The 55,436-nt window shown below is 67.4% G+C and carries 59 protein-coding genes (2 of these 59 cut by a window edge); 23 read left to right on the top strand and 36 right to left on the bottom strand.

All coding sequences use genetic code 11. The annotated features are described in order from the left end of the window. The 8 genes from ASF08_RS02070 to ASF08_RS02035 all read right to left on the bottom strand — a co-directional run. Positions 1-129: the start of an LpxI family protein gene (locus ASF08_RS02070; RefSeq protein WP_056140555.1), read on the bottom strand. 756 nt of this gene lie to the left of the window's left edge; the window shows 129 of its 885 coding nt (coding positions 1-129); it begins with the start codon at positions 127-129; the stop codon falls past the left edge of the window. Then, positions 126-929, bottom strand: a complete 804-nt coding sequence (lpxA, locus tag ASF08_RS02065; protein ID WP_056140551.1) for an acyl-ACP--UDP-N-acetylglucosamine O-acyltransferase — start codon at positions 927-929, stop codon at positions 126-128. The genes ASF08_RS02070 and lpxA overlap by 4 nt, the downstream gene beginning before the upstream one ends. A gap of 5 nt (positions 930-934) precedes the next feature. Beyond that, positions 935-1,390: a 3-hydroxyacyl-ACP dehydratase FabZ gene (gene fabZ / locus ASF08_RS02060; RefSeq protein WP_373321248.1), complete on the bottom strand. Its 456-nt coding sequence runs from the start codon at positions 1,388-1,390 to the stop codon at positions 935-937. 160 nt (positions 1,391-1,550) lie between these two features. Continuing rightward, complete coding sequence (gene lpxD / locus ASF08_RS02055; RefSeq protein ID WP_056140545.1) at positions 1,551-2,615, bottom strand: UDP-3-O-(3-hydroxymyristoyl)glucosamine N-acyltransferase; 1,065 nt, start codon at positions 2,613-2,615, stop codon at positions 1,551-1,553. Positions 2,616-2,662: 47 nt separating this feature from the next. After that, entirely contained in the window at positions 2,663-5,248 is a 2,586-nt protein-coding gene (bamA, locus tag ASF08_RS02050; RefSeq protein ID WP_056140544.1) for an outer membrane protein assembly factor BamA, read from the bottom strand. 353 nt (positions 5,249-5,601) lie between these two features. Beyond that, a complete protein-coding gene (gene rseP, locus ASF08_RS02045) occupies positions 5,602-6,762 on the bottom strand; it encodes an RIP metalloprotease RseP (RefSeq protein WP_026176144.1) in 1,161 nt (386 codons plus the stop codon). Positions 6,763-6,926: 164 nt separating this feature from the next. Beyond that, a complete protein-coding gene (locus ASF08_RS02040) occupies positions 6,927-8,504 on the bottom strand; it encodes a DHA2 family efflux MFS transporter permease subunit (RefSeq protein WP_056140540.1) in 1,578 nt (525 codons plus the stop codon). Between the two features lie 9 nt (positions 8,505-8,513). Then, the gene (locus tag ASF08_RS02035) at positions 8,514-9,731 is read right to left on the bottom strand and encodes an HlyD family secretion protein (protein ID WP_056140889.1); all 1,218 of its coding nucleotides are present in this window, start codon (positions 9,729-9,731) and stop codon (positions 8,514-8,516) included. 89 nt (positions 9,732-9,820) lie between these two features. Here ASF08_RS02035 and ASF08_RS02030 point away from each other — a divergent pair, with 89 nt between their 5' ends. The 3 genes from ASF08_RS02030 to ASF08_RS02020 all read left to right on the top strand — a co-directional run bounded on the left by ASF08_RS02030 (position 9,821) and on the right by ASF08_RS02020 (position 12,385). After that, a complete protein-coding gene (locus tag ASF08_RS02030) occupies positions 9,821-10,510 on the top strand; it encodes a TetR/AcrR family transcriptional regulator (protein WP_210322659.1) in 690 nt (229 codons plus the stop codon). A gap of 91 nt (positions 10,511-10,601) precedes the next feature. Next, positions 10,602-11,900 (top strand): SDR family oxidoreductase, encoded by a 1,299-nt coding sequence (locus ASF08_RS02025; RefSeq protein ID WP_056140537.1) that lies wholly within the window; start codon positions 10,602-10,604, stop codon positions 11,898-11,900. A 5-nt stretch (positions 11,901-11,905) separates the two neighbouring features. Next, positions 11,906-12,385, top strand: coding sequence for a DUF2269 family protein (locus ASF08_RS02020; protein WP_056140534.1), 480 nt, complete (start codon positions 11,906-11,908; stop codon positions 12,383-12,385). Between the two features lie 7 nt (positions 12,386-12,392). Here the strand turns inward: ASF08_RS02020 and dxr are convergent, their stop codons facing one another. The 15 genes from dxr to ASF08_RS01945 form a co-directional block, all read right to left on the bottom strand. After that, complete coding sequence (dxr, locus tag ASF08_RS02015; protein WP_056140530.1) at positions 12,393-13,562, bottom strand: 1-deoxy-D-xylulose-5-phosphate reductoisomerase; 1,170 nt, start codon at positions 13,560-13,562, stop codon at positions 12,393-12,395. Positions 13,563-13,575: 13 nt separating this feature from the next. Beyond that, complete coding sequence (locus ASF08_RS02010; protein ID WP_056140526.1) at positions 13,576-14,442, bottom strand: phosphatidate cytidylyltransferase; 867 nt, start codon at positions 14,440-14,442, stop codon at positions 13,576-13,578. Then, positions 14,442-15,287, bottom strand: coding sequence for an isoprenyl transferase (locus ASF08_RS02005; protein WP_018045030.1), 846 nt, complete (start codon positions 15,285-15,287; stop codon positions 14,442-14,444). The genes ASF08_RS02010 and ASF08_RS02005 overlap by 1 nt, the downstream gene beginning before the upstream one ends. A 49-nt stretch (positions 15,288-15,336) precedes the next feature. Continuing rightward, positions 15,337-15,900, bottom strand: coding sequence for a ribosome recycling factor (frr, locus tag ASF08_RS02000; protein WP_018045031.1), 564 nt, complete (start codon positions 15,898-15,900; stop codon positions 15,337-15,339). 151 nt (positions 15,901-16,051) lie between these two features. Then, positions 16,052-16,531 (bottom strand): BLUF domain-containing protein, encoded by a 480-nt coding sequence (locus ASF08_RS01995; protein ID WP_162238935.1) that lies wholly within the window; start codon positions 16,529-16,531, stop codon positions 16,052-16,054. A gap of 166 nt (positions 16,532-16,697) precedes the next feature. Next, positions 16,698-17,420 (bottom strand): UMP kinase, encoded by a 723-nt coding sequence (pyrH, locus tag ASF08_RS01990; RefSeq protein WP_018045033.1) that lies wholly within the window; start codon positions 17,418-17,420, stop codon positions 16,698-16,700. Positions 17,421-17,660: 240 nt separating this feature from the next. Beyond that, on the bottom strand, positions 17,661-18,584 hold the full coding sequence (tsf, locus tag ASF08_RS01985) for a translation elongation factor Ts (RefSeq protein ID WP_056140520.1): 924 nt from the start codon (positions 18,582-18,584) through the stop codon (positions 17,661-17,663). A gap of 122 nt (positions 18,585-18,706) precedes the next feature. Then, the gene (locus ASF08_RS01980) at positions 18,707-19,771 is read right to left on the bottom strand and encodes a 30S ribosomal protein S2 (RefSeq protein WP_018045035.1); all 1,065 of its coding nucleotides are present in this window, start codon (positions 19,769-19,771) and stop codon (positions 18,707-18,709) included. Positions 19,772-19,948: 177 nt separating this feature from the next. After that, the gene (locus tag ASF08_RS01975; protein WP_056140515.1) at positions 19,949-20,698 is read right to left on the bottom strand and encodes a pseudouridine synthase; all 750 of its coding nucleotides are present in this window, start codon (positions 20,696-20,698) and stop codon (positions 19,949-19,951) included. A 10-nt stretch (positions 20,699-20,708) separates the two neighbouring features. Next, positions 20,709-21,632 (bottom strand): class I SAM-dependent methyltransferase, encoded by a 924-nt coding sequence (locus ASF08_RS01970; RefSeq protein ID WP_018045037.1) that lies wholly within the window; start codon positions 21,630-21,632, stop codon positions 20,709-20,711. Positions 21,633-21,991: 359 nt separating this feature from the next. After that, positions 21,992-22,921: a GTPase Era gene (gene era / locus ASF08_RS01965; RefSeq protein WP_085984279.1), complete on the bottom strand. Its 930-nt coding sequence runs from the start codon at positions 22,919-22,921 to the stop codon at positions 21,992-21,994. 49 nt (positions 22,922-22,970) lie between these two features. Next, positions 22,971-23,783, bottom strand: a complete 813-nt coding sequence (gene rnc, locus ASF08_RS01960; RefSeq protein WP_056140511.1) for a ribonuclease III — start codon at positions 23,781-23,783, stop codon at positions 22,971-22,973. Between the two features lie 11 nt (positions 23,784-23,794). Further along, entirely contained in the window at positions 23,795-24,595 is an 801-nt protein-coding gene (gene lepB, locus ASF08_RS01955; RefSeq protein WP_027172155.1) for a signal peptidase I, read from the bottom strand. Between the two features lie 60 nt (positions 24,596-24,655). After that, positions 24,656-25,111 carry a holo-ACP synthase gene (acpS, locus tag ASF08_RS01950; protein ID WP_056140508.1) on the bottom strand — a complete coding sequence of 152 codons (456 nt, stop codon included), beginning with the start codon at positions 25,109-25,111 and terminating at the stop codon, positions 24,656-24,658. Further along, positions 25,108-25,875, bottom strand: a complete 768-nt coding sequence (locus ASF08_RS01945; RefSeq protein ID WP_056140884.1) for a pyridoxine 5'-phosphate synthase — start codon at positions 25,873-25,875, stop codon at positions 25,108-25,110. The genes acpS and ASF08_RS01945 overlap by 4 nt, the downstream gene beginning before the upstream one ends. 115 nt (positions 25,876-25,990) lie before the next feature. Here ASF08_RS01945 and ASF08_RS01940 point away from each other — a divergent pair, with 115 nt between their 5' ends. From ASF08_RS01940 to ASF08_RS25590, 4 genes are all read left to right on the top strand, one after another. Beyond that, positions 25,991-26,365 carry a PH domain-containing protein gene (locus ASF08_RS01940; protein ID WP_056140506.1) on the top strand — a complete coding sequence of 125 codons (375 nt, stop codon included), beginning with the start codon at positions 25,991-25,993 and terminating at the stop codon, positions 26,363-26,365. Between the two features lie 72 nt (positions 26,366-26,437). Beyond that, on the top strand, positions 26,438-26,701 hold the full coding sequence (locus ASF08_RS01935) for a PepSY domain-containing protein (RefSeq protein WP_147829098.1): 264 nt from the start codon (positions 26,438-26,440) through the stop codon (positions 26,699-26,701). A 95-nt stretch (positions 26,702-26,796) separates the two neighbouring features. Further along, complete coding sequence (locus ASF08_RS23615; protein WP_162238934.1) at positions 26,797-27,234, top strand: MgtC/SapB family protein; 438 nt, start codon at positions 26,797-26,799, stop codon at positions 27,232-27,234. Positions 27,235-27,244: 10 nt separating this feature from the next. Then, positions 27,245-27,814 carry a hypothetical protein gene (locus tag ASF08_RS25590; protein ID WP_244474422.1) on the top strand — a complete coding sequence of 190 codons (570 nt, stop codon included), beginning with the start codon at positions 27,245-27,247 and terminating at the stop codon, positions 27,812-27,814. On the opposite strand, the gene ASF08_RS01920 is transcribed toward ASF08_RS25590, so the two are convergent. Further along, entirely contained in the window at positions 27,811-28,227 is a 417-nt protein-coding gene (locus ASF08_RS01920; RefSeq protein ID WP_244474421.1) for a YecA family protein, read from the bottom strand. The genes ASF08_RS25590 and ASF08_RS01920 overlap by 4 nt on opposite strands. Before the next feature lie 20 nt (positions 28,228-28,247). Between ASF08_RS01920 and ASF08_RS01915 the strand changes: the two genes are divergently transcribed. Continuing rightward, positions 28,248-28,652: an MgtC/SapB family protein gene (locus ASF08_RS01915; RefSeq protein ID WP_244474420.1), complete on the top strand. Its 405-nt coding sequence runs from the start codon at positions 28,248-28,250 to the stop codon at positions 28,650-28,652. 4 nt (positions 28,653-28,656) lie between these two features. Here ASF08_RS01915 and ASF08_RS01910 read toward each other — a convergent pair whose 3' ends face one another. Beyond that, on the bottom strand, positions 28,657-30,426 hold the full coding sequence (locus tag ASF08_RS01910; protein ID WP_056140493.1) for a methanol/ethanol family PQQ-dependent dehydrogenase: 1,770 nt from the start codon (positions 30,424-30,426) through the stop codon (positions 28,657-28,659). 373 nt (positions 30,427-30,799) lie between these two features. On the opposite strand from ASF08_RS01910, the gene rpsF reads away from it, so the two are divergent. The 12 genes from rpsF to ASF08_RS01850 all read left to right on the top strand — a co-directional run bounded on the left by rpsF (position 30,800) and on the right by ASF08_RS01850 (position 43,237). After that, on the top strand, positions 30,800-31,267 hold the full coding sequence (gene rpsF / locus ASF08_RS01905) for a 30S ribosomal protein S6 (RefSeq protein WP_018045048.1): 468 nt from the start codon (positions 30,800-30,802) through the stop codon (positions 31,265-31,267). Between the two features lie 3 nt (positions 31,268-31,270). Beyond that, entirely contained in the window at positions 31,271-31,552 is a 282-nt protein-coding gene (gene rpsR, locus ASF08_RS01900; RefSeq protein ID WP_018045049.1) for a 30S ribosomal protein S18, read from the top strand. 234 nt (positions 31,553-31,786) lie between these two features. Continuing rightward, positions 31,787-32,809, top strand: a complete 1,023-nt coding sequence (locus ASF08_RS01895; protein ID WP_056140491.1) for a DUF2232 domain-containing protein — start codon at positions 31,787-31,789, stop codon at positions 32,807-32,809. Positions 32,810-32,876: 67 nt separating this feature from the next. Next, positions 32,877-33,440, top strand: a complete 564-nt coding sequence (gene rplI, locus ASF08_RS01890) for a 50S ribosomal protein L9 (protein WP_056140488.1) — start codon at positions 32,877-32,879, stop codon at positions 33,438-33,440. A 411-nt stretch (positions 33,441-33,851) separates the two neighbouring features. Then, positions 33,852-35,339, top strand: a complete 1,488-nt coding sequence (locus ASF08_RS01885) for a replicative DNA helicase (RefSeq protein WP_027172146.1) — start codon at positions 33,852-33,854, stop codon at positions 35,337-35,339. Between the two features lie 248 nt (positions 35,340-35,587). After that, positions 35,588-36,697, top strand: a complete 1,110-nt coding sequence (gene alr, locus ASF08_RS01880) for an alanine racemase (protein WP_156629420.1) — start codon at positions 35,588-35,590, stop codon at positions 36,695-36,697. A 188-nt stretch (positions 36,698-36,885) separates the two neighbouring features. Continuing rightward, on the top strand, positions 36,886-38,322 hold the full coding sequence (gene radA / locus ASF08_RS01875) for a DNA repair protein RadA (protein WP_026176151.1): 1,437 nt from the start codon (positions 36,886-36,888) through the stop codon (positions 38,320-38,322). Between the two features lie 130 nt (positions 38,323-38,452). Next, positions 38,453-39,049 carry a CvpA family protein gene (locus ASF08_RS01870; RefSeq protein ID WP_056140485.1) on the top strand — a complete coding sequence of 199 codons (597 nt, stop codon included), beginning with the start codon at positions 38,453-38,455 and terminating at the stop codon, positions 39,047-39,049. A gap of 180 nt (positions 39,050-39,229) precedes the next feature. After that, complete coding sequence (gene purF, locus ASF08_RS01865; protein WP_018045057.1) at positions 39,230-40,720, top strand: amidophosphoribosyltransferase; 1,491 nt, start codon at positions 39,230-39,232, stop codon at positions 40,718-40,720. Positions 40,721-40,728: 8 nt separating this feature from the next. Beyond that, on the top strand, positions 40,729-41,469 hold the full coding sequence (locus ASF08_RS01860; protein ID WP_056140484.1) for an SDR family NAD(P)-dependent oxidoreductase: 741 nt from the start codon (positions 40,729-40,731) through the stop codon (positions 41,467-41,469). A gap of 181 nt (positions 41,470-41,650) precedes the next feature. Then, a complete protein-coding gene (locus ASF08_RS01855; RefSeq protein WP_056140480.1) occupies positions 41,651-42,058 on the top strand; it encodes a dihydrofolate reductase in 408 nt (135 codons plus the stop codon). A gap of 54 nt (positions 42,059-42,112) precedes the next feature. Beyond that, on the top strand, positions 42,113-43,237 hold the full coding sequence (locus tag ASF08_RS01850) for a carboxylate-amine ligase (protein WP_056140479.1): 1,125 nt from the start codon (positions 42,113-42,115) through the stop codon (positions 43,235-43,237). A gap of 3 nt (positions 43,238-43,240) precedes the next feature. Here the strand turns inward: ASF08_RS01850 and der are convergent, their stop codons facing one another. The 3 genes from der to ASF08_RS01835 all read right to left on the bottom strand — a co-directional run bounded on the left by der (position 43,241) and on the right by ASF08_RS01835 (position 46,085). After that, positions 43,241-44,599: a ribosome biogenesis GTPase Der gene (der, locus tag ASF08_RS01845; RefSeq protein WP_018045062.1), complete on the bottom strand. Its 1,359-nt coding sequence runs from the start codon at positions 44,597-44,599 to the stop codon at positions 43,241-43,243. A gap of 64 nt (positions 44,600-44,663) precedes the next feature. Continuing rightward, positions 44,664-45,377 carry a tetratricopeptide repeat protein gene (locus ASF08_RS01840; protein WP_056140476.1) on the bottom strand — a complete coding sequence of 238 codons (714 nt, stop codon included), beginning with the start codon at positions 45,375-45,377 and terminating at the stop codon, positions 44,664-44,666. 102 nt (positions 45,378-45,479) lie between these two features. After that, a complete protein-coding gene (locus tag ASF08_RS01835) occupies positions 45,480-46,085 on the bottom strand; it encodes an NnrU family protein (RefSeq protein WP_056140473.1) in 606 nt (201 codons plus the stop codon). Between the two features lie 108 nt (positions 46,086-46,193). Between ASF08_RS01835 and ASF08_RS01830 the strand changes: the two genes are divergently transcribed. Then, positions 46,194-47,363 carry a hypothetical protein gene (locus tag ASF08_RS01830; protein WP_056140471.1) on the top strand — a complete coding sequence of 390 codons (1,170 nt, stop codon included), beginning with the start codon at positions 46,194-46,196 and terminating at the stop codon, positions 47,361-47,363. A gap of 115 nt (positions 47,364-47,478) precedes the next feature. Here ASF08_RS01830 and ASF08_RS01825 read toward each other — a convergent pair whose 3' ends face one another. After that, positions 47,479-48,450, bottom strand: coding sequence for an OmpA family protein (locus tag ASF08_RS01825; RefSeq protein WP_244474419.1), 972 nt, complete (start codon positions 48,448-48,450; stop codon positions 47,479-47,481). Positions 48,451-48,663: 213 nt separating this feature from the next. Between ASF08_RS01825 and ASF08_RS01820 the strand changes: the two genes are divergently transcribed. Continuing rightward, positions 48,664-48,963, top strand: coding sequence for a hypothetical protein (locus ASF08_RS01820; RefSeq protein WP_026176153.1), 300 nt, complete (start codon positions 48,664-48,666; stop codon positions 48,961-48,963). Positions 48,964-49,050: 87 nt separating this feature from the next. Here ASF08_RS01820 and guaA read toward each other — a convergent pair whose 3' ends face one another. From guaA to ASF08_RS01805, 3 genes are all read right to left on the bottom strand, one after another. Then, positions 49,051-50,607, bottom strand: a complete 1,557-nt coding sequence (gene guaA, locus ASF08_RS01815) for a glutamine-hydrolyzing GMP synthase (protein ID WP_056140468.1) — start codon at positions 50,605-50,607, stop codon at positions 49,051-49,053. A 97-nt stretch (positions 50,608-50,704) separates the two neighbouring features. Next, entirely contained in the window at positions 50,705-51,664 is a 960-nt protein-coding gene (locus ASF08_RS01810; RefSeq protein WP_056140465.1) for an alpha/beta hydrolase, read from the bottom strand. Beyond that, the gene (locus tag ASF08_RS01805; RefSeq protein WP_056140463.1) at positions 51,664-52,965 is read right to left on the bottom strand and encodes an RsmB/NOP family class I SAM-dependent RNA methyltransferase; all 1,302 of its coding nucleotides are present in this window, start codon (positions 52,963-52,965) and stop codon (positions 51,664-51,666) included. Before ASF08_RS01805 ends, ASF08_RS01810 begins: the two co-directional genes overlap by 1 nt. A 198-nt stretch (positions 52,966-53,163) precedes the next feature. Between ASF08_RS01805 and ASF08_RS25240 the strand changes: the two genes are divergently transcribed. Further along, entirely contained in the window at positions 53,164-53,334 is a 171-nt protein-coding gene (locus ASF08_RS25240; RefSeq protein ID WP_018045073.1) for a hypothetical protein, read from the top strand. 25 nt (positions 53,335-53,359) lie between these two features. On the opposite strand, the gene panE is transcribed toward ASF08_RS25240, so the two are convergent. The 4 genes from panE to guaB form a co-directional block, all read right to left on the bottom strand. Next, a complete protein-coding gene (gene panE / locus ASF08_RS01795; RefSeq protein WP_056140460.1) occupies positions 53,360-54,298 on the bottom strand; it encodes a 2-dehydropantoate 2-reductase in 939 nt (312 codons plus the stop codon). A 69-nt stretch (positions 54,299-54,367) separates the two neighbouring features. After that, positions 54,368-54,799 (bottom strand): MAPEG family protein, encoded by a 432-nt coding sequence (locus ASF08_RS01790; RefSeq protein WP_056140457.1) that lies wholly within the window; start codon positions 54,797-54,799, stop codon positions 54,368-54,370. 22 nt (positions 54,800-54,821) lie between these two features. Beyond that, entirely contained in the window at positions 54,822-55,244 is a 423-nt protein-coding gene (locus ASF08_RS01785) for an MAPEG family protein (RefSeq protein ID WP_056140455.1), read from the bottom strand. Positions 55,245-55,254: 10 nt separating this feature from the next. Beyond that, positions 55,255-55,436: the 3' end of an IMP dehydrogenase gene (gene guaB / locus ASF08_RS01780; RefSeq protein ID WP_018045077.1), read on the bottom strand. 1,312 nt of this gene lie beyond the right edge of the window; the window shows 182 of its 1,494 coding nt (coding positions 1,313-1,494); the start codon falls outside the window, past its right edge — the gene reads right to left on this strand; it ends in the stop codon at positions 55,255-55,257.

Genomic DNA, 55,436 nt, shown 5'->3' with positions numbered 1-55,436 from the left:
GAACGAGCGTCCCGACCTATCGAGGGATTCGGCGACGAGTTCGGGAAGCCGCCCCGCTCCGGCGACCAGAACCAGACGCTCCTCCGGACGGGGATCGACGAGGGACGCCGGCTGGAGAGATGCGGTCAAGCCGAGCCCGGATTCTCGCGCGGGGTGCAGATCGAGCGTTTACCGCCCACGCGGATGAAGGCGATGATCTCAGCCACGGCACGATGCGCCTCGAACTCCGCCGCCACGTCCTCCACACGCTCCATCAGGGTGCCCTCCTGGGCAAAGAGCAGGCGATAGGCCCGGCGCAGGGCATGGATATCCTCGCGGGCGAAACCCCGGCGCTGCAGGCCGATGATGTTGAGGCCCGAGAGATAAGCGCGGTTGCCGAGCGCCATGCCGTAGGGAATGCAATCGTTCTCCAACCCCGAGAGGCCGCCGACGAAGGCATGGGCCCCGACGCGGGCGAACTGGATCACGGCGGCTCCACCACCGAGAATCGCATAGTCGCCGACGCTGCAATGGCCGGCGAGCATGACGTTGTTGGAGAAGACGACCCCATCGCCCACCCGGCAATCGTGCCCCACATGGGAATTGGCCAGGAAGGTGCACTTGTCGCCGACGACCGTCTCGAGGCCGCCGCCGGCCGTGCCGGGATTCATCGTGACGCCTTCGCGAATCAGGCAGTCGGCCCCGATGGTCAGCGTCGACGCCTCGCCGCGAAACTTCAGATCCTGCGGTGGATGACCGATGGACGAGAAGGGGTAGAGCTTGGTGCGGGGACCGATTCCGGTGCGTCCGGCGACGACCACGTGGCTGACGAGCTCGCAGCCCTCGCTCAGGACGACCTCCGGCCCGACATGGCAGAAGGGGCCGATCCGCACGCCTTCGCCGATCGTGGCCCCGTCTTCGATGACGGAGCTCGGATGGATCTCGGCCAATGCGCTCACTCCGTCACCAGCATGGCGCCGATCTCGGCCTCGGCCACGAGGGTGTCACCCACCCGCGCCTGGCCCTTGAACCACCACATGGTCCGGCGCTGGTTCATCTTCGTCATGTGGTACCGCACCGTGTCGCCGGGCACGACGGGCTTGCGGAACTTGCACTTGTCGATGGTCATGAAGAACACCTGCTTGGCCCGCATCTCGTCGGTCTTGATGTGCTGGCAGCAGATGGCGCCGGCGGTCTGGGCCATGCCCTCGATCAGCAGGACGCCCGGGAACACCGGCAGGCCCGGAAAATGCCCGGTGAATTGCGGCTCGTTGAACGAGACGTTCTTGATCCCGATGCAGGAGCGATCCCCGTCGATCTCGATGATGCGATCGATCATCAGGAACGGGTAGCGATGGGGCAGAAGTTCCAGGATCTTCTGGATGTCGGCCGAGCCCAGATCTTTCGGCATGTCACTCATCGATCGAACAATCCCATGGCGCCCCGGCGCCCCTGACGCCTCGCCCCGAACCTTGGAAGAAAACCGAACGTCGTCATCGGCATAAACGCCAACGGATGCAAGTCTCGGAGAGTCGTGCAGCCGGTCATCCCGTGCCGGGGACGGTTCCGGCTCAGTCCTTGGGGGGCTCGCTCGTGTCGCGGCCCGACTTTTCCGCGAGGCGGGCGAGAGCGGTGAGTTCGCGGAACCAGGTGCGCACAGGCTTGGCCGGAGTACCGCCCCAGCGGCTCCCGGGTGGGACGTCGCGGTTGACGTTCGAAGACCCGGCGATCTGCGAGCCCATGCCGATCCGCAGGTGCCCGACCACGCCGACCTGGCCGCCGAGGACCACGTAATCCTCCAACGTGGTCGAGCCGGAAATGCCCACACCCGAGACGATGACGCAGTGGCGCCCGATGACGACGTTATGGGCGATCTGGACGAGGTTATCGATCTTGGTCCCCTCCCCGATCACGGTATCGCGGCCGGCGCCGCGATCGATCGTGGTGTTGGCGCCGATCTCGACATCGTCCTGCACGATGACGCGGCCGGTCTGGGGCACCTTGAGATGCCCGCCCGGTCCCATGGCGAAGCCGAACCCGTCCTGGCCGATGCGCGCGCCGGGATGAAGGATCACGCGGTTGCCGACGAGGGCATAGGCCAGGGTCACCCCCGCCCCGATGGAGCAATCGCGGCCGATGCGGACATTGGGGCCGATCACGGCGTTCGGGCCGATGACCGTCCCCGAACCGATCTCGGCACCGGGACCGATCACGGCGCCGGGATCGACGATCACGCCGTCTTCGAGGCGGGCCTTGGGATGGACATGGGCGCCCGGAGATACCCCCTCGGTGGCGAATTGCGAGTGGGGCCGCATGGCCTCCGGGTGGAAGCGCGCCAGCAGGCCGGCATAGACCCGGTACGGATCACGCGTGACGAGGGCCACCGTCGTCGGTGGCACCTTGGCCGCGAAGCGGGGTGAGACGAGGCAGGCGAGCGCCTTCGTCTGCGCCAGGACATCGCCGTAGCGGGCGTTGTCCATATAGGCGAGGTCGCCGGGGCCCGCGGTCTCCAAGGGAGACGCGCCGCCGACCATCGCGCCAGGGTCCACGCCTTCGGGAAGCGAAATGCCGGCAGCCCCGGCGATGTCGCCGAGGCTGAGGGCCGTGCTGGATGCGAAGAAGATGGGATCAGACATGCTGCGACAACGCACGGGCTTCGAGAAGGAAGCCCGTGCGTCTTGGCTCAGAAGCGCGAACCGCCGGAGAAGCGGAAGGCCTGGAGCTGATCCTTGCCGACGCGGCCGAGGAAGCTGCCATCGGCGTTGTAGATCTTCTGGCCCTCGTCCTTGGTCAGGGCGTAGGCGTAATCGAAGCGGATCGGGCCCAGCGGCGAGTTCCACAGGATGGACGCACCGATCGAGGAGCGGATCGTCATCTTGTCGCGGACGTTCAGGCATTCCGGCTCGACGGTGATCGCTCCGGCACCCAGCGCCGTGTAGGCACAGGCCCCGCCGGGTGCGATGCCGTTGATGATCGCGTCGCCGTTCACGTTGAACTGGGTGCGGCTGTTGTAGCCGAACAGCGTACCGGCATCGGCGAAGACGGCGCCCTTCAGACCGAGATCACGCGGAATACCGTAGATCGGGAACTGAACTTCGAGCGTACCGCCGAAGTAAGTCGTACCGCCGACGGCATTCGAACGGGAGTCGGCGCTGCCGACGTCGCGGGGACCGATACCGTTGGGCGCGAAGCCGCGAACGAGCGACGGGCCGAGGAAGTACTGATCGGTGATGCGCAGCTTCTCGTCGGTGAGCGGCGAGATATGGCCGCCCTGGAAGCGGGCGAAGCCGACCACGTCCTCGTAAAATTCCTTGTAGTAGCGAACGTCGCCAGCCACGCGGAAGAACTTCGAGTCACCGCCGAGACCGGCGATTTCGGGTTTCAGCTCGGCATAGAGGCCGTTCCGCGGCTGGGCGAGGTTGTCCAGCGTCGAATAGGCAAGCGTCACACCGGCAAGCGAGGTGAGCGTGTTGCCGGTTGAGCCCTTCAGAGCAATCGAGGCTTCGCCATTGAAGGCACAATTATCCGGGTATCGCGCCAGACCGCCCGTGTTGAGGCCGGAGACGGGGTCGATCGTGCCCGCCGGGTTCACCGTTGTGAAACCGGGGATCGGGTTCGAACAGTCGTTATACGGCCGCTTGGTGCTGTTCGGGATCGTCAACTCGGTGTTGTAGAGCGAGTACCGCAGGGTGACGCCGAACTCTTCCGTGATCGGAAGGCCGACGCGGATCTGGCCACCGTAGACGGTGGTCTCGTAGCGCGAGTAGCGGGTCAGATCACTGTACTTGTAGAAGGCGTCGAAGCCGGCGGCGAGGCGGTAGCCGAGGAAGTACGGCTCGGTAAAGGAGAAGTCGACGCCGCGGGAGTACTGGCCGCCGGTGCCGGCGACGCGGACATACTGGCCGCGACCGAGGAAGTTCGACTCGGAGACCGAGACTTCGCCGATGATGCCGTCCTGGGTGGAGTAGCCGCCCGCCACCGAGAACGAACCCGTGGGCTGATCCTCGACGTCGATGTTGATGATCACTCGGTCGGCCGACGAGCCCGGCTCGTTGGAGAAACGGACCTTCTTGAAGAAGCCGAGACCGTTCAGGCGACGCTCGGCGCGATCAGTGAGAACGCGGTTATAGGCATCACCCTCGGTGAGATCGAGCTCGCGGCGGATGACGTAGTCGCGGGTGCGGGTGTTGCCGCGGATGTTGATGCGCTCGACATAGACGCGCGGGCCGTCCTCGACGACGAAGCCGAGGGCCACGGTGTGGGAGGCGCGGTCGCGCTGGCCGGTGGGGCGGACCTGGGCGAAGGGGAAGCCCTGGCGGGCGACCTGGTTGGTCACGCCGGAGAGGGTCTTCTCCACGTCCTCGGCATTGTAGACGTCGCCCACGGCGGCGCGGACCTCGCCGTCGAGGATCTGGGTGTCGACGCCCGGCAGGCGCGAATCGATGGCCACCGCGCCGACGGTGTATTGCTGACCCTCGTCCACGGTGACGGTGATGACCCAGCCGGCATCGCCCTCGCCTTCGACGTAGCGCGCATCGGCATTCACCACCCGGAAATCGGCATAGCCGTTCTTCAGGTAATAGCGGCGCACGAGGTCGAGATCGTTGGTGATCCGGTCGGGATCGTAGACGTCCGAGGTCTTGATGAACGAGAGGAAGTTCATCTCCGACGAGCTCATCAGCTCGCGCAGCTTGCTGTCGGAATAGGCGCTGTTGCCGACGAACTTGATCGCCTTGATGCCGGTCTTGTCGCCTTCCTCGATCACGTAGATCAGGTCGATGCGGCCGTTGGGCAGATCGACGGTGCGGAAGCTCACCTTGGCGGTGCCGCGGCCGGCGCGGCGGTAGATCTCGCGGATGCGCTGAAGATCGGCCTGGACGATGCCCTCGCTGAAGCCGCCGCGGGCCTTGGCCTCGACCTCGGCTTCGAGCGTCCCCTTCTCGACCTTCTTGTTCCCCTCGAACACGACGCGGTTGATGAGGTTGTTCTCGCGCACCGTCACCACCGTCCCGGCGCCGCTGCGCGAGACCTTGACGTCGGAAAACATGCCGCTCGCCAGAAGGTTGCGGCGGGCCTCTTCGGGAGATCCCGAGGCCGTACCGGTCACGTAGGACCGGATCGTGTCGGCATCGACGCGCTTGTTACCCTGGACGACGATCTGCTGCGCCTGTGCCGTACCGCCCAGAACCAGCCCTGCGGCCGCGGCAGCGACTAGGACGATGGTCCGTTCGGCCGACTTCCGCCGGCGCTTCCCCGTCATCGACATCATGTAATCGCCCGTCTCTATTTATTAACAGTCCGGGTTTGCACCCGCAGACAGGCGGTCGTTGTCCGACCGTCCCGTCACCTGGTCCCAAGCTCAGCTTCTACCGAGTTTCCCGAGCGAAGCAAACGCTCGGACCTGGGCTGTAGGGGGGATTTTGGGGAGACGTGGCCTTCCGGTCACTTAACGGTTCCCGTTCATCGCTCGATAAGGTGAATCAATCGTCAATTTGCAGCAAAAAGCCCGCCCCGAGGATTGGGCGGGCTTTTCGATTATCGAGCTCGATCAAGGCGTTACGGAGACATCCACAGCCTTGCGAGAGGCGCGCTCCGCGGCGCCGCGGAGACGATGGCGCCGGGTCAGGAACCCCGTCCGGACCAGGACGCGCCGAGGTTCAGGATGTCGTTCCAGGCGGCGAACAGCATCAGGAACAGCACCAGGGCGAGCCCGATCCGGAAGCCGATCTCCTGGGTCTTCTCGCTCAGGGGACGGCCGCGAACGGCCTCGAACGCGTAGAACAACAGGTGCCCGCCATCGAGGAGGGGGACCGGGAAAAGGTTAAGCAACCCGATCGACACGGATAGGAGCGCCACGAGGCCGATGAGCCCGCCGACACCGCCGACCTTGGCGACCTCGCCCGAAACGCGTGCGATCCCGATGGGTCCGGAGAGCTGATCGGCGGATTCGCGCCCCGTCACCAGCTTGCCCAGGTAGTTCATCGTCCGGTCGACCACGAAATAGGTCTCCGACACGCCGAGCCCGAGGGATTGGACGAGGCCGTAATGCCGAACCTGGGCGTCGGCGCCGTTCGGTCCCTTGATGCCGAGGCGGCCGAGGCGGTGCTTGCCGAACGGCGTGCGCTCCTCCACCGCGTCGGGAATCGCGGTCAGGGTCTTCGTCTCGCCGCCGCGGTCGACGGTGACGGCGAGGCTGGCGCCGGCGCTGCCGGAGACGGTGCGCTGCATGTCGAGGAAGTTGGTCACCTGCGTCCCGTCGATGGACGTGACGAGGTCGCCGGGCTGGAAGCCCGCCCGCTCGGCCGCACTGCCCGGCATCACGCCGTCGATGCGCGGCGGAAGCTCGTAGCGGCCGGAGACATAGATCGCCCCGGCAAAGAGCGCGATGGCCAGGAGGAAGTTGGCGATGGGTCCGGCGGCGACGATGGCCGCGCGCTTACCCAGGCTCTGGGCCGGGAAACTCGTGGCGCGCTCCTCCGGCGTCATGCGCGCGAGGGCGGCGGGATCGGCCACGCTGGCGCCGTTCGCGTCGCCGTGGAACTTGACGTAGCCGCCGAGCGGGATCGCCGAGACCTTCCAACGGGTACCATGGCGGTCGTTGAAGCCGAAGAGTTCGGGGCCGAACCCAAGGGAGAAGGCATGGACGCCGACCCCGCACCAGCGGCCGACGAGGAAGTGGCCCATCTCGTGGACGAACACCACGATGCTGAGCACGATGACGAAGGGGATCACCGACCCGAAGAAGCCGGAGGCCGTCCCCCCCATCGAAGCTAGAAAGTCCATTCGTCGATCCTCAGGGCCTCGCGAGGGGCCAACACACGTCCATAGCAGATCGGATCGCGGACGAGCGAACGCAAACCGGACGGGGCCGGCGAGATCGTCGCATGCGGCTCGCCCGTCCCCGTATTCCTCGGTGGAGGGTTAAGGGCTCGGCCGGAGCAGTCGTCTCAATGGCCGCCGCCCGCCGGAGCGGCGGCGCGCGGCCGGCGGATCAGCGGCGTCGCGCAGGCCATGGCGAGGAACAGGAAGGTCAGAACCAGGAAGACGTCGGTGAAGCCCATCACCAGACCCTGCATCCGCACCGTGTTCATCATCGCCTTGAGGGCCATGGCGTTGCCGTCGAGGCCCAGCGCATCGAACTGGCGGCGCGTCATGTCGAGCCGCTCCAGCACGGTATTGTTCGTCCAGGTGAAGCGCTCGTGCAGACGGGCGAGATGCAGATCCCAGCGGTCGTTGAGCACGGTGTTGATGAGGGCGAGGCCCACCGCCCCGCCGAGGTTGCGGGTCAGGTTGTAGAGGCCGGACGCGTTCTTCATCCGCGCCGGCGGAAGCGTGCCGAGCGCGATGTTGTTGATCGGGATCATGCACAGCATCAGCGAGCAGCCGCGCAGGACCTGCGGCAGCAGCAATTCCCAGAAATCCCAATCCTTGGTCAGCCCGGTGACGATCCACGTGCCGGCGGCGAAGCCGGTGAAGCCGATCCCCATCAGGATGCGCGGATCGACCTTGCCCGAGAATCGGCCCGCGATGGGCGCGGTGGCGAACATGCACAGGCCTGAGACGAACATCGTCTCGCCGATCTGCAGGGCGGAGTAGCCGCGCACGCGTCCGAGATAGACCGGGTAGAGATAGGTCAGGCCGTAGAGGCCGATGCCGAGGACGAAGCTGAAGATGCAGCCCGCCGCGAAGTTGCGGTCGGAGAAGGCGCGCAGGTCGACGATGGGCTCTGCCGCCGTGAGCGCGCGCCAGAAGAAGGCGACACCGCCCACGACGCAGACGATGGCGCAGGCGAAGACCGCCTCGTCCTGAAGCCAGTCGTGGTTCGGCCCCTCCTCCAACACGTATTCGAGGCAACCGAGGAAGGCGGCCATGAAGGCGAGACCGAACCAGTCGAAGCGCTTGAACAGGTCGAGGTTGGGCTCGTCGAAATCGACGAGCAGGTAGGTCGAGACGGTGACGACGATGCCCGGCACCACGTTGATGAGAAACAGCCAGTGCCAGTCGAACGCATCCGTCAGATAGCCGCCCACGGTCGGGCCGATGGTGGGGGCGAGCGTCGCCACGAGGCCGATCATCGGCGAGACGATGGGGCGCTTGGAGGGCGGGAAGATCGTAAAGGCCGAGGCGAAGACGGTAGGGATCATGCCGCCGCCGATGAAGCCCTGCAGCGCCCGCCACAGGATCATCTCGTTGATCGAGGTCGAGGTCGCGCACATCAGGCTCATCAGGGTGAAGCCGCCGGCCGAGACCACGAACATCCAGCGGGTCGAGATCACCCGCGACAGGAAGCCGGAGAGCGGGATCGCGATGACCTCGGCGATGAGATAGCTGGTCTGGACCCAGGGGATCTCGTCGCCCGAGGCAGAGAGCCCGGCCTGGATCTCGGCCAGCGATGCCGAGACGATCTGGATGTCCAGGATGGCCATGAACATCCCGAACACCATGCAGACGAAGGCCACCATGCGACGGCGATCGAGGGGCGGCTCGGCGGCGGGTGCCGGCGCGATGGTGGCGGTAGCGGCCATGATCGGCCCCTAATGCCGCCACGCCGTGCGGACGGGCTCGCCCCCGTCGCGGGTATCGACACGCACGGTGACGGAGAGACCCGGACGCAGGAGCCCCTCATGGGCGACGTCCGCCGGCACGTGGATACGCACCGGAAGGCGCTGCACGATCTTAGTGAAATTGCCGGTAGCGTTGTCCGGCGGCAGCAGGCTGAAGACCGAGCCCGAGGCCGGTGACAGGGATTCGACCTCACCCACGATGTCCTGACCGGGATAGGCGTCCACCGCGATATGGACGCGCTGACCGGGATGCATTCGCTCGACCTGCGTCTCCTTGAAGTTCGCGTCGATCCGCACGCTCTCCAGGGGAACGAGGGCGGCGACCCGCGAGCCCGGCGCGACATAGGCGCCCGCCTCCACGGCCTTGTTGCCGACGACGCCGTCGAAGGGGGCCTGGATCACCGTGAAGGAGAGGTCGCGGGCGGCCCTGTCCTCGGCGGTCTTCAGTTCGGCCGCGAGCCCTTCCGCCTCCCGGCCCTGAGCCCGCAGCACCTCGACATTGGCTTTCATCATGGCGAGGTTCGCCTCGGCGCCCTTCACCGTGGCCTCGGTGCGGTTACGGTCGGCCAGAGCCTGCTCGATCCGCGATTTGGCGACGAAATCGACCTTCTCCAGCTGCTGCTGGCGGGCGTAATCGGCGGCGGCGCGAATGGAATCGGCCTTGGCCGCATCGATCTGCGCTGCGCTCTGGAGGATCTGGGCCTGCGCGGCCTCCACCTGCCGGCCGATGCGGGCGATGGTGGCCTGCTGCGTCAGGAGCTTGTCATGCGCGGCTTGGGCGGCGAGGCGATAATCGCCGTCGTCGAGGCGGGCGATCACGTCGCCCTTCCGCACCGCCTGCCCGTTCATCACCGGCACGGCGGCGAGATAGCCGGGAACCTTGGCCGCCAGGATCGAGATGTCGGCCTGGACATAGGCGTCGTCGGTGGAGACGAAGAAGCGTCCCACCGTCCACCATTCGTAGCCCTTGTAACCGCCGCCGGCGAGGCCGAGGACGACGAGGCTCGCCAGGATGGCCTTGCGCAGAGGACGTCGCTTCGCAGGTGATGCGACCGCTCCGGCCGGCGGCGCGGTCGGCGGTCCGGCCACGACGGGGATCGCCGGCGAGGCCACCGGCGCCACGACATCGTCGGAATTAACCGCCCCCGAGGACGCGTCGCGGTGCCCATCATCGTCACGCAGAGACATGATCCCGTCCCGAAACAAATGAATTGACCGAACCGTTCGGTCAATTTTGGCATCGGATTGACCGAGGCCGTCGATTGCACCTAGTTAGGATGACTGAACGGTTCGGTCAATCGGAGGGAGAGGTGGTGGCAGGCGGAGGGGACGTTCCAACGTCGAACGGGACGGGCGCTAGAAACCCGGCGGAGACCGATAAGCGTCGGCAGATCCTCGACGGCGCGCGCTCGGTCTTCATGGCCTCGGGCTTCGACGGCGCCAGCATGGGCGAGATCGCCAAGGCGGCAGGCGTGTCGAAGGGCACGCTCTACGTCTATTTCGACAGCAAGGAGGCGTTGTTCGAGGCGCTGACCCTGGAGGAGAAGCGCGGCCTCGCCGAGGCATTGTTCCAGCTCGATGCCGACGATCCGGACGTGCGCGGGGTTCTCACCCGGCTCGGCGAGACCTACCTCGTCCACATGATCCGTCCGGACCACGTGGCGATCATCCGGATGGTGATCGGGGCGACGGAGAAGTTTCCGCGCTTCGGCCAGGCCTTCTACGAGGCAGGCCCGGCACAGGGGGTGGCGCGGCTCACCGCCTATCTCGACCGCCAGGTAGCGGCGGGTCGCCTGCGCCGCGCCGATACGGAACTCGCCGCCAAGCACTTCCTGCATCTGTGCCAGGCCGGGCTGCTGACGCGCCTGCTCTTCGCGGCGGGCGGTCCGGTGACGCAAGGCGAGATCGCGCCCCGCGTGAGCGAGGCCATCCGCGTGTTCTTCGCGGCCTACGGGCCCGAGGATTGACGGGTTTCCGCCTCGCGAACGGTCACGCTTGATTTAGGCAAACCTGCCAAGGGTGGGCCGCGACGCGATCGGAGCGGTGGATCACCGAGAGATGCGAATCCTGGTTCTCGGAGGCTACGGCCTCATCGGCTCGGCGGTGGTCTCCCGCTGCCTCGCCGCCGGCCATGCGGTGACGGGTCTGGGGCGGGACGTCCGGTCAGCGCGATGGCGTCACCCCGATGCCGACTGGATCGCGTGCGACATCGCGAGACTGGCCGAGCCGGAGGATTGGACAACGATCCTCACCGGGTTCGACGCCGTGGTGAACTGCTCGGGCGCCTTGCAGGACGGCCCGCGCGACGATGTCCGCGCCGTCCAAGCGGTCGCCATGCGCGCCCTGTTCGCCTGCTGCCGGCAGATGGGCATCCGGCGAATCGTCCAGGTTTCGGCCGTGGGAGCCTCGCCCGATGCCCCCACCGAATTCATGCGCAGCAAGGCCGAGGCCGATGCGGCCCTTTGCGCCCTCGATCTCGACTGGGTGATCCTGAGGCCCGGCCTCGTCGTCGCGCCCGTCTCCTACGGCGCCACCGGCCTGATACGCGGGTTGGCGGCGCTTCCGGTGGCCTTCACGCGGATGCCCTCTCTCCGGCCGATCCAGACCGTCCATGTGCAGGACGTAGCGGGGGCGGTCCTCCTCGCGGTGGAGGGAGGGATCGCCGTACGGGCGCACTACGACCTCGTCGAGGATCAAGGCCACACCCTGCCGGACATCGTCGCGGCCTACCGCGCCTGGCTCGGGCGCCCTCCGGCCCCGCTCGCGCTGCCGGTCCCGTCCTGGCTCCTCCGGGCCGGTTTCCGCATGGGCGATCTCGTCGGCCGACTCGGCTGGCGGACTCCCATCCGCATCACGGCTCTGCGCCAGATCGAGGCCGGCATCGACGGAGATCCGACCGCCTGGGAGCGGGTCGCGGGCTCACCGCTCTCCTCCCTGTCGGAGAGCCTTCGGCGGATGCCGTCCGGGGTGCAGGAACGCTGGTTCGGCCGGCTCTGGCTCCTGAAGCCGGCGATCCTCGCCACGCTCTCGCTGTTCTGGCTGCTGTCGGGGCTGATCGCCCTGACGCATCTCGACGCCGCCATGGCGGCGATGACCGCCCACGGCATTGATGCGGTGACGGCGCGGGTCACGGTGCTCGCCGGGATTTTCGTCGACCTGGCGCTGGGGGCCGCGATCCTGGTGAGGCGCACCATGCCGCTCGCCGCCCTCGGCATGGCGGCGATGACGGGGATCTACCTCTTCTTCGGCTCGGCCATCGCCGCCGGTCTCTGGCTCGATCCCCTCGGCGCCTATCTCAAGACCCTGCCCGGGGTGATGCTGGCCCTCGTGGCCTATGCGCTGGCCGACGAGCGCTGACCTCGATGGAATACGTCGATCTCCTGCGCTGGCTGCACGTCATCGGCGCGACGATCCTGCTGGGCACCGGGGCCGGCATCGCCTTCTTCATGACGATGGCGCACCGCACGGGACGGTCCGACCTGATCGCCCATGTGGCGGGGACGGTGGTCGTCGCCGACACGCTCTTCACGGCGACGGCGGCGGTCATCCAACCGGTGACGGGCTGGCTGCTGGCACGCGCGGTGGGCTGGCCCCTCTCCGAGGGATGGATCGCCCTGTCGCTGATTCTCTACGTCGTCATCGGCTTGTTCTGGCTGCCGGTCGTCAGGATCCAGACGACCTTGCGCGATCTCGCCAGCGCTGCGGCGGGATCGGGAGTGCCCCTACCGCCGCGCTATCACAGGCTGTACCGGATCTGGTTTGCCTGCGGTTTTCCCGCCTTCGCCGCCATGCTCGCCATCGTCTGGCTGATGACGGCGAAACCGCGATTCGTCCTGTTCTGAGCTGACCTCAGGCGGCCGAAGGCAGCGCCTTGGCGCTCCAGGCACGGACATGGGCGTCGATGGCCAGAGCCTCGTCCACGTCGGCGGGCGCGCTGCGATACTCCGGGGCGAAATGCTCGCAAGCCCGCTCCACCAATTCGGCGATGCCGTAGAAGTCGATCTCGCCGCGGATGAAGGCGGCCACGGCGATCTCGTTGGCGGCGTTCATCACCGTCGGGGCAGCACCGCCCTCCGCAAGCGCCGCGCGGGCGATGCGCAGGCAGGGGAAGCGCGCCTCGTCCGCTGCCTCGAAGGTGAGGCTGCCGACGGCGGCGAGATCGAGGGAGCGTCCCCGCTCGATGGTCAGGCGGTCGCCGAGGCCGAGACAATGGGCGATGGGGACGCGCATGTCCGGCATGGCGAGACCGGCCGTCACGGCGCCGTCGCGCCAGGTGATGAGGCCGTGCACGATGGATTGCGGATGCACGATCACGTCGAGGCGCTCGGCCTCGATGGCGAACAGGTGATGCGCCTCGATGAGTTCGAGGCCCTTGTTCATCAGCGACGCCGAATCGATGTTGATCTTCATCCCCATCGACCAGGTCGGATGGGCCGCGGCCTCGGTGGGCGAGGCCGCCGCGATGCGCTCCCGCGTCCAGGTGCGGAAAGGGCCGCCGGAGGCGGTGATGGTCATCTTGGTCACGTCGGAGACACGGCCGTCTCCGAGAGCCTGCGCCAGCGCATTGTGCTCGGAATCCACGGGCAGCAGCGTCGCCTTGAACCGCGCGGCATCGCGCATGAACGCATCGCCGGCGCAGACGAGGCTCTCCTTGTTGGCGAGCGCCACCGTGCGGCCGAGGCGCAGGGCCGCATGGGTCGGCCGCAGGCCGGCCGCGCCGCTCACCGCCGCCACGACGATGTCGGCGTCACGGGCCACGGCTTCGAGGACGGCGCTATCGCCTGCCCCATTGGCGATGCCGGTGCCGGAAAGCGCCTCGCGCAGGGCCGGCCCCTGGCTCTCGTCGGCGAGCGCGGCGAAATCCGCGCCGATGTCGCGAGCGAGCTTTGCCAAAGCAGCGGCATCGCGGCCACCGACGAGGGCGCCGATCCGGAAGCGCCCGGGATGTTGCGCCAGGAGGTCGGTGGTGGAACGACCGATGGACCCGGTGGCGCCGAGGATGGTGACGGTATGGGTCAACGAATCGATTCCTTCAGACCACCGCCAGGCGGTGGGCGATGAGATAGAGGCCGGCGAGGACGGCCACGGCGAAGAAGCCGTCGAGCCGATCCATGACACCGCCATGGCCCGGGATCGAACGGCCCGAATCCTTGACGCCGTAATGACGCTTGAGACCTGATTCGGCGAGATCGCCGGCCTGACTCAGGATGGACGCGAGGGCACTCGTGATGGCGACCGCGACGAGGGGTGCATTCGCCAGACTGCTCCACCCCTGCGAGCGCGCGGCCATCACCAGCAGGGTGCCGGCGGCGATGCCCGCCGCGAGGCCGCCGAGGGAACCAGACCACGTCTTCTTGGGGCTCACCGACGGCATCAGCTTCGGCCCGCCGAAGGTCCGGCCGGTGATGTAGGCAACGATATCCGTGGACCAGACCACGGCGAACATCCAGGCCGGGCCGAAGATGCCGATGGCCGGGTCGTCGCGCAGGGCCGGGGGAACCAGGGCCAGCACGGCGGCGCTGAGGAAGCCGATGAGGACGCGGCCCCGCCCGCCGGAATCCCTCACGGTGACGAGGAGCGCTACGAGGGCGGCGCCGGTGACCGCGAGCCAGATCGGCGGCGCTGCATCAAGGCGCAGGCAGAGGGCGAGGCCGGCCAGCCCCAGGCCCGTGATCGCAACGGTAGGCCTGAGCGGCGCGATCCGGCTGATCGTGATCCATTCGCCCGCGAAGACGATGCCGGCGATGAGCCAGATGGCGGCGAAGGCCCAGCCGCCGAGGAACAGCGTGGTCAGTACTATGGTCGCCAGCACGATGGCCGACGCGGTGCGCAGCTGGAACTCGCGGCCGCCGAGGGGGCCACGCCTCGGGGCGGACGCCGCGTCGCCGGGCGAGACCATCACCCGGCCTTGCCGCTGAGGCCGCCGAAGCGGCGGTCGCGGCGATGATACTCGTCGATGGCCGCATGGAAGCAGGCGTGATCGAAATCCGGCCAGAATTCCGGCACGATCACGTATTCGGCGTAGGCCGTCTGCCACGTGAGGAAGTTCGACAGGCGCTGCTCGCCGGAGGTCCGAATGACGAGGTCGGGATCGGGAATGCCGGTGGTGTCGAGGGCTTGGGTGATGGCTTCGAGGCCGATCTCGGCAGGGCTCATCCGCCCGTCGGCCACGGCCTGGGCGAGGGTCCGGACCGCCCGGAGGATCTCCTGGCGCCCGCCGTAATTGAAGGCGATCACCAGGGTGAGGCCGGTATTGCCGCGGGTCCGCGACTCGGCCTCGTCGAGCAGGGCGGCGATATCGGTGCTCAGGCCCTCGCGGGCGCCGATGATCTTGACGCGCACGTTGTTGCCGTGGAGCTCGGCGAGGTCGCGGCGCACGAACAGCTTCAGCAGGCCCATGAGATCGGCGATCTCGGCCGGTGGCCGGCGCCAGTTCTCGGAGGAGAAGCTGTAGATCGTCAGATAGGAAACGCCGAGTTCGATCGCGGAGCGGACCGCGCGACGGACGGCCTCGACGCCGCGGCGATGCCCCTCCACACGCGGCAGACCACGGCGCGCGGCCCAGCGGCCGTTGCCATCCATGATGATGGCCACATGGGCGGGTGCCGCCGGACGGGTGACGGGAGACGGGCCGGCCCCCGACGGCGCGGCATCGCGCGAGGCGAGGCCGACCGTGGCAGCGGCCGCATCCCTATCCCCGGCCGCAGATACCTCGATCTGACGCGCGCCCTCTGAGCGACCCAACGCGCTTCTCCCCGTCCCTGATTCCGTCGATTCCATACCTGTCCGAAACCTAGACCTGCATGATTTCCTTTTCCTTCGAGGCGAGAACGCCGTCGATCTCGGCGATGTGCTGGTCGGTCACCTTCTGCACCTCGGTGGCCTGACGCTTCTCGTCGTCCTCGCTGATGGCGCTGTCCTTCTCGAGCTTCTTGAGATGGTCGAGCGCATCGCGGCGGACGTGGCGGACCGCGACGCGGGCCTCCTCGGTGTATTTGTGGGCGACCTTGACCATTTCCTTGCGGCGCTGCTCGTTCATCTCCGGCACGCGCAGGCGGATGGTCTGGCCTTCGGTCTGGGGGTTCAGCCCGAGATCGGATTCGCGGATGGCCTTCTCCACGGCAGCGACCATGCTCCGGTCCCAGACCGAGATCGACAGGAGGCGCGGTTCGGGCACGCTCACCGTGGCGACCTGGGCCATCGGCATCGACGACCCGTAGGCATCGACGTTGATCGGATCGAGGATGCTCGGAGTGGCGCGTCCGGTGCGCAGGGAGCCGAGATCCTTCGACAAGGCGCTCACGGCGCCCTGCATCCGGCGCTTGATATCGTTCAGGTCGAACTCTGGGGTCGCCATACTGTGTGTCCCGACGAAATTAGGGAGAAAGGGCGTTGGGCCGCCGGGGCCCGTGCGTGCGGCCTCAATGAACCAAAATCCGACAGGTCGCAAATGGCGTTCGCAGCTGCGGCGGATCAAATCGCCGGTGCGAGCCGGGTTCGCGATCGGCCTATCGCGCGACCGGCTTCATCGGCACGATCCCCGGCTGGCCCGAGCGCTGCACGAAATGGCTCGCATCGAGCTCCGTGAACGCCCGGAGCAGGGCGATGATGGACGTCGCGGACATCTCCGTGGGGTCGAACTTCGCGGTGGGACCGTATTGGAGATAGAGGGCGTTGAGGGCCTCCGAACGGCCGGCATAGCCCACCGTCCATCCCCCCAACGAACGCTGCTGCACCGGGGCGGCCGAGACGAGGACCATGCCGCTGTGACGGCTGTCCGCCGCCAGGGTCCAGAGCTGCTCCGAGATCGTCGATGCCTCGCCCTCCATGGCCTGGAGGAAGAAATCCTCGTTGAACACGAGGGCCCCGGTCATGCCGGACGCGCGATCGTAGCGGCTGCAGGAGGCCAGGATGTCCCGGACCATGTCGCGCATCGAACCACCCGTCAGCTTGACGAGATTCCGGCTATAGAAAACGATCTGCGACAAGGGCATCGACTATGCTCGGTAGCCGCTTCGGGCGTGCGGCAGGCGTTCCCTTTCCCAGGACGACCTAAAATCCTCAAGAAACCCTGAGGACAGAATCATCGATCGACTGACAGACCGCCGCGCATTAACGCGGCACGGCCAATCCGATACTTGAGACAGGGTGCCGTCAGGGCACGACATGCGTCGAAGGGGCGTTCCCGGTGAGGATCGCGGTCACCGAACTCGGCGCGTGGACCGAGCCGACGACGATGGAGATGCGGCTCTCGCGGGCGAGAGCGAAGGCGGCGGTATCCATGATCTTGAGATCGCGGGCGATGGCATCGTCATGGGTCAGGCGATCGAACCGCACCGCCGAAGGGTCCTTCTTCGGATCGGCCGAATAGACACCGTCCACCTGGGTCGCCTTGAGCACAGCTCCGCAGCGCAGTTCGGCCGCGCGCAGGACGGCGGCGGTGTCGGTGGTGAAATACGGGTTGCCGGTGCCGCCGGCGAGGACGACCACCTGGCCCTTGTCGAGATGGTGAAGGGCCGGCTGGCGCGCATAGGTCTCGCAGATGGTCGGCATCGACACGGCGGACATGGTGCGGGCGGGCACGCCGGCGGCATTCAGCGCCGTCTCCAGTGCGAGGGAGTTCATCACCGTGGCGATCATGCCCAGCGAGTCGCCGGTGGCCCGGTCGATCCACCCCGCCGACGAGATGCGCGCGCCCCGGATCATGTTGCCGCCGCCGACCACGAGGGCGACCTGGAAGCCGGCCTCCAAGGTCTTGGCGATATCGTCCGCCAGGGCCGCGAGAAGCGGGGGATGCAGCCAATACCCGTCCGGGGCGGCCAGGGCCTCGCCCGACAGTTTCACGAGCACGCGGCGAAACGGTTTGGTCTTCGACATGGCGCCAGTCCCCTCGAGCACCGGCGCAAGGCCGAACGATCCAATCGGAAGTGTCCGCTGTCTATCGCAAGGCGGTCGCGAAGGTCGAGGGGCAGGACGCCGTTAGCGCGTCATCCCCCATCTCGCCCCCAAGCCTGTGGAGAGACGCGACGAGGCCGGGGACCGGAAACGCGAAACGGGCGGCGGCATCGCTGCCGCCGCCCGTTTCACAGGGAGACCCGTCTCGGATCGAAGGCCGTATCAGCCGCGGGCGGCGGCGGCGACTTCGGTGGCGAAATCGGGGGCTTCTTCCTTCTCGATGCCCTCGCCGAGGGCGTAGCGCACGAAGGCCGTGAGCTTGACCGGCGCGCCGGCCTTGCCCTCGGCTTCCTTCAGCACCTGCGTGATGGTCTTGGAGCCGTCATGGACGAAGGGCTGCTCCAGGAGGGTGACCTCCTTGTAGTAGCTCTTCAGGCCGCTCTCGACGATCTTGGCGAGCACGTGGTCCGGCTTGCCGGCGTTCTTCTCGCGCAGGATGTTGCTCTCACGCTCCAGCACGGCCTGATCGACGCCCGCTGCGTCGAGGGCCACCGGGTTGGTGGCCGCGACGTGCATGGCGATCTGACGGCCGAGGGTGGAGAGAACCTCCACATCGCCCTCCGATTCGAGAGCCACCAGCACGCCGATCTTGCCGAGGCCGTCGGCGACCTGGGCATGGACGTAGGACGCGATCACGCCCTTGGTCACGTCGAGCTTGGCGACGCGGCGCAGGGTCATGTTCTCGCCGATGGTGGCGATGAGGCTGGAGAGCGTCTCCTTGATCGTCGTGGAGCCGCCGGGGAAGTGCGCGGCCTCGAGGCCTTCGAGGGTGCCGTCGGTGTCGAGGGCGAGCTTGGCGGCCTCGCGGGCGAAGCCCTGGAAGCTGTCGTTGCGGGCCACGAAGTCGGTCTCGGAATTCACCTCGACGATGGCGGCGTGATGGCCCGACGATTCGACGGCCACGAGGCCCTCGGCGGCGACGCGGCCGGCCTTCTTGGCGGCCTTGGCGAGGCCCTTCTTACGCAGCCAGTCGACGGCGGCTTCGATGTCGCCGTCCGTCTCGTTGAGTGCGCCCTTGCAGTCCATCATGCCCGCGCCGGTCTTTTCGCGGAGCTCTTTCACCAATGCGGCGGTGATGTTGGCCATGGCGAGTCCTCTCTTCGGGTCTGTCTCAAATGATAAAGGAGCCCGACGCTAGGGTCAGCGCCGGGCTTCGGGGATGGTTTCGACGTCAGCGGCGGCGTCCCGTCACCGGGATGCCTGTGCGATCAAACGGCGGCAGCGGCCTCGGCGAAGCCACGGGCCTGATCGACCCAGCCGTCGCGGCTGATACGGCCGTTGAGCTTCAGGTCGGCATCGACCTTCGCGACTTCCGCGTCGGTCATCGCGGCGATCTGCCAGTAATGGTAGACGCCGGCATCGTTGAGCTTCTGCACGATCTGCGGGCCGGCACCGTGGAGCTTGGACAGGTCGTCCGGAGCGCCGCGGGGAGCGGAGAGCAGTTCGAAATGCTCGGTGGACTCGACGAGTGCGGCCACGTCGGCCGGGTCGAGAGCACCGGATTCCACCGAGATGGCAGCCTCTTCCTGCGGGAGTTCCTCGGCGACGGGAGCCTCGGAGGCGCCGAGATCGACGCCGCTGGAGCCCTGGCCACGCGAGATGCCGTCGATGGCGGCGCGGGCGATGAGGTCGCAATAGAGCGAGATCGCGCGGCCGGCATCGTCGTTCGCCGGGACGACGTAGGTGATGCCGTCGGGGTTGCAGTTGGTGTCGACGATGGCCGCCACCGGGATCCCGAGGCGCTGGGCCTCCTTGATCGCGAGCTGCTCCTTGTTGGTGTCGATCACGAACAGCAGATCAGGCACGCCGCCCATGTCCTTGATGCCGCCGAGAGCCTTCTCGAGCTTGTCCTTCTCACGGGACAGCATCAGGCGCTCCTTCTTGGTGAGGCCCTGGCCACCACCTTCGAGGGTCTCGTCGACCTTGCGCAGACGGGCGATCGAGCCCGAGATGGTCTTCCAGTTGGTCAGCATGCCGCCGAGCCAGCGGGAGTTGACGTAGTACTGGGCCGAACGCTTGGCGGCTTCCGCGATCGTGTCGGCGGCCTGACGCTTGGTACCGACGAACAGCACGCGGCCGCCCTTGGCCACGGTGTCGCTCACGGCCTGGAGGGCCTGGTGAAGAGCCGGCACGGTCTGGGCCAGATCGATGATGTGGATGTTGTTGCGGGTACCGAAGATGTAGGTCTGCATCTTCGGGTTCCAGCGGTGGGACTGGTGTCCGAAATGGGCGCCCGCTTCGAGGAGCTGACGCATCGTGAAATCAACGGCCATGATCGTTTTCTCTTCCGGTTGATGCCGCCGCGGAGGAAGCGACCGCCCCTCGAAAGGAACGATCACCGGAAACGCCTCATTCAGGCATGAGGCCGGCTCCGCGTGTGGAATGGGCGGGGCCTTAGCAGAGGATATCTGCCGAGGCAAGGCTATGCGAAGGACATCGCAGGCAGCGAATCAGGCAGCCGGTGCCTCGCCGAACAAGGCCGCGACATCCCCCTTGGTGAGGATGCGGTAGGCGCCGGCTTCCAGGTCGGCCGGCAGGGTCAGGCCGCCGATGCGGTCGCGATGCAGGGCGGTGACGTGGTTGCCGAGCGCCGCGAACATGCGGCGGACCTGATGATAGCGGCCCTCATGCAGGGTCACGACCACATGGGTCTCGTCCTCGACTTCCATCTCCACCGGCAGGAGCGGCTTGTCCTCTCCTTCGAGCAGCATCGAGCCGCTGCCCAGCACCATGACCTCGTCGCCCTTGAGCGGACGGTCGAGGGCGACACGGTAGCGCTTGGCGACTTTCGATTTCGGCGAAATCACCTTGTGCAGGAAAGGCCCGTCATCGGTGAGGAGCAGGAGACCGGAGGTTTCCTTGTCGAGGCGGCCGATGGTGGAGAGGGCCGGGTCGCGCCTTCTCCAGCGCTCTGGAAGGAGCCCGTAGACCAGGGGACCGGCCTCCTTGTGAGAGCAGGTGACGCCCAGCGGCTTGTTCATCATCAAGGCGAGGCCGGGCGGCGGATCCAGGGGATCGCCATCGACGACCATGCGCTCCGACAGATCCGGCGTCGCGGCGATGCGCTGGCTCGCGTCCCGCAAAGGCGCGCCGTCGAGAACGACGAGGCCGGCCTTGGCGAGAAGGCCGATCTCCCGGCGCGAGCCGTAACCGAGATTCGCCAGCAGGCGATCGAGCCTGAGGCTCGGGCTCTTGCTCACGAAGGCACGCTCACTTGCGCGCTTCGTAGATCTTGTAGCCGCCGGCCGAGGCCCTCAGCGTGACGGCCTTGAAGGCGGCCTTCAGGGGTGCCTCGTAGGGCAGGTGCGCGTTGGCCGTCAGCCAGAGCGTGCCGCCGGGCCTCAACGTCTCGGCGGCGCGCCGGATGAAGACCTCGCCGAGGAAGCGATCCTCGATCCCGCCATCGTGGAAGGGCGGGTTCATCACCACGAAGTCGAGACGCTCGAGGGTGACGTCGGTGGAGCGGATGTCGGCCCAGCGGATATCGGCGCGGGGATCGCCCACGTTGCGGCGGGCCATCTCCACGGCGCGCCGGTCGATGTCGATCAGGGTCAGCGCGGTGACCCCCTGGGAGGCGAGGACGGCACGGGCGAGGACGCCGATACCGCAGCCGAAATCGGCGCCCCGGCCAGACAGGGCCGGCAGGTTGGCCAGGAGCAGCGCCGTGCCCGGATCGAGCCGGTCCCAGGAGAAGACGCCGGGCTGCGTGCACAGGGCGAGGTTGTCGATATGGCGGGGGGCGCCTTCCTGGATCACCTCGTCGAGGTCGATGATCGCGGCGGGCCGGGCGACCTCGCAGATCCGGTGATGCCGCTTGGCGGTCTCGGCCGGCTCGCAGCCGAACTCCTTCAGCTCTCGGCCGAGGCGGGCGCCGCCCTTGTCCTTCGGCGCCAGGGCACGCAGACGACCGCCCGGACGCAGGGCGCGCAACGACAGGGAGAGTGCGTAGCGCCGCTCGATCGTCCCCGCCGGGGCCAGCATGGTCACGCTCTCGAGGCTGCCCTCGGCGATGTCCTCGAGCCGGACCGATCCGGGGATCAGCGGCGAGAGTTGGGCCGCTCCTGCGGACACGTCGGCGAGTTCGGCGGGAGGTGAACCATAGACGGCATCCGGGACGGTGGGAGAAGGCATCATTGATGGATCCGGCGCGACAGCACGCGCGCCTCGAGAGTTGGGCGTTGAGAGGAGGATAGAGAGGTCCGCGACTCGGAATCGGGTGCGGCTTCGTGATTGGTAGCCGGCGATGGCCTCGTTGGAAAGGTTATCTTCGAGGCATCCGCCAAATTCGCAAAATCGAGCGAATCGGTTGGCAACAGCCTGTCAAGTCATTGCCAAGCTGTTCTGTACGAAATCATTCAAAGCAGGCCTTTCAATTGCAACTCCGCCTTGAGAACCCCAACCTTCCGCGAAGCGATACTGTGGTTTATGCGGCGGCGCAGCATGAAACGAGTATCCGATACCTCGGATCATGCCGTGCGACATAGGGCCTTCCTTTAGCCGCGCGGGAATTCGAGTCCCATTTCGCGATAGCGCGCCGGGTCGTCGGCCCAGTTCTCGCGCACCTTGACGTGCAGGAACAGGTGGACGGGCTGATCGGCCGCCTCGGCGATCTCGCGTCGCGCCGCCTGCCCGATCGCCTTGATGGTCTGTCCGCCCTTGCCGAGCACGATGGAGCGCTGGCTCTCGCGCTCCACGAAGATCGTCTGCTCGATCCGGACAGAGCCATCGGTCTTGGCCACCCATTGATCGGTCTCGACGGTGGAGCGGTAGGGCAGTTCCTCGTGGAGCCTGTCGTAGAGCTTCTCGCGGGTGATCTCCGCGGCGAGCATGCGGAGCGGAGCGTCGGAGACCTGGTCCTCCGGGTAGAGCCAGGGGCCGGGCTGCATCATCCCGGCCAGGGTCTTGCGCAGCGTATCGATGCCGTCGCCGTTGAGCGCGGAGATCATGAAGGTGTGGGCGAAGGCGATGCGCTCGTTGAGCGAGGCGGCCAGCGCCAGCAGCCGGTCGCGCGGGATCAGGTCGATCTTATTGAGGATCAGTGCCTTGGGGCGGCGCACCTCGGGCAGACGGGCGAGGATCGCCTCGACCTCCTCGGTGACGCCCTTGCGGGCATCGACCAGCAGGCAGATCGCGTCCGCATCGGCGGCCCCGCTCCAGGCGGAATGCACCATCGCCCGGTCGAGGCGGCGCTTCGGCGCGAAGATGCCGGGCGTGTCCACCAGGATGATCTGGGCGCTGCCCTCCATGACGATGCCGCGCACCAGCGCCCGCGTCGTCTGGACCTTGCGGGAGACGATGGAGACCTTCGTGCCCACGAGGCTGTTGAGCAGGGTCGACTTGCCGGCATTGGGAACGCCGATCAGGGCGACGAAGCCCGCGCTCGAATCCGCCGGGATGACCGGCAGCGGCTTGATCTCGGGCATCGGGGCCTGAGGGGTCAGGTCGTCCTCGTCGTCGAAATCGTTGTGGTCGTCAGGCATCGGAGTCGCTTTCTTCACCGACGTCCGCCGACGTCTCCATTCCGTTGAGGGGGCGCGCGCCAGGTTGCTGGCTCACACCCTGGACCTCGCGGTCGAGGACGAGGCGGGCGGCCTCCTGCTCGGCGAGGCGTTTCGAAGGGCCGGTGCCGTATCCAGGCTCCAGGCCCTCGACACGCGCGGCGATCCGGAAGACGGGGGCATGGTCCGGGCCGGACCGCTCCACGACGTCGTAGACCGGGATCGGCAGGGCGCGCCCCATCGCCCATTCCTGAAGGGCTGATTTCGCGTCGCGTCCGCGCGGCGCCGCCGTGTCGGTGCCGGGCGCGAAGGCCGCCAGGACGATGGCTTTGGCCGCCTCGTATCCGGCATCGAGGAAGACCGCGCCGAGGATCGATTCGCAGGCATCGGCCAGGATCGTCTGGTTGCGGCGGCCGCCGCTCTGGATCTCGCCCGGGCCGAGGGCGAGATGCGGCCCGACATCCCAGGCCGTCGCCACGGCGGCACAGGTCTCCCGGCGCACGAGCCCGGCGAGACGCCGCGACAGGTCACCCTCATCCGCCTGGGGAAAGGCTTCGTAGAGGAGGTCCGCGATGGCGAGGCCGAGCACCCGGTCACCGAGGAACTCGAGGCGCTGGTAGCTTCCCACCCGTCCACCGCCGCCGGCCTTGCTGACATGGGTCAGGGCCAGGGACAGCAGGCTGCGGTCGGCAAAGACATGGCCGATCCGCTCTTCGAGCACGTTCAGGCCGGGCTTGGGTCGCGGTGCGCGCCGCGCCCGGCTGGAAGGACGCGCCTCCTCACCCACGATCGATCGTCCTAATGGATGCTGCTGAAGATGCGGCCCCACCGCACCTTCGTCGGCCATTGCCAAATCTGCCAGGCGGGCGTGCCCTCGTCGATGGAGAAGAAGATCATTTCGGCGCGGCCGACGAAATTCTCGAACGGGACGAAGCCGACATTGGCGAGATCGCGCGAATCCGTGGAATTGTCGCGGTTGTCGCCCATCATGAAGTAACGGCCCGGCGGCACCAGATAAGGCTCGGTATTGTCCCAGTAGCCGTTGTCGCCCTCGCGCTCGATCACCTGATGCACCACGCCGTTGGGCAGGGTCTCGGTATATTGCTCGACTTTCGTTTCCTCGCCGTAGGGACCGGTGGTCTCGTAGGGGGCGATGCGCTCACGCTTCACCGCCACGTCGTTGATGTAGAGGATGCCGGCCTTCATCTGGATCTTGTCGCCGGGCAGGCCGATGACGCGCTTGATGTAGTCGGTGGCATTGTCCTTCGGCAGCTTGAACACCGCGATGTCGCCGCGCTTGGGCTCCGCCGCCCAGATCCGGCCATCGGCCTTGAACGGCAGGTACTCGCTCAGGGGGAGAGAGTACTTCGAATACCCGTAGGAGTACTTGGACACGAACAGGTAGTCGCCCACGAGAAGCGTCGGAACCAGCGACCCCGAGGGGATGTTGAACGGCTGGAAGAGCAGCGTGCGCACCACGAGGGCGATCAGCAGCGCCTGGACGCCGACCTTGACCGTCTCCTTGATGCTCGCCCAGGCGCCGGTGTCGGCCGCCCTCAGGTCTCGCTTCGTCTGGTGATCCACGCGCGCTCGTTCCATCTGTCTGCAATCTCCGGCTCGACGCGCGAACCCGATCGACTGTCGGTGAAGACCGGCGGTCTAGACCATGCGGTCGGGGGCCGCAACGCGAGCGGTCGCCGGCTCAGCATGCGCGGCCGGAAGGGGCAAGGCTTCGATGATCACGAATGCTTGCGCCATGGGCGGATCGTCGGTGAGCGTCACGTGGATCTTCGCGGCATGCCCGGCGGGAATCATCGCCTGCAGTCGCTCCGCGGCGCCGCCGGTGAGATGCAGGGTCGGCGCCCCGCCCGGCAGACTCACCACCTCCATGTCGCGCCAGAACACGCCGTGGCTCATGCCGGTGCCAAGGGCCTTGGCGCAGGCCTCCTTGGCGGCGAACCGCCTCGCATAGGATGGAGCGCGGGCGGCGCGGCCCTCCGACTTCGCGCGCTCGCCATCGGTATAGATCCGGTGGGTGAACCGCTCGCCGTAGCGTGCGAGGGACCGCTCGATCCGGCGGATGTCGCAGAGGTCCGAGCCGATGCCGACGATCATGCCGCGATCCCCGCCCGCGCCCGGTCCATCGCGGCGCGCATGTCGCGGATCGCCTGGCCGAGCCCCCAGAAGATGGCCTCGCCGATGAGCGAGTGGCCGATATTGAGTTCGGCGAGCTGCGGCAGGGCCGCCACCGGCCCGACGCTGTCGAGGGCGAGACCGTGCCCGGCATGGACTTCGAGGCCGATCCGCGAGCCGTAATCGGCGGCCCGCGCGATGCGGGCGAGTTCATGCGCCACCCGCGCGCCGTTGCCCTCGGCGACCGCTTCGCAATAGCTCCCCGTATGCAGTTCGACCACGGGTGCTTCGAGACGGAGTGCTGCGTCCATCACCGCCTCGTCGGGCTCGACGAAGAGCGAAACGCGGATGCCGGCGGCCGACAGGGCGGCGATCCGGGGGGCGAGGTGCGCCGCCTGCCCGACGATGTCGAGGCCGCCCTCGGTGGTGCGCTCCTCGCGCTTTTCCGGCACGAGGCAGGAGGCGTGCGGCCGCAGGCGGGCGGCGATGCCCACCATCTCGTCGGTGGCGGCCATCTCGAAATTGAGCGGCACCGAGAGCCGCCCCATCAGCGCCTCGATATCGGCGTCGCGGATATGCCGGCGGTCCTCGCGCAGATGCGCGGTGATGCCGTCCGCCCCGGCTTCCACCGCGAGCAGGGCGGCGGCGACGGGATCGGGATGGATGCCGCCGCGAGCGTTACGCACGGTGGCGACGTGGTCGATATTCACCCCGAGGCGCAGGGGAACGGGGGTTGTAGCGGACATCATGCGGCTCCGGACGGCAGGCGGGTCCCGAGAAAAAGGACGACCGGCAGAGGATGTGCCGGGCCGGCTCGTCCCTAGATAGGGGCGAGGCGGCATTTTCGGGATAGGCGGCGCAATGGGAATTCTCGACGGCCTGTTCGGCCATGGCAGCGACCTCTCTCCGCAGGAGGTGAACGACAGCCTCGCGGGAATCCTCACCCAGGGCGAGACGGTGCAGGTCGCCTTCCGGGTGATCCGCGACCTCATCGTCTTCACCGACCGGCGGCTGATCCTCGTGGACAAGCAGGGCATGACCGGGCGCAAGGTCGCCTACATGACCGTGCCCTATCGGGCGATCACCTGCTTCTCGGTGGAGACGGCGGGCGGTTTCGACTTCGATTCGGAACTGGCGATCTGGGTCTCCGGCCGGCCGGAGCCGATCAGGAAGACGCTCAAGCGCGGCGCCGACATCCTCGGCATCCAGCAGGCGATCGCCGCCTCCCTCAGGTGATTCGTCTCCGGAACCGGAAAACCAGGGCAGATGTTTGCGTTTAGACGGCAAACGAAATCTTGGAGGAACCCCATGAGTGTCCTGAAACCCGCGCTCCTCGCCCTGCTCCTCACCGCCGGGTCCGCCGGCATCGCTCTCGCCGACAAGCCCGGTGCGGATTGGATGCCGGCCGAGCAGGTCAAGCAGAAGCTGATGGCCGCCGGTTATACCGACATCACCGAGTTCGAGGCGGATGACGGCCATTGGGAGGGCGAGGGCATGAAGAACGGCGTGAAGATGGAGTTCCACGCCGATCCGAAGACCGGCGCCATCATTTCCGAGAAACCCGACAAATAGGCCCATCGACGGGTGAACAGGGACGGCGTCAGGATTGTCGCCGTCCTCGTCTCTGCTTAGGAGCGACCGACGGGCTCTGAGCGGATGGACTGCGCGTGATCGGCAATTTCGAGATCCTGGGCCGTCTTCTCCTCGCGGCGCTGCTCGGCAGCGCCGTGGATTTCGAGCGCGAGCGCCTCGTCTGGGCGGCGGGGATGCGGACGCACATGCTCGTCTGCGTCGGCTCCTGCCTGATCGTCATCGTCTCGGCTTTCGGCTTTCGGCTTTTCGGACATTCTCGGTACGCCGAACGTCTCTCTGGATCCGTCGCGCATGGCGGCGCAGGTGGTGTCCGGCATCGGCTTTCTCGGTTCCGGCACGATGTTGCAGGCCATCGGCCGGATGCGGCAGCGGGCGGCTTGCCCAATCCGGCGCTTGAAAGATGTCTGATTCAAAGCGAAGAAACGAATAATTATCTCGCCGGAATTACGCGCGAGATTTCCAGAAATAAGCAAAGCTATACATGGGCACATCTTCGTGATAGTTGCGGTTGAGGGTTTATTGATGTCAGAAATGATCGATCTTCTACGCAAAATATACGACAAAAATCAGGAATTCGAGTTCGACCAGGTTATCGGAAAAGGCAAACCGCCAGAATCGATCCTCATGATCGACGGCGTCACACGCAAACCGCTTTCGCCGCAGATGCGCGATTTCTATAGCTTCGCCCTGACTTGGACGGAGGGGCTGACGGGATTGGATGTCGTTGATCCGAACAAGCTGGAAGAACTCTATGCCAAGCCGGAGGTGAAAGAATCGATCGACCTGAAGGCCGAGGACTACAAGCCGCTGCCACCATCAGATCCCTCCGACTGGCAAAGAACGGCACTGTTGGCGTTGGAAGATGGCGGCCAGGGCCTCGGACTATGTTTCTACTGGTGGCAGTCGGATGCCGATACCGAACCCTGCATCGTCTTCATCAGCGGCGGCACGATCAACGTCTTCGTTGACCTCGAGGAATATGCCGAGCACCTCGCAAACGGAACCTTCCCCGAGCAGGGCGATGCGATCTACCGTGAGCGCGACGAACATGCCACGTTGTGGAAGAGGCCAGTTCGTGTTCCTGACTACTAGCGGACGGCGCGGGTGACAGCATAGAGCTGGGTGACGGCTGCTCGAATATGGAGATGATCGGTCGCTCGGACTTTTCGTTTTTCTTGCGGTGACAGTCGGAACAGCATTTTGGCGAGGTGCGGATTGACGGCCATGATCGGGGTGATGATGGGCTTTGGTATCGCCAGCAGGATCGGTGCCCATGCCTCGCCACCCAGTCCCAGGGCAAAGCCGATCGCCCAGGCGTCGACTATCGTCTTGCCCTTGTCCTGCATGAAGATCGGATAATAGTCGCCAGGGGCATGTGCCAGGAGATGGTCCACTTCGTCATGCCGATTGAGGACGGTATTGACGAGACATTCTTCGATCGAGCCGGGCTTGGTTTGGGGTACGGTTCCGCCGAACACGTTCGGCAGCCAGACTGCTGGCGCCACCGGCACGGGGCCAGCGACGCATGCTGCGCGGGGAGATGGTGAAGGGCCTCACCACGGCGGCGGGGTTGTGGGCCGTGGCCGCCATCGGCCTGGCCGCGGGAACGGGCCTCTACGTGGCGGCGATCGCGACCACCGCCATCGTTCTCCTGATCCTGGCGGGGATGAAGCCGCTGGAGAAGCGCTACCGCGAGCGGGCACAAACTCGCACCCTCACCATCACGGCCAGGCGCGGCGCGATCACCATCGAGAGCCTGCGGACGATGTCCGGTTCCTTCGCCTCCCGCCTCGTACAATTCGTGGCGCAGCCGACGGAGGAAGACGGCATCGACACAATCGACGTGTCCTACGTCCACATCCCGGAGAGGAGCTTCGACGAGATCGTGGCCGCCCTCCGCGCCCGCGACGGCGTGAGGAGCGTTTCCTGAGGCGTCAGTCCCGCATTTCGGGAAGGGCGAAGACCGTGAGTTGTCCGCCCAGCGCCGTGTAGTGCGACAGGCCGGCATAGCCGCCCACCGCCCCGGCCCCGTCGGCCGGGTCGGTGAGACCGGCCGCAAGCCCGATCCCCGCCCAGCCTCCGACGCCCGAGAGCACGGCGACGTATTGCCGGCCGCGATGGAGGTAGGTCGTCACGTTGCCGATGATGCCCGACGGGCTCTTGAATCGGTAGAGCTCGCGGCCCGTGCGCGCATCGACGGCCTTCAGGTAACCTTCCAGCGTTCCGTAGAAGACGACGCCGCCGGCCGTGGCGAGGGCGCCGGACCAGACCGAGAACGGCTCGGTGTTCGACCAGACGACCTTTCCGGCGACGCCGTCCCAGGCGATGAACCGGCCCGTCTCGGGACCATCCTCGGTCGGCTGCAGGGTTACCGTGGCGCCGACGTAGGGGATGCCGGGCGTATAGGTGACGTGGAACGGCTCGTAAGTCATGCAGATGTGGTTGGTCGGCACGTAGAAGAGCCGGGTAATCGGCGAATACGCCGCCGGCTGCTCGTTCTTGGCACCGATGGCGCCGGGGCAGATGCCGGTAGTGGTCTCGTCCTCTCCCGTTCGATCGGGTGAGCGGCGCGGATCGACCAGGGGGCGCCCGTAACGGCCCGAGCCCTCGTCCATGTCGATCCCGGTGGCCCAGTTCACCGCCGAATCGAATTTTTTCGCCACCAGGAGTTCGCCGGTGCTCCGGTCCAACGTGTAGCCGAACCCGTTGCGGTCGAAATGGGTGAGAAGCGGACGCGTCCGGCCGTCGATCGTCTGATCCGTGAGGATCATCTCGTTGACGCCGTCGTAGTCCCACTCGTCGTGGGGCGTCATCTGGTAGACCCATCGCATCATGCCGGTATCCGGGTTGCGAGCGACGATCGCCGTCGTCCACTTGTTGTCGCCGGGACGCTGCGTCGGATTCCAGGTCGAGGGGTTGGCGGTGCCGTAATAGATGAGGTCGAGCTTGGGGTCGTAGGAGTACCAGCCCCAGGTCGCCCCGCCGCCGGTCTTCCACTGGTCGCCCTCCCAACTCGCGAGGGACGAATTCTCGCCGATGGGCCGGCCGAGCGAGGTGGTCTTCTGCGGATCGACGATCATGTCCGCGTCCGGCCCCGTCGAGTAGCCGCGCCAGAGCCGTGTCCCGGTCTTGGCATCGTAGGCGGTGATATGGCCACGCGCGCCGTACTCGGCGCCAGAGATGCCGACGATGATCTTGTCCTTCACCGGCATCACGGTGGCGGTGTTGGTCTCGCCGACCGCCGGATCGCCGTTCTTCACGGACCAGTTCACCCGGCCGGTCCTGGCATCGAGGGAAACCAGGGTGGTGTCGGCCTGGTGCAGGATGATGGCGCCGTCGGCATAGGCCAGACCACGGTTGACCGTGTCACAGCACATCACCGGGATGACGCTCGGGTCCTGCCTGGGCTCGTACTTCCAGACGATCACGCCGTCCTTGTCGAGGTCGAGGGCGTAGACGATGTTCGGGAAGGGGGTGTGGACGTACATCATGTTGCCGACGACGAGGGGCGAACCCTCGTGACCGCGCAGGACGCCCGTCGAGAACGTCCAGGCCACCTGCAGCTGCTTCACGTTGCCGGCATCGATCTGGTCGAGCTTCGAATAGCGCGTGTTGGCGTAATCGACCGTCTGCAGCACCGGCTCGTCGGCGATGGCCGGGCCGGACGCAATGAGACAGAGCAGGAGGGCCACGGCTCGTTTCATACCTGACATCGGCGGTCCTCCAACGTGGCGTGCGCGTTCCGGCGGCTCCTCTATCACCGGATGCGGATCGATTCGCGGGCTTCCTTGCCGCTGGGATCGGGGCGATCATCCGTGTCGCCATCCTTGCCATCCCGTCCGAACTCGTCTATGCGCCGCAATTCGTGTTCGCTCCGGCTGGGGGCTGAACGGACGGTGCCGGCTTGTCCGGCATGCGGAGTTCGCTCCATCGTCCCGTGTCTCCGCCTTCGATCAACCGCTCGGGCCTTCAAACGGCTCGAAGGGCTTGGCGCCGGGCGAAACGCGTTGAACCGGCCCGACGATCGACACCCGCACATCCGTGCCGTCGGGCCCCTTTTGCTATGAAGGGCCCGTTATGCCTCTTTATGAACACGTCTTCCTGGCACGCCAGGACGTGACGGCCCAGCAGGTCGAGACCATGGTCGAGACCTACAAGGGCGTCATCGAAGCCAATGGCGGCAAGGTCGAGAAGATCGAGATGTGGGGCGTGAAGTCCCTCGCCTACCGCATCAAGAAGAACCGCAAGGCGCATTTCACGCTCCTCAACGTCGACGCCCCCCCGGCGGCTCTCGCCGAGATGGAGCGCCAGATGCAGATCTCCGAGGACGTCCTGCGCTTCATGACCGTCCGCGTCGAAGAACTCGAGTCCGAGCCGTCGGCGATGATGCAGAAGCGCGACCGCGACGACCGCAAGGATCGCGAGCGCGGCCGTCGTCGTGACGACGAAGGCTTCGGTGGTGGTGGATTCGGTGGCGACCGGGATCGTGGCGACCGCGGTGATCGCGGCGACCGTCCCGAGCGCAGCTTCGGCGGGGAGAACTAAGCCATGGGTTTCGGTGCTGGACCTGGTGCGGCTCCTGCCGCTGGTGGTGGTGCGGGCGGCGGACGTCGTCCCTTCTTCCGTCGCCGCAAGACCTGCCCGTTCTCGGGCGCGAACGCTCCCAAGATCGACTACAAGGACGTCAAGCTCCTGTCGCGCTACGTCTCCGAGCGCGGCAAGATCGTGCCGTCGCGCATCACGGCGGTGTCGGCCAAGAAGCAGCGTGAACTCGCCCAGGCGATCAAGCGCGCCCGCTTCCTCGGCTTCCTCCCCTACGTGATCAAGTAAGCCTCGGCCTCTTCACGAGGTCCCCTCCTCCCCCTTGTGGGGAGGAGTTGGAGGTGGGGGTGATTGGGTGGCCCTCGGCCTGCGCAGGCTGGCGGAGCCACCCCCACCCTCGATCCCTCCCCACAAGGGGGAGGGAAGTCTACGCCGGCGGTAAGCACGCTGCCGGACGTCGTTGGGGCGAAATGAAACGCCTCTAACCCTGCCCTTTTCGGGGACAGCGGGACAGCGGGATCGATGACACAGTTTCTCGGTATCGGCATCGGCGCGGGCCTCGTCTCCGCACTCCTCTTCGGCGTCCTGCTGAAGGGCACGCTGCTGTCCATCGTGCTCTACCTGCTCGCCCCGCTCCCGATCCTGATCGTGGGCCTCGGCTGGAGCCACAAGGCCGCCCTCGTCGCTGCGATCACGGGCGCCGTCGCGCTTGCCTTCCTGCAGCCCTTCCTCGGACTCGGCTTCCTCGCCTACCTGGCGCTGCCGGCCTGGTGGCTGGCCTATCTCGCCCTCCTCGGGCGGCCGAACGCCGACGGCACCATGGAATGGTACCCGACCGGGCGGCTTCTCGCCTGGACCGCCGGCACGGCCTTCTTAGCAGTAACTGTCATCACCGCGCCGAACTATGACGAAGTCCAAATCAGATTGAAGACTTCGCTTCTTGAAGTCGTTAAGCTCCAGAATCAAGGTCGGGTTGTTCCGCAAACGCCCCCCGAAAAGAGCCATAGCCAACCGCCTGCTGCAAGCGATACGACACCAGAAAGTCAACCAAAAGACGGAGTACTGGCAGCCGAACTTCCTTCAGATCTTCAATTAAAGTTTATCGATTCATTCGCCGCGATTTATCCCGGTTTTGCGGCCTACTTCCTGACTATGCTACTTACCGCTTATCTTTGGTTGTCTGCGCGGATCGTGCGGGTTTCTGGGCGTCTGCTAAGGCCTTGGCCAGATATACCTTCAACACAAATGCCCCGCACGATTTTAGGTTTGCTTCCACTAGGAATTCTATTCGTTAGCGCGTCAGGAGCCGTCGGGTCCCTGGGTATTGCTTTAGTCGGCGCTCTGGCCGCTGCCTTCCAGTTGCAAGGGTTGGCCGCTTTTCATGAGAGAAGTCGATTACTCCCGGCTCGACCGGCGCTCCTGTTTGGCCTTTATTTTATTATTTTGGCCACGAGCGGCGTCGCCCTTTTCGCCCTGACCCTGTTCGGCCTCGCCGACACCGCCTTCAACCGGCGCCGTCCCAAGGAGGACGCCGGACGAACCTGAGGCCCGTCTCCCGCATCACGCGGCCGGATCTCTCTCGACACACCCCACCCCAGCAAGGACCAAGATCATGGAAGTCATCCTCCTCGAGCGCGTCGCCAAACTCGGCCAGATGGGCGAGACCGTGAACGTGAAGCCGGGCTACGCCCGCAACTTCCTCCTCGCCCGCGGCAAGGCCCTGCGCGCCACCGCCGGCAACAAGAAGCACTTCGAGACCCAGCGCGCGCAGCTCGAAGCCCGCAACCTGGAGCGCAAGACCGAGGCCCAGTCCGTCGCCGAGACCCTCGAGGGCAAGAGCTTCGTGCTGATCCGCCAGTCGGGCGAGACCGGCGTGCTCTACGGTTCGGTCTCCACCCGCGATCTCGCCGAAGTCGTCACCGCCGAGGGCTTCACCGTCGGCCGCGACCAGTTCGCCCTCAACCAGCCGATCAAGACGCTCGGCCTGCACAACGTGCCGGTGGTGCTGCACCCCGAGGTCGAGGTGACCGTCACCGTCAACGTCGCCCGCTCGCCGGAAGAGGCCGAGCGTCAGGCCCGCGGCGAATCGACCACCGAGCGTGAGGCGTTCAACCTCGACGACCTCGGCCTCGAAGTCGGCGCCGCTCTCGCCGAGGCCGGCGACGACCGCGAGTAAGCCGCATCCACGACCGGTGGAGAACGGGGATCGTCGCCCGAAGGGGTTGACTGGTTCCCGATTTGTTCCAGCATGGCGCCTGTCATCCCGAAAGGGGTGGCAGGCGTTTTTCGTGTTGCAATCCGGGCGCACTCCATCCCACCCGGCCCCCTCATCCTGAGGTGCCGGAGCACAGCGGAGGCCTCGAAGGAGGCTTCCAGTTCGCGCGTCGGGTTCTGGAGCCCTCCTTCGAGGCCCGCTTTCGCGGGCACCTCAGGATGAAGGGGGTCGGATTGAGGAAGCGACGAGCGCGTCGCGCGAATCGGCTAAGGTTCGGCTAACCATGCCTGGGCCATGGTCGTGCGGTAGCGGAATGGTGCGGCGATGGACTCGCCGCGCGGTGTCGAAGAAGTCGGAGCCTCGAGTCAGCCCATGGCCCTGCCCAACGCCCTGACGGCAAACCTCCAGAGCGTCACGCAGGAGTTCCGCGTCGCGCCCCACAATATCGATGCGGAGCAAGCGCTGCTCGGCGCGATCCTCGTCAACAACGACGCCTATTACCGGATCTCGGACTTCCTCCTGCCCGAGCATTTCATGGAGGATGTCCACCGTAAGATCTTCGAGGTCGCCGCCTCGCTGATCAAGGTCGGCAAGCTCGCGACCCCGATCACGCTCAAGACCTATCTCGGTGACGCCGATCTCGGCGGCCAGACGGTGATGCAGTACCTCGCGCGCCTCGCGGCCGAGGCCACCACGGTCATCAACGCGGGCGATTACGGCCGCACCATCTACGACCTCGCGATCCGCCGCCGGCTGATCACCATCGGCGAGGATCTGGTCAACGGCGCGTACGAGGCGCCGGTGGAATCCTCCCCTCGCGACCAGATCGAGGGCACCGAGCGCCGGCTCTACGAGCTCGCCGAATCGGGCAAGTACGATGGCGGCTTCCAGAAATTCTCCGATGCCCTCACCGCTGCCGTGGACATGGCCGCCAAGGCCTACCAGCGCGACGGCAAGCTCTCGGGCATCGCCACCGGCCTGTCGGACCTCGATGCCAAGATGGGCGGTCTGCAATCCTCCGACTTGATCATCCTCGCCGGCCGTCCGGCCATGGGCAAGACCTCGCTGGTGACCAACATCGCCTTCAACGTCGCCAAGGCCTACCGGGGCGAGAAGCAGCCCGACGGGCGGATCGAGACCAAGAACGGCGGCATCGTCGGGTTCTTCTCCCTCGAAATGTCGGCCGAGCAGCTGGCCACCCGCATCATCGCCGAGCAATCGGGCGTGCCGTCCTACAAGATCCGCCGCGGCGACATCCGGCCGGAGGATTTCTACAAGATCACCGATGCCGCCCGGGACATGCAGACGATCCCGTTCTACATCGACCAGACCGGCGGCATCTCCATCGCGCAGCTCGCCGCCCGCGCCCGCCGCCTGAAGCGCCAGAAGGGCCTCGATCTCCTGATCATCGACTACCTGCAGCTGCTCTCCGGCTCGGGCAAGCGCAGCGACAACCGCGTGCAGGAGATGACCGAGATCACCACCGGCATGAAGGCGCTGGCCAAGGAACTCGCGGTGCCGATCATCGGCCTGTCGCAGCTCTCGCGTCAGGTGGAGAACCGCGACGACAAGCGCCCGCAGCTCTCGGACCTGCGCGAATCGGGCTCGATCGAGCAGGACGCCGACGTGGTGATGTTCGTGTTCCGCGAGGAATATTACGTCAACAACAAGAAGCCGCGCGAAGGCACCGAAGAGTTCTTCGCCTGGGAGGCGGAGATGAACCGCGTCCACGGTAAGGCCGAAGTCATCCTCGGCAAGCAGCGCCACGGCCCCACCGGCACGGTGGAGCTGCAGTTCGACGCCAACATCACCCGCTTTTCGGACTTGGCGAGCGAGGACCGCATGCCCGCGCGCATGTGATCGGTGCCGTCCCCGCCGAGTGAGGGTCACCCCCCCCCACTCCTAACCTCTCCCCGCAAGGGAGGGGAACGCGGTCCGCTTGAAAGAGCCGATGTGAATCCTTTAGCCCCGCAAGGGGGTGGGTGGGGCGCCACAGAGACCGTCGCCTCTATGGTTCACCCTGCGGGAGACGGTAGACTCCGGTTCCTCACATGAGATTTGCAGGCAGCGGAGACTGCCCCATCACCGCGCTCGAACGAGACCCGGCAATGTCGATCGCTCATCCGGAGGCCGCCATCCACGGCGCCCACCTCACCATCGACCTCGCGGCCATCGCAGAGAACTGGCGTCGGCTCGGCGCGCAGGCGCCGCACATCCCCTGTGCCGCCGTGGTCAAGGCCGATGCGTATGGCTGCGGACTGGTGAAGGTTGCGCCGGTCCTGTGGCGGGCCGGCTGCCGGACGTTCTTCGTCGCCCATGCGAGCGAAGGCGCGGTCGCCCGGTCCGCCCTGCCCGCGGCCACGATCTACGTCCTCAACGGCCTCACGCCCGGCAGCGGCCCCGTCCTCGCCGCACACGCCCTGCGCCCGGTCCTCGGATCGCGCGAGGAACTCGACGAATGGGCGGCTCTGGGGGGGGAGATGGGCCGGCCACTTCCCGCCGCCCTTCACGTCGATACGGGCATGAACCGCCTCGGCCTCACCGTCCCCGAAGCCCTGGCGCTCGCCGGCGATCCGCTCATCCAAGCGGCCGGGATCGACCTGCTCATGAGCCATCTCGTCAGCGCCGAACGGCCCGACGAGTCGATCAACCGGCGCCAGTGCGAGGCGTTCGGGGACGTTCTGCGGGCCTATCCCGGCATTCCGGGCTCGCTCGCCAATTCCTCCGGCTGCTATCTCGGCGAGGGCGTCGCCAACGACCTGCTCCGGCCGGGCTACGCCATCTTCGGCGGCAATCCGACCCCGTGGCGGTCGAACCCGATGCGGCCGGTCGTCCGTCTCGAAGCGTCGATCGCTCAGGTCCGCGACGTCGCGGCCGGAGACGGCGCGGGCTACAATTCCCGCTGGACCGCCCCCGGCCCGCGACGGCTCGCTACCCTGTCGGTGGGCTATGCCGACGGGTATCCGCGCTCGGCGAGCGGGCGCGGCCATGCCCTCGTCGGTGGGGTGCCCTGCCCCATCGTCGGCCTGATCTCCATGGACCTCATCATCGTCGACGTCACCGACGCGCCCGCCGCCCGGCGCGGCGAACCGGCGGTCCTCATCGGTGATTCGCTCGACGTGGACAGTGTCGGCCACGCCGCCGGCACCATCGGCTACGAAATCCTGACCGGTCTTGGTTCCCGTTATGTTCGCCGTTATGTAGAGTCCATCGACTGATCCGGCGATTCCACATCCACCTCCTCATCCTGAGGTGCCGAAGCGAAGCGTAGGCCTCGAAGGAGGGCTCCAGATGGCGCCGCCGGCCCTGGAGGCCTCCTTCGAGGACCGCTGACGCGGTCACCTCAGGATGAGGGAGCGGGTTGGATGGCCGTAGACTGTCGTCTGTGCTTCCTCAAAAGGCGATCATGGCCAAGATCCACCAGACCTTCGTCTGCCAATCCTGCGGCGCCGTCTACAATCGCTGGCGCGGGCGATGCGAAGCCTGCAACGGTTGGAACACGATCGTCGAGGAGACGGGCGCGAGCGGCCCGCAGGCCGGTCCGGTCAAGACGCGGCCGAGCCGGTCGCATGGGCGCATCTTCCCCCTCGAAGGGCTCACCGGCGAGGCGCGGGAGGCGCCGCGCATTCCCTCCGGCATCGGCGAACTCGACCGCGTGACCGGCGGCGGCTTCGTGCGCGGTTCGGTGATCCTGCTCGGCGGCGATCCCGGCATCGGCAAATCGACCCTGCTTATGCAGGCCACCGCCGCCATGGCGCGCACCGGCGAGCGCGTGGTCTACATCTCCGGCGAGGAGGCGGTGGCGCAGGTGCGCCTGCGGGCCGAGCGCCTCGGCCTGTCGAGCGCGGCGGTGGATCTCGCCGCCGAGACCAATGTCGAGGACATCGTCGAGACCCTGAGCCAGGGCCGCCCGCCGGCGCTCGCCATCATCGATTCGATCCAGACCATGTGGACGGAGACGGTGGAATCCGCCCCCGGCACGGTGACCCAGGTCCGATCCTCGGCCCAATCGCTGATCCGCTTCGCCAAGACCACCGGGACGGCGGTGATCCTCGTCGGGCACGTGACCAAGGACGGACAGATCGCCGGCCCCCGCGTGGTGGAGCACATGGTCGATGCCGTGGCCTCGTTCGAGGGCGACCAGGGCCATCACTTCCGTATTCTGCGCGCGGTGAAGAACCGCTTCGGCCCCACCGACGAGATCGGCGTGTTCGAGATGACCGATCGCGGCCTCGCCGAGGTGCCCAACCCCTCCGCGCTCTTCCTCGCGGGACGCGACCACGCGGCGCCGGGCACGGCGGTCTTCGCCGGCATGGAGGGCACGCGGCCCCTGCTGGTGGAGATCCAGGCCCTGGTGGCGCCCTCCTCCCTCGGCACGCCGCGCCGCGCCGTGGTCGGCTGGGATCCCAACCGACTGTCCATGGTGCTCGCGGTGCTGGAGGCCCATGGCGGCATCCGGCTCGGCACCCACGACGTCTATCTCAACGTCGCCGGGGGCCTGCGCATCACGGAGCCGGCGGCCGACCTCGCCGTGGCGGCCGCCCTGGTCTCGTCGCTGTCGGGCGCGGCCCTGCCGGGCGAGACCGTCTATTTCGGCGAGATCGGTCTCTCCGGCGCCATCCGCCCGGTGGCGCAGGCGCCGTCGCGGCTGAAGGAGGCGCTGAAGCTCGGCTTCGCCAAGGCCGTCACGCCGCAGGGCCGCAACGAAATCGGTGACAGCTCCCTGCCCACGGAGGCCCTGCGCCACATCGCCGATCTGGTGGCCGGCATCGCCAGCGGCGCGCCCAAACGCGGCCGGCCCGAGCGCAACCCGGCGCGGTACGAATACGAGGACGACGAGTGAGGCCGGGAAAGGGAGGACGTAGCGGAGGGTGACGGCCGAGATTCCGCAGGATATACAGGCGCGGCGGCGAGGGGGAGCCGCACGAGCCGGCGATCGTCAGCCCCTCTGCCCCGTGCGACCATAGCCTTAAATGCCGTTTTCCGTTCTCGATCTGGCCGTTCTCGGCATCGTCGTCATCTCGGCCCTGCTGGCCGCCGTGCGCGGGGCGACACGCGAGGTGCTGGCCATCGTCGCCTGGGTCGCCGCCGCGGCGGTCGCCTGGAAGCTCTATCCCCTGCTGTTGCCCACCGTGAGCCAGCACGTCTCCAACGCCACCGTGGCGCTGGTGGCCTCCATCGCGACGATCTTCCTCGCGACGCTCATCATCGTCTCGATCATCACGGTGAAGGTCTCCGACATGATCCTCGATTCGCGCATCGGCGCGATCGACCGGTCCCTCGGGCTCGTCTTCGGCGCGGGGCGCGGCTTCCTCATCTGCGTGATCGGCTGGGTGTTCCTGGCCTGGCTGGTCCAGGGCAAGATGCCCGATTGGGCGGCCCAGGCACGCAGCCGTCCGATGCTCGAGAAATCGGGGGACGCCCTGGTGGCGCAGTTGCCCGAGAATCCGGAAGGGTTCCTCAAGCAGTTCAAGAAGTCCAAGGGCGATGCGGTCGACCCCGCCGAACCGTCGGCCGACGGCGATGCGGCACCCGCCCAACGCCGCACCGAGTCGCCGGCCCGGCGCTGACCTTCTCACGCAGCGCGTCTGATCTGCGTGGCATGCCGCTTGGTTGCTGGGCCAAGGCCGACTAAATGACGGCTTCTTGCAGCAAGCGGCCGTCGTCATAAAACGGTCGCAGGATGCAAGCCGGTCCGTGGACGGTGCCGAACTCGGCAGCGGCGGGCCACCTTAGGATCGCAGAACCAGATGTCAGCACGCAGCGCGAGCGCCCGCCATTCGGTCGACGTGGTGGATGGGCTGGACCGGGACGGGGACACGCTGCGCGAGGAGTGCGGCGTCTTCGGCATTTTCGGCCATCCGGACGCCTCGGCCATCGTGGCCCTCGGGCTCCACGCCCTCCAGCACCGAGGCCAGGAGGCGGCGGGCATCGTCTCCTTCGACGGGCACATCTTCCATTCCGAGCGCCGGCCCGGCCTCGTGGGCGATTCGTTCTCCGACCGCTCCACCATCGAGCATCTCGAAGGCTCGGCCGCCATCGGCCATGTGCGCTACTCGACGACGGGCGGCACGATCCTCCGCAACGTCCAGCCGCTCTTCGCCGAACTCGCCAGCGGCGGCCTCGCGGTGGCCCATAACGGCAACCTCACAAACGCCCTCTCCATCCGGCGCGACCTCGTCCGCGACGGCGCGATCACGCAGTCGACCTCCGACACGGAAGTGATCCTGCACCTCGCTGCCCGCAGCCGCGCGCCGCTCATCGTCGAGCGCTTCACCGAGGCACTGCGCCAGGTCCAGGGCGCCTACGCCATCGTGGCGCTCACCAACAAGAAGCTCATCGGCGCTCGCGATCCCCTCGGCATCCGCCCCCTGGTCATCGGCGAACTCGACGGTCGCTACATCCTCGCCTCCGAGACCTGTGCACTGGACATCATCGGCGCGAAGTTCATCCGCGACGTGGAGAACGGCGAGATCGTCGTCATCTCCGAGGAGGGCATCGAATCGATCCGGTTCGCGCCGGCGCAGCCCATGCGCCCCTGTATCTTCGAATACATCTACTTCGCCCGGCCGGATTCCGTGGTGAACGGCAAGAGCGTCTATTCCGTCCGCAAGAATATCGGCCACGAACTCGCCCGCGAATCCGCCACCGCCGCCGACGTGGTGATCCCGGTGCCGGATTCCGGCGTGCCGGCGGCGCTCGGCTTCGCGCAGGAGACCGGCCTGCCCTTCGAGATGGGCATCATCCGCAACCACTATGTCGGGCGCACCTTCATCCAGCCGACCCAGTCGGTGCGTGAGCTCGGCGTGCGGATGAAGCATTCGGCCAACCGCGCCGTGGTGGAGGGCAAGCGCATCGTCCTCGTGGACGACAGCCTCGTGCGCGGGACCACCTCGGTGAAGATCGTGCGGATGATGCGCGAGGCCGGCGCCAAGGAGGTGCATTTCCGCATCGCCTCGCCGCCGATCACCTATCCGGATTTCTACGGGATCGACACGCCCGAGCGCGAGAAGCTGCTGGCCGCCACTCATGATCTCGAAGGCATGCGCCGCTATATCGGCGCGGATTCCCTGGCCTTCCTGTCCATCGAGGGCCTGTACAAGGCCATGGGCGAGGAGAGCCGCAACGAATCCTGCCCGCAATATACCGATCACTGCTTCACGGGCGACTACCCGACCGGCCTGACCGACCTCGCCATCGCCGGGCCGAAGCGTCTCGCGATGCTCGCCGAAGCGGATTGATCCCACCCATGACGAAGCCCCTCGACGGCCGCATCGCCCTCGTCACCGGCTGCTCGCGCGGCATCGGCCGGGCGGCGGCCCTTGCCCTCGCCGAGGCGGGCGCGCACATCGTGGCCGTCGCCAGGACGCAAGGGGCACTGGAAGAGTTGGACGACGCGATCCGACAGGCGGGATCGAGCGCGACGCTCGTGCCCCTCGACCTCACCGATTTCGATGCGATCGACCGGCTGGGTCACAGCATCTACGAGCGCTGGCGGAAGCTCGACGTGGTCGTGGGCAATGCCGGCATCCTCGGCAATCTCACGCCCCTCGGCCACGTGACGCCCAAGACCTGGTCGCAGGTGATGGACATCAACGTCACCGCCAATTGGCGCCTGCTGCGCTCGATGGACCCGCTGCTGCGGATGTCGGATGCGGGCCGCGCCATCTTCGTCACCTCCGGCGCGTCGCAGAAATGCAAGGCCTATTGGGGACCGTATTCGGTCTCGAAGGCGGCCCTCGATGCCCTGGTGCGGACCTATGCGGCGGAGACCGAGACGACGGCCATCAAGGCCATGCTCCTCAACCCCGGCCCTCTGCGCACCTCCATGCGCAAGGCGGCGATGCCGGGCGAAGACGAGACCACACTGAAGACTCCGGGCGACCTCGCTCCGCATTTCGTGCGGCTCGCGAGCCCGGATTGGGATCAATCGGGCAAGATCTACGATTTCCCCAGCGACCGCGTGCTGACGCCGCAGATGGCGGCTTAGCTTCCCTGCCCCTCATAACCCCACCCGCCACCTCATCCTGAGGCGCCGAAGCGAAGCGCAGGCCTCGAAGGAGGGCTCCAGCACCCGCAGCGCGATCTGGAGCCCTCCTTCGAGGCCGCTTCGCGGCACCTCAGGATGAGGTCGGTGGAGGGAGTGACCCGCCTTCATCGAGGTTTCCATCATGATCGACGTTCGCTGCATCTGCGCCATCGGCCTGCGCGGCCAGTTGGGCCTCAACGGGCAGCTGCCCTGGGAGGGCAACACCGATCCGCTCTTCGTCGAGGACGTGACGCGCTTCTTCGCGCTGACCATGGGGCACGTGCTGATCGCCGGGCCGAAGACCGTGGCCTCGGTGCCGGACTTCGCCTTCAAGGATCGCACCGTCGACGTGATCCGCAGCCACGAGGACCCGGAGGAGGTGCTCAAGCGCTATCCGGGCCGGCGCATCTTCGTCGGCGGCGGCATCACGGTCTGGAACGTCTACGCCAAGTACATCCAGAACTGGGACATCACCCGCCTGCCCTATGACGGCGAGGCCGACCGCTGGTTCGACCCGGCCTGGCTGGTGGGCGGGGCGCTGCGGACCTGACGGCAACGACGACGCCTCCTGCGAGTTGATGCTAATCCACCGCAGGAAACCTCCATGACCGCGCACAGCTACCGTTTCGGCATCGAGGAGGAATATTTCCTGGCCGATGCCGAGACGCGAGGGACGCCGCGGCGGTCGGTGAAGCCGTTCCATACGGAAGCGAGCGAGCGTCTGCCCGAAATCGGGCGGGAGATGCTTCAGTGTCAGGTGGAGGTCTGCACCCCGCCCTCCACGGAGTTCAGCGAGGCGCGTGAGATCCTGGGACGCCAGCGCGACGCCCTCGGTCGTCTGGCGAAGGAGCACGAGCTTCTGCTCTTCGCCGCCGGCACCCATCCGGTGTCCGATTGGGCGCGGCAATTGCCGACGAAGGGCGAGCGCTATCGCGGCATCCTGCGGGATGTGGGAATGGCGGGACGGCGGAGCCTGATCTGCGGCATGCATGTGCATGTGGAGGTGCCCGACCCGCAGGCGCGAGTGGACCTGATGAACCGGCTGCTGCCGTTCCAGCCGCTGCTGTTCGCGCTCTCGGCCTCGTCCCCCTTCTGGCAGGGCAAGCCGACGGGTCTCACCGCCTACCGGCTCAGCGCTTTCGGCGAGCTGCCGCGCACCGGCCTGCCGCAGCTTTTCTCGGACCCCGACGCCTATGAGCGCTACGTCCGTATCATGACGCGAGCCGGCTCGATCCAGGATGCGAGCTTCCTGTGGTGGTCCCTGCGCCCGTCGATCAAGTTTCCGACCCTCGAATTGCGGGTGGCGGATTCCTGCACACGGCTGGAGGACGCGCTCACGGTGGCGGCACTCTTCCGCTGCCTCGTGCGCTGCGTCGTGCGCCGGCCCGACCTCAACGCCGATCTCGACGGCGTTTCCCGCGCTTTGGCTGAAGAGAACCTGTGGCGCGCCCAACGCAGCGGCACGGAGGCCGAGATCATCGACGAGGCTAGCGAAGACGCCCTCCCCTTCGCCGACGCCCTCGACGCGATGCTGGCCCTCATCGACGCAGATGCCGACGCGCTCGGCTGCGGCGAAGAGGTGGAGCGGGCACGCACCATCGTTCGGGAGGGCACCAGCGCCGACCGCCAGATCGCGGTGTTCGAAGCCGCCCGTGAGACGGGCCGCACCAATCGGCAGGGGCTGGACGACGTAGTCGATTGGCTGAGTGAAACGACCTGCGGGTCGTGAGGCTCAGCCCTTGTTCTCCTTGTCGAACGGGTTCTTCGATGTGCGGAGCGACAACCGGATCGGCACGCCGGGGAGGTCGAAGGCCTCGCGCAGGTTGTTGACGAGGTAGCGGGTGTAGGATTTCGGCAGGCCGTCGAGTTGGTTGCCGAACAGGGCGAAGTGCGGCGGGCGGCTCTTCACCTGGGTGGCGTAGCGGATCTTGATGCGGCGGCTCGCCACCGCCGGTGGCGGGTTGCGCTGGGTCGCCTCGTTGAGCCAGTCGTTGATCTTCGAGGTGGAGATGCGCTTGTTCCAGACCTCGAAGGTCTCGGTGACGGCCTTCATCAGCGTGTCGATGCCGTCGCCGGCGAGGCCCGAGAGGGGCACCACGGAGACGCCGCGCACCTGCGGCAGCAGGCGGGTGCAATCCTCGCGCAGTTTCTTCAGGAGACCGGGCTGATCCGCCACGAGGTCCCACTTGTTGAGGCCGATGACCAGGGCGCGGCCCTCACTCTCGATGAGATCGACGATGGTCAGGTCCTGCTTCTCGAACGGGATCGTCGCATCGAGGAGCACCACCACCACCTCGGCGAAGCGCACGGCCCGCAGGCCGTCGGACACCGCGAGCTTCTCGAGCTTGTCGTCGATGCGGGCCTTGCGGCGCATGCCGGCGGTGTCGTGGAGCTTGATGCGGCGGCCGCGCCATTCCCAGTCGAGGGAGATCGAATCCCGCGTGATGCCGGCCTCGGGGCCGACGAGCAGGCGCTCTTCGCCGAGCATCCGGTTGATCAGGGTCGACTTGCCGGCGTTGGGGCGGCCGACGATGGCGACCTTGAGCGAGCGGTTCGACGGGTCGTCGTCGTATTCCTCGTCCTCGTCGTCGAGCTTGGGCAGGGCCTCGGTGAGCGCGTCGTGCAACTCGCCGATACCCTCGCCGTGCTCGGCCGAGAACGGGATCGGGTCGCCGAGGCCGAGGGAGAACGCTTCGTAGGCGCCGGACAGGCCGGTGCCGCCCTCGGCCTTGTTGGCGACGAGCACCACCGGGCAGCCGGCGCGTCGCACCAGTTCGGCGAAGGGCTGGTCGGCCGGCAGGATGCCGGCGCGGGCATCGATGACGAACAGCACGACGTCGGCTTCGAGGATCGCGGCCTCGGTCTGCGCGCGCATGCGGCCAAGCAGCGAATCGGCATCGGCCTGTTCGAGCCCCGCCGTGTCGATGACGCGAAACACCAATCCGCCGAAGTTGACATCGCCCTCGCGCCGGTCGCGGGTCACGCCGGGGCGATCGTCCACGAGGGCGAGCTTCTTGCCCACCAGCCGGTTGAAGAGGGTCGACTTGCCGACATTCGGCCGTCCGACGATAGCGACGGTCGGCATGTCCATGGTGGTCTCGATTCAGTCGTCGTACGGAGAAAATTCGTCGTGCAGGCGGCGTGCCGGAACCGGCTCAGCGCGTCACGGGCGGGGGTGCGGCCGGCTCAGGCGCAGGGGCCGCGGTCACGGTGACCGGGCCGCCGGCCACGAGGGCGGCATAGACCTCGATGCGCTGGCGAAGATTGGCCGGCGTCTGAGGATCGGAGATGATCTGGTCGAACCAGCGCCCGGCGGCATCGTATTCGCCGCGCTTCAGCGCCACGAGGCCGAGCATTTCGCGGGCGGTGTGGCGGAACGCGCCGGCCGGGGCGGCGAGCCCCTGGAGGCTGGCGAGGGCCGGATCGGGGTTCGGCTGATCGAGGCGGATCAGGGCGGCGCGCAGGCGGGCGAGGTCGCGCAGGCCATCGTTGAGCTTGGTGTCGGCTGCCAGCGCATCGTACTCGGCAGCACCCGCGGTGGCGTCGCGCTTGGCGGTCTCGGTGGCGGAGCGGAAGCGGGCCAGCATCCGGTAGCCGCCGGGAGCCTCGGCCTCCAGCGCCTCGAAGGCCTTGTCGGCCTCGGCGCCCTTGCCGTCCTTGGCGAGGCGATTGGCGGCCTCGAACTTCTCGGACGCGGCTTCCGCGCGAACCCGCTGGTCGTGCTGCCAGTAGCGATAGCCGCCGACGCCGGCCACGACGAGAATCGCCACGGCGACGATGAGACCGCTGTAGCGCTTCCAGATCTGAGCGACCTGATCGCGGCGATAGTCTTCGTTGACCTCGCGGATAAACTCGTTGTTCTCGGCCATGTCGTCTCACGCCGACCGCGATACGATCGACGGCCTTGAGGAAAACCAAGCCCGGCGCCTAGCACAGCCAGGCCGGCTTGGCGACTGGCCATGCAGCCTGCTTCAGGCCGGGACAGGCCAAGCCGAGACGCCGATCACCCATTGATGCAGGTATTTGGCGAAGGCGAACCAGACGACGAAGCCGACCACGACCGCGATGGCGTCGTTGCGCCAGCCGGCCGGAGCCGCGACGGCGCCGTGCTGGGCGGCCACCGCACCGGCCGACAGGGCGCGGCGCTTGGCGCTGATCCGGGCGATCACCGCCCAGGCGAGGAAGCTGCCGAACAGCAGGATCGAGCCGAGGTCGCCATTGGCGAGGAGATGGGCCGTCGCCCAGATCTTCACCGCCAGCAGCATCGGGTGCTTGGCCCGCGCCCGGATATGGCCGGGCAGGTAGGCCGAGGCCAGGGCGATGAAGGCGAAGAGCGTCAGCAGCAGCGCGAGATGGCGCGTGAACACCGGCGGGTTCCAGACCTGGATGTAGCCGTCCGCGCGGTATTGCCCGAAACCATAGGCGATGAGCACGATGCCGACGATCGACAGCACGGTATAGCCGAGCTTGAACCGGCTTTCGCCCACCTCGTCGATGACGCCCGCGCGCTTCGTCCTCAACATGGAGAAGGCATGCGTGCCGAGGAACAGCACGAGGCCGAGGATGAGGATGAGCATGGGATGCCTTCGAATCGCGCCTGTGGATCGCGGGAGCCGCGCCAGGCCGGGTGAAGCAGACTGTAATTGTTCAAAACCCAAACTCGGGCCGATGTCCAGGCTCACCCGATGACGCGGCTCCTCGCCCTCCTCCTGCTCGTCCTGCTCCCCAACGGTGCGGCAGCGCGGTCCGAGCCGCCGCTCTCGGCGCTCACCCTCGTCGGTCCGCCGACGACGATCTTCAGGGCCGAGCGCGATGCCTGCGACGGGGCGGACGTGCCGGACGCCTCCGCCCGTGCCTTCCGCGACGCATCGGGCAGCGTCGCTCTGTTCGGGATGCATTACCGCAACCGGGCCCTGCGCGGTCCGAGCCTCGACCAGTTGAAGCTCGACTGCACCGTGGTGCTCGACTCCGGCGAGAAGGCCGATCCGGCGGCCTATGACGACCGTTCTTGGATCACGGCTACATGGACTGAGGACGGCAAGGCGGTCGCGGCCCTCCTCCACCACGAGTATCAGGCAAACGAGCACGAGGGCCGCTGCCGCTCGAAGGTCTATATCGAGTGCTGGTACAACACGATCGTCGCCGCCTCCTCCGGCGATGGCGGCCGCAGCTTCAACCGCGCCAAGTCCCCCGTGGTGGTGGCCGGGGCGCCGTTCCGCCAGGAGGTGGGCCAGGGCCGGCAGCGGGGATTCTTCAATCCGTCGAACATCGTCGCGGACGGGCGCTGGCGCTACGTGCTGATCGCCACCACGGGCTGGTCTTCCGGCGGCGGCGAGCAATCCGCCGGGGCCTGCCTGTTCCGCACCGACACACCGTCCGACCCGACGCGCTGGCGGGCCTGGACCGGGCTCGGCTTCACCGCCGCCTTCCCCGACCCCTACGCCAAGCCGACCCTGCTCTCCGAACCGTGCAAGCCGCTGGAGCCGTTCGGCCTGCCCGTGGGCGCAGTGGTGCGCCATCGCGGCACGGGGGCCTGGATCGCCGTCTTCATGGCCGCGGCCGGCGCCAAGTTTCCGCAATCCGGTTTCTATTGGACGACGTCGCGGGATCTCCTCACCTGGGATCAGCCGCGCCTGCTCCTCGCCGGCGCCACGCTCTACGACGATCCCTGCGCGGCCAAGGGCGACCTCATCGCCTATCCGTCGATCCTCGATCCGCAGGCGACCGGCCGCAACTTCGACGATGTGGGCGACACCGCCCTCCTCACCTACGTGACGCTGCGCCGGGAGGGCTGCCAGGTGACCTCGGACCGCGACCTCGTCCGCCGGCCCCTGGCGATCAAAGTCTGGCCATGAGCCGGGAGCGGATCGACATCACGGCCGGCCCCTATCCGGCGTAAGGCGGACTTCGTCACCGAGACCGTACCGGTGGAGACGACCTCCCGGGCCGGCGGCATCGCACGTCTCCGCGTCAGAACTTCACCAGTTCCACGCGCCGGTTCTTCGCCCTGCCCTCCTCGCTGCCATTGGAGGCGACCGGGCTGGTGGCCCCGAAGCCCTTGGCTCTCAGCCGATCCTTCGCGACGCCCGACGCGATGAGCCTGGCCATCACCGCCCTGGCGCGGCCATCGGAGAGCGACTGGTTGTGCCCGGCCGAGCCGGTCTCGTCGGTGTAACCGTTGATCGCCAATTTAAGACCGGGATTCGTCTTCAGCAGGCTCGTCACCGCTTCGATCTGAGCCGCGGAATCCGGCAGGATCTCGGTCTTGTCGGTGGCGAAGTTGACGTGGATCACCGCCCGACCGGTCTTGTCGATGTCCTGCTTCAGCTGATCGGCGGGCAGCAGGGAGGCGGTTTGGGCGAACGGCTTCGTCTCGAGGATGGTCCAGCTCGCGCTGTTGCTGCCGGGCACGAAATGCACCCAGATCTGCTTGTCCGGACGGCGGATCACCCATGTCTGCGTCGGTTCGTTGAAGACGTCGCCAAGCCCGTCATACATGCCCATCGTGACCTCCTCCGGCAGGGTATCGGTCACCGCAGCGGGGATCTTGCTGTCGGCAAGTTTCCGACCGCCGGCCTGGGTCAGCACGGCTTCGATGTTCTTCTTCAACTCGTAGGACGAATAGGTTTTGCCGTCCTCGGTGCTGATGAGGGACAGGAACACCTTGCCGTCGACGTCGTGGAGCGCGGTGCCCGTCCAGAACGGGAAATGCCCGAAATCGCGCGTCTTGGGCGGGTTCATCGGCTGATAGCCGGCTGGCAGCACGAAATAGGGAAAGCGGCCGAGGGGCACGGTCGAGACGGGGATGTCGTCGAGCGCCACGGCGCCCGGTATGGTCCCGCCCCCGGGAGACGGTGGACCCGCGAGCGGCTCGGCCCTGCTTTCGCTCGCGGCCCATGTCAGAGCCAGCAGAATCCAGGCCAGTGTCAGTACTTTCATCATCTACTCCGGCAGGATGACGGCGCCGACGGTCCGGGCCACCGTCGACGGGTTCGCGGGAAGGCGGGGCCTTCAAGGGGCGAGAGATGCCACGCCTACACCCGGCGTCGAGTCGGACGGATGTCCGATGGACCCCGACCGCCCCCTTAGCCGACCACGCGACCTTGCTGCCCGCTCTCGCTCTAGATATTTTACTGGAGATGTCCGGAGCCGATGATGGAAAGCTCGCAGAAACGCGCCATCCGGAAATATCGCTCGCGCCTTGGCGAGCGCGGCCTCGCGCGTTTCAAAGTGCTTGGCCGGGACGCAGATCGCGACCTCATCCGGTCGCTCCCCAGACGCCAGTCCGAGGACACGTCCGAGGCCTCGAAGCTTCGCGCGACCGTCAGCCAGTCGATCGCTCGCGCTCCGGCCAAGACTCGACGTATCCTTGCCGCCTTACGGCGCTCGCCGCCGGTGAATGCGGAACTAGATCTTTCCCGCCCCCGTGAAGAGGGACGTAAGGTCGACCTGTGACGCGCTATCTCTTGCACACCAACATCATCAGCAACCTCGTCAAGCGGCTTGTGGAACGATCCGGCGCAATGTCGGTGGAGACTGACATCACTCCCACTCGATCGTGCCGGGCGGCTTCGAGGTGATGTCGTAGGTCACCCGGTTGATGCCCTTGACCTCGTTGATGATGCGGGTGGCGACGCGGCCGAGGAAGGCCATGTCGAAGGGGTAGAAATCCGCCGTCATGCCGTCGACCGAGGTCACGGCGCGGAGCGCACAGACGTGGTCGTAGGTGCGGCCGTCGCCCATCACGCCCACCGTCTTCACCGGCAGGATCACCGCGAAGGCCTGCCAGATCGTGTCGTAGAGCCCGGCCTTGCGGATCTCGTCGAGATAGATCGCATCGGCTTTGCGCAAAGCCTCCAGCTTCTCGGCGGTGATGGTGCCGGGGCAGCGGATGGCGAGGCCGGGGCCGGGGAAGGGGTGGCGGCCGACGAAGGCCTCGGGCAGGCCGAGCTCCTTGCCGAGCACCCGGACCTCGTCCTTGAACAGCTCGCGCAGGGGCTCCACGAGCTGCATGTTCATGCGCTCGGGCAGGCCGCCGACATTGTGGTGGCTCTTGATCGTCACCGAGGGGCCGCCGGTGAAGGACACGCTCTCGATCACGTCCGGGTAGAGCGTGCCCTGGGCCAGGAAGGCCGCGCCGCCGATCTTCTTCGCCTCCTCGTCGAACACGTCGATGAACAGGCGGCCGATGGTCTTGCGCTTGATCTCCGGGTCGCTGACGCCCTCCAACTCGCCGAGGAACAGCTCCTGCGCCTGAACATGGACCAGGGGGATGTTGTAATGGTCGCGGAACAGCCGCACGACCTCGTCGGCCTCGCCCATGCGCAGCAGGCCGTGATCGACGAAGACGCAGGTCAGCTGGTCGCCGATGGCCTCGTGGATCAGCACCGCCGCCACCGAGGAATCCACGCCGCCCGACAGGCCGCAGATCACCCGCTCCTTGCCCACCTGGGCGCGGATCTTGGCGATGGCCTCCTCGCGATAGGCGCCCATGGTCCAGTCGCCGGTGCAGCCGGCGATGTCGCGCACGAAGTTGCGGATCAGCAGGGCACCGTGCGGGGTGTGCGCCACCTCCGGGTGGAACTGGACGGCGTAATAGTTGCGCGACTCGTCGGCCACCGCCGCGAAGGGCGCGTTCTTCGACAGGGCGACGGTGGTGAAACCGTCGGGGAGCTTGGTCACACGGTCGCCGTGGCTCATCCAGACCGGATAATGCTCGCCCACATGCCAGACGCCCTTGAACAAGGGACAGTCCGAAATGATCTCGATCTCGGCGCGGCCAAATTCGGCGTGGTGCCCGCCCTCGACCTCGCCGCCGAGCTGGGCCGCCATGGTCTGCTGGCCGTAGCAGATGCCGAAGACCGGCACGCCCGAATCGAACACCACCTGGGGCGTGCGGGGCGAGGCGTCGCTCGTCACCGATTCGGGGCCGCCGGACAGGATCACGCCCTTGGGCTTCGACTCGGCGAAGGCCTCCGCCGCCTTGGTGAAGGGGACGATCTCGCAATAGACCCCCTCCTCGCGCACCCGCCGCGCGATGAGCTGGGTCACCTGGGAGCCGAAATCGACGATGAGGATCTTGTCGTGGTCGGTATTCATGGATCGGAGTTAGACGAGGCCCTGCCGCCGTGCAACGCGCAGGTTCCGCAGGGCGCGCGCCGCCCACATGCATCGGGCGCGCCCATCGCCCGTTGGCTCACGCACGGAGGAAGCCGCGTCGGCGCATCCAGGTGAGGAACAGGCCGGACCAGGCCGCCGCCGGGGAGCCGGGCACACCGAGGCCGAAACCGTGGCCGCCGCGCTCGAACAGGTGCAATTCGGCGGGCACCAGGGCGCCGCGCAGGGCGGCATACATGAGCAGGCTGTTGTCCACCACGGCGATGGGGTCGTCGGCGGCCTGGGCGAGGAAGGTCGGCGGCGCCTTCTCGCGCACATGCGTCTCCACCGAATAGGCCGAGGCCTTCACCGGATCGGGCGGGTCGCCTGCGAGGATGCGCCTCGTGGAGGTCCGGTCGAAGGGTGGAAGCAGGGTGATGACGGGGTAGATCAGCCCCGCGAGCTCGGGCCGGGCAGAGAGCGCATCGCTGGCGTCGAGCCCGGCATAGGTCTCCGCCGAGGCGCGCATGGCCGCCTCTCCCATCAGGTGGCCGCCGGCGGAAAAGCCGAGCACGCCGACACGCTCGGGGTCGATGCCGTAGGTCACGGCCCCCGACCGGACGAGGCGGAGCGCCCGCTGCACGTCCTGGAGCGGCGCGTCGGCACCGGCCGCCCAGCCCTCGCCGGGGAGGCGGTAGATCAGCACGAAGGCGGTGATGCCCACGGTGGCGAGCCAGCGCGCCACCGGTATGCCCTCGTTGCCGATGTCGATGCGGCGATAGCCCCCGCCCGCCGCGACGAGCAGGGCCGCCCCGTTGGGTTTGGGCGCGCGCATGACGAGGAGGCAGGGCCGCGCAACGTTGCTGATCACCCCGTCGCGGCTCTCGTCGAACCGCCCATCCGCCGCGATGGGACCGCCGCCGCCGGGGGGCAAGCCGGGCCACAGGTCGATCACGTCGAGATTCGTGCCCGGAGCCGGAACCGTCTCCGCGCGGGCCTGCGCACCGCCGGACAGCATCGCCGCGGCTGCGGCGACCAATGTCCGGCGGTCGAGGCGCATCAGCCGCGTCGTTCCAGGGTGGCGACGTAGAAGCCGTCCGTGCCGGTGAGGGCCGGGCTCATCTGCAGGCCGTGCTCGGTGAACCGCACCACCCCGGCGAGGCCCGGCGCATGGTCGGCGGCGACCGTCTCGGCCGGCAGGACCGTCAGCCCGCCATTCGCCCGTGCGAGGATGCCGTCGATGGCTGCGTCGTTCTCCTCCCGCAGCAGGGAACAGGTGATGTAGGTGATCCGCCCTCCCGGCCGCACCAGGCGGGCGGCCCGGTCGAGCACCTCGGCCTGGTCCGTGACGCGGGCGCTGAGGGAGCCGGGGCGCAGGCGCCATTTGGCGTCGGGATTGCGCCGCCACGTCCCCGTGCCGGTGCAGGGCGCGTCGACCACCACCCGGTCCACGGTGCCGTCGAGGTCGCCGAGCACGTCGGCCCGCGCGCGTCCGCCGCGCGGGGTGCGGATCTCGGCCTCGGCACCGGAGCGGCGCAGCCGGTCGTGGATCGGCGCGAGCCGGCGCGGATCGTCGTCGGTGGCGATGAGGCGTCCCTCGTTCCGCATCATGGCCGCGAGGGCGAGGGTCTTGCCACCGCCGCCCGCGCAGAGATCGACCACGGTCTCGCCCGCGCGCGCACCGGTCAGAGCGCCGGCGATCTGCGAGCCCTCGTCCTGGATCTCGTACCAGCCGTCGAGGAATTCCGGCTCCACATGCAAGGCGGGACCGCGACCGTCCTCGCCGATGGGAATGCGCAGGCCGTTCGGCGCATGCGGCGTCACCGCCGGCGCCAGATGCGCGAGCCCGGCCAGGGCCGTCTCGCGGTCGCGCTTGAGGGTGTTGATGCGGATGTCGAGGGGCGCGCGGCGGGCGAGCGCGCGCAGTTCCTCGAGCAGGGTATCGCCGAACAGGTGGCCGAGGGAGGGCAGGATCCAGTCCGGCACGTCGCCGGCCACATGGGGCGGTGCCTCGGCGAGCGAGCCCTCGGCGATGGCCGTGCGCTCGGCATCGGTCAGGGGATCGGGCGCGAAGCGCTCGCCCGAGAACAGCTCGGCGATGGTGGGCGCCGCGAGTCCGTGCTGCAGCCGCAGCATGCCGATCAGGATGGCGCGCGGGGTCTCGTCCCCCATCACCCAGGCGGAAGAGGCCCGGCGGCGCACGGCGTCGTAGACGAGGCTCGCGATGGCGGCGCGGTCGCCGGAGCCGGCGAAGCGGTGGGCGAGGCCCCAATCCTTGAGGGCGTCCGCGGCCGGTCGGCGCCGACCGGCGATGTCGGCGAGCACTTCGATGGCGGCGGAAAGGCGAGCGGGAGGGGTCAGGATGAAATCCTCAGGGTTAGGGAAGCGTGACCGGTCACGGCCACCGCCGCGATACGGTCACGCTTTGAGCGGGTGTCCGACACAATACAGCCGAGCTTCCGGCGCGATCGGCCGTCAGACAGGCAGGGCGCCAGACTCGTCTCGTGCCCTTGCTGCGCCCGAGCCCGCTGCGTCAACGTCCGGAGCCTCGCAATCGTCATGTACCCCATCGTCCAACTCACTCTCGCGGGCCTCGTCCTGCTCAGCGTCGCCGCCTGCTCCACCGCGCCCGCCGTCGACCTGACGCCGCCGCCGCAGCGCCCCTACGATGCCAAGACGCAGCTCGAATACGGCAACCCGCCGCCGCCTCCCCCGGCTCCGCGCTACTGAGCGTCCGCCTTTCCGGGGCCGCCGCTCAGGCGGCCTCGCGGGCGCGGCGGTTCTCGTAGGCCTTGAGATGGGTGTAGGCCCGGTCGAGCATCGGGTGCGCCCCGTCGCGGCTGCGGGCGATGAGATCGCCGATGATGTGATCGGCCTCGATCCGCGCCTTGTTCTCGATGTCGCGCAGCATCGAGGCGGTGAAGGCCGAGCCTTCCGCGGTGAGACTCGTGCGCGTGTTCTGCATCACCTTCTCCCGCGGGGCGTAGCCGGCATCTTCGGCGATCCGGCGGCACTCCTCCATCAGCGCCTCGATGAGGGCGAGGCCGCCCGGCGCGGCGACGATGTCGCCGATGGTGGCCCGCATTAGGCAGGTCGCCCCGGCGAGTGTCGCCAGGAACGTCCACTTCTCCCACATTTCCAGCACCATCGCCTCGCTGAGGCGAGCCTGGAACGCGACGCCCTGCATCAGCGCCTCGATCCGCTCCACCCGCTCCGAGCGCCCCCCTGCCCGCTCGCCAAAGGTGAGGGAATGGAGCGGGCTCATCATGCGGATCTCACCGTCGCCCCGCACCGTCGCCACGATGGCGCAGGACCCGCCGAGGACATTCTCCGGTCCGAAGGCGGCGTCGAGGGCGTCGAGATGGCGCAGGCCGTTGAGGACGGGCAGCACCAGCGTCGCGGGGCCGACGGCCGGGGCCACGTCCGCGATGGCTCCGTCGAGGTCGTAGGCCTTGCAGCTGAGGAGAACGAGATCGAAGCGTCCGCCCTTGCCCGCCGCGAGATCGGCGGCGGTGAGGGTCGCGGGCTCCGCGATATGGATGTCGCCGGCCGGGCTCTTGACCCGAAGCCCCGAGGCGGCGAGCTTCTCGGCTCGCGCAGGCCGCACGAGGAAGGTGACGTCCCGACCGGCCTCCACGAGACGCGCCCCGAAATATCCACCGGTGGCACCGGCGCCGACGACGAGCACGCGCATGGGACGATCCTCAATCTCATTGAGCCTTCCTCATTAACGGACGAGGGAGGCGGTTTTCCAGGCGTGCGTTCAAATTCCGATCGGCGCGAGAAAGATGCGCACCGCGAAGACGATCCACATCGCCAGCAGCACCAGCGCCCCGAGCGTATAGGCGCGAAAACGGAAGGGGACGTGGTTCGAGGTGACGTAGACGCCCGCATGGACGGCGCGCGACGCCACGAAGATCCAGGCGAGGACGACGAAGAGCAGATCGGCCTTCTTCGTGTAGAGCGCCAGCGGCACCAGGGCGAAGAACAGCACCGGCAGCTCGAACTGGTTGGAGAACGCGTTGGCGGCCTGTTGCGCGCGGGGCGGCCAGTTGCGCTGCCCCATCGAGACGTCGCCGGCCGTCACCGCACCCGCCTTGATCTCGGCCAGGCGCACCCGTCCCAGCCAGAACATCAGCACGAAGATCAACAGAACTTGCGCGAAGACGGGGGCGAGGATGGCCTGGACGGTCATGGAGGATCCCGATGCGGCGGCGTCAGCGCCCGAGGGCGACGAGGCCGAGATGCGCGACGAGGATCGCGCAGCCGAGGAAGTTGATGACGAAGACCCTGCCCCTGAGGGGCACGTCGTCGGTGAGCGTCTGGACGGCGGTATGGATCACCCGGCCGGCGAAGAAGAGCCAGGCGGCGGCGACATCGACCCAGGTCACCCGGTCGAGGGCCGCGAGCAGGGCGACGCAGGCGAAGAGGATGACGGGGAGTTCGAACTGGTTGGAGAGATTGCGGGTGATGCGGGCGATCGGCGCCGGCTCGTCGCGGCCGAACTCGAAACAGCCGAACTCCACCTCGCCGCGACGCACCGCCAGGAGGCGCGCTGCGGAGAGCCAGACATAGAGGCCGAAGGTGAGCCCGATCTGCGCCAGCACGGGCCAGAGCACGAGGTGGCGCGGATCGGACATCGGACCGCGCTCAGGCGCGGCTGGGGTAGTTGGGGCTCTCGCGGGTGATGGTCACGTCGTGGACGTGGCTCTCGCGCAGGCCCGCATTGGTGATGCGGACGAACTGCGCCTTGTCCTGGAACTCGGGGATGGTCGGCGCGCCGACATAGCCCATGGCGGCACGCAGGCCGCCGGCGAGCTGGTGCAGCACCG

The sequence above is a fragment of the Methylobacterium sp. Leaf85 genome (assembly GCF_001422125.1).
Lineage (GTDB): Bacteria > Pseudomonadota > Alphaproteobacteria > Rhizobiales > Beijerinckiaceae > Methylobacterium > Methylobacterium bullatum.
The sequence above is the reverse complement of the archived record's forward strand: the minus strand, read 5'-3'. Positions and strand labels throughout refer to the sequence as shown.

Bases quoted from the DNA above. Each gene is read 5' to 3' on its own strand.
- radA (WP_026176151.1), top strand. From the start codon at position 36,886: ATGGCCAAGATCCACCAGACCTTCGTCTGCCAATCCTGCGGCGCCGTC.
- ASF08_RS01860 (WP_056140484.1), top strand. From the start codon at position 40,729: ATGACGAAGCCCCTCGACGGCCGCATCGCCCTCGTCACCGGCTGCTCG.
- ASF08_RS02030 (WP_210322659.1), top strand. From the start codon at position 9,821: ATGACTGAACGGTTCGGTCAATCGGAGGGAGAGGTGGTGGCAGGCGGA.
- ASF08_RS01895 (WP_056140491.1), top strand. From the start codon at position 31,787: ATGACACAGTTTCTCGGTATCGGCATCGGCGCGGGCCTCGTCTCCGCA.
- frr (WP_018045031.1), bottom strand. From the start codon at position 15,900: ATGGCGACCCCAGAGTTCGACCTGAACGATATCAAGCGCCGGATGCAG.
- ASF08_RS01830 (WP_056140471.1), top strand. From the start codon at position 46,194: ATGACGCGGCTCCTCGCCCTCCTCCTGCTCGTCCTGCTCCCCAACGGT.
- panE (WP_056140460.1), bottom strand. From the start codon at position 54,298: ATGCGCGTGCTCGTCGTCGGCGCCGGTGCCACCGGTGGATATTTCGGG.
- acpS (WP_056140508.1), bottom strand. From the start codon at position 25,111: ATGATCGTCGGCATCGGCTCGGACCTCTGCGACATCCGCCGGATCGAG.
- ASF08_RS01940 (WP_056140506.1), top strand. From the start codon at position 25,991: ATGGGAATTCTCGACGGCCTGTTCGGCCATGGCAGCGACCTCTCTCCG.
- ASF08_RS01790 (WP_056140457.1), bottom strand. From the start codon at position 54,799: ATGACCGTCCAGGCCATCCTCGCCCCCGTCTTCGCGCAAGTTCTGTTG.
- ASF08_RS01915 (WP_244474420.1), top strand. From the start codon at position 28,248: ATGCTGCGCGGGGAGATGGTGAAGGGCCTCACCACGGCGGCGGGGTTG.
- bamA (WP_056140544.1), bottom strand. From the start codon at position 5,248: ATGATGTCGATGACGGGGAAGCGCCGGCGGAAGTCGGCCGAACGGACC.
- ASF08_RS01870 (WP_056140485.1), top strand. From the start codon at position 38,453: ATGCCGTTTTCCGTTCTCGATCTGGCCGTTCTCGGCATCGTCGTCATC.
- rplI (WP_056140488.1), top strand. From the start codon at position 32,877: ATGGAAGTCATCCTCCTCGAGCGCGTCGCCAAACTCGGCCAGATGGGC.
- ASF08_RS02020 (WP_056140534.1), top strand. From the start codon at position 11,906: ATGGAATACGTCGATCTCCTGCGCTGGCTGCACGTCATCGGCGCGACG.
- alr (WP_156629420.1), top strand. From the start codon at position 35,588: ATGTCGATCGCTCATCCGGAGGCCGCCATCCACGGCGCCCACCTCACC.
- ASF08_RS01785 (WP_056140455.1), bottom strand. From the start codon at position 55,244: ATGTCCGATCCGCGCCACCTCGTGCTCTGGCCCGTGCTGGCGCAGATC.
- rseP (WP_026176144.1), bottom strand. From the start codon at position 6,762: ATGGACTTTCTAGCTTCGATGGGGGGGACGGCCTCCGGCTTCTTCGGG.
- ASF08_RS02040 (WP_056140540.1), bottom strand. From the start codon at position 8,504: ATGGCCGCTACCGCCACCATCGCGCCGGCACCCGCCGCCGAGCCGCCC.
- ASF08_RS01840 (WP_056140476.1), bottom strand. From the start codon at position 45,377: ATGGCCGAGAACAACGAGTTTATCCGCGAGGTCAACGAAGACTATCGC.
- era (WP_085984279.1), bottom strand. From the start codon at position 22,921: ATGCCCGAGATCAAGCCGCTGCCGGTCATCCCGGCGGATTCGAGCGCG.
- lepB (WP_027172155.1), bottom strand. From the start codon at position 24,595: ATGGAACGAGCGCGCGTGGATCACCAGACGAAGCGAGACCTGAGGGCG.
- rpsF (WP_018045048.1), top strand. From the start codon at position 30,800: ATGCCTCTTTATGAACACGTCTTCCTGGCACGCCAGGACGTGACGGCC.
- rpsR (WP_018045049.1), top strand. From the start codon at position 31,271: ATGGGTTTCGGTGCTGGACCTGGTGCGGCTCCTGCCGCTGGTGGTGGT.
- guaA (WP_056140468.1), bottom strand. From the start codon at position 50,607: ATGAATACCGACCACGACAAGATCCTCATCGTCGATTTCGGCTCCCAG.
- ASF08_RS01935 (WP_147829098.1), top strand. From the start codon at position 26,438: ATGAGTGTCCTGAAACCCGCGCTCCTCGCCCTGCTCCTCACCGCCGGG.
- ASF08_RS02010 (WP_056140526.1), bottom strand. From the start codon at position 14,442: ATGGTCTCGCCCGGCGACGCGGCGTCCGCCCCGAGGCGTGGCCCCCTC.
- ASF08_RS01910 (WP_056140493.1), bottom strand. From the start codon at position 30,426: ATGAAACGAGCCGTGGCCCTCCTGCTCTGTCTCATTGCGTCCGGCCCG.
- ASF08_RS01850 (WP_056140479.1), top strand. From the start codon at position 42,113: ATGACCGCGCACAGCTACCGTTTCGGCATCGAGGAGGAATATTTCCTG.
- ASF08_RS02035 (WP_056140889.1), bottom strand. From the start codon at position 9,731: ATGTCTCTGCGTGACGATGATGGGCACCGCGACGCGTCCTCGGGGGCG.
- ASF08_RS25240 (WP_018045073.1), top strand. From the start codon at position 53,164: ATGTACCCCATCGTCCAACTCACTCTCGCGGGCCTCGTCCTGCTCAGC.
- tsf (WP_056140520.1), bottom strand. From the start codon at position 18,584: ATGGCCAACATCACCGCCGCATTGGTGAAAGAGCTCCGCGAAAAGACC.
- ASF08_RS01855 (WP_056140480.1), top strand. From the start codon at position 41,651: ATGATCGACGTTCGCTGCATCTGCGCCATCGGCCTGCGCGGCCAGTTG.
- ASF08_RS01825 (WP_244474419.1), bottom strand. From the start codon at position 48,450: ATGATGAAAGTACTGACACTGGCCTGGATTCTGCTGGCTCTGACATGG.
- ASF08_RS01820 (WP_026176153.1), top strand. From the start codon at position 48,664: ATGGAAAGCTCGCAGAAACGCGCCATCCGGAAATATCGCTCGCGCCTT.
- ASF08_RS01810 (WP_056140465.1), bottom strand. From the start codon at position 51,664: ATGCGCCTCGACCGCCGGACATTGGTCGCCGCAGCCGCGGCGATGCTG.
- ASF08_RS01945 (WP_056140884.1), bottom strand. From the start codon at position 25,875: ATGTCCGCTACAACCCCCGTTCCCCTGCGCCTCGGGGTGAATATCGAC.
- purF (WP_018045057.1), top strand. From the start codon at position 39,230: ATGTCAGCACGCAGCGCGAGCGCCCGCCATTCGGTCGACGTGGTGGAT.
- ASF08_RS01835 (WP_056140473.1), bottom strand. From the start codon at position 46,085: ATGCTCATCCTCATCCTCGGCCTCGTGCTGTTCCTCGGCACGCATGCC.
- ASF08_RS01885 (WP_027172146.1), top strand. From the start codon at position 33,852: ATGGCCCTGCCCAACGCCCTGACGGCAAACCTCCAGAGCGTCACGCAG.
- ASF08_RS01970 (WP_018045037.1), bottom strand. From the start codon at position 21,632: ATGATGCCTTCTCCCACCGTCCCGGATGCCGTCTATGGTTCACCTCCC.
- fabZ (WP_373321248.1), bottom strand. From the start codon at position 1,390: ATGCCGAAAGATCTGGGCTCGGCCGACATCCAGAAGATCCTGGAACTT.
- der (WP_018045062.1), bottom strand. From the start codon at position 44,599: ATGGACATGCCGACCGTCGCTATCGTCGGACGGCCGAATGTCGGCAAG.
- ASF08_RS25590 (WP_244474422.1), top strand. From the start codon at position 27,245: ATGTCAGAAATGATCGATCTTCTACGCAAAATATACGACAAAAATCAG.
- ASF08_RS01980 (WP_018045035.1), bottom strand. From the start codon at position 19,771: ATGGCCGTTGATTTCACGATGCGTCAGCTCCTCGAAGCGGGCGCCCAT.
- pyrH (WP_018045033.1), bottom strand. From the start codon at position 17,420: ATGTCGAAGACCAAACCGTTTCGCCGCGTGCTCGTGAAACTGTCGGGC.
- ASF08_RS02025 (WP_056140537.1), top strand. From the start codon at position 10,602: ATGCGAATCCTGGTTCTCGGAGGCTACGGCCTCATCGGCTCGGCGGTG.
- lpxD (WP_056140545.1), bottom strand. From the start codon at position 2,615: ATGTCTGATCCCATCTTCTTCGCATCCAGCACGGCCCTCAGCCTCGGC.